Source organism: Falsirhodobacter halotolerans (assembly GCF_022899245.1).
GTDB classification, from domain to species: domain Bacteria; phylum Pseudomonadota; class Alphaproteobacteria; order Rhodobacterales; family Rhodobacteraceae; genus Falsirhodobacter; species Falsirhodobacter halotolerans.
This window is the reverse complement of the sequence record NZ_JALJAZ010000002.1, coordinates 1-57,495: the sequence shown is the minus strand read 5'-3', so window position 1 is coordinate 57,495 and position 57,495 is coordinate 1. Positions and strand designations below refer to the sequence as shown.

51 protein-coding genes (1 of these 51 only partly in view) are annotated in these 57,495 nt (G+C 66.6%); 14 read left to right on the top strand and 37 right to left on the bottom strand.

The window, feature by feature from the left end; translation table 11 throughout:
• The 4 genes from MU449_RS13680 to MU449_RS13665 form a co-directional block, all read right to left on the bottom strand.
• Positions 1-240: the 5' end (the start) of an amidohydrolase gene (locus MU449_RS13680; protein WP_244739153.1), read on the bottom strand. It extends 1,191 nt beyond the left edge of the window; 240 of the gene's 1,431 nt are visible here — the first part of the coding sequence; the start codon lies at positions 238-240; its stop codon lies off the left edge, out of view.
• A 238-nt stretch (positions 241-478) separates the two neighbouring features.
• Positions 479-2,425, bottom strand: coding sequence for a tripartite tricarboxylate transporter permease (locus MU449_RS13675; RefSeq protein WP_425310709.1), 1,947 nt, complete (start codon positions 2,423-2,425; stop codon positions 479-481).
• Positions 2,426-2,451: 26 nt separating this feature from the next.
• A complete protein-coding gene (locus tag MU449_RS13670; protein ID WP_244739151.1) occupies positions 2,452-3,531 on the bottom strand; it encodes a Bug family tripartite tricarboxylate transporter substrate binding protein in 1,080 nt (359 codons plus the stop codon).
• 24 nt (positions 3,532-3,555) lie between these two features.
• Positions 3,556-4,635, bottom strand: a complete 1,080-nt coding sequence (locus MU449_RS13665) for a 4-oxalomesaconate tautomerase (RefSeq protein WP_244739150.1) — start codon at positions 4,633-4,635, stop codon at positions 3,556-3,558.
• 113 nt (positions 4,636-4,748) lie between these two features.
• Here MU449_RS13665 and MU449_RS13660 point away from each other — a divergent pair, with 113 nt between their 5' ends.
• Positions 4,749-5,645 (top strand): LysR family transcriptional regulator, encoded by an 897-nt coding sequence (locus MU449_RS13660; RefSeq protein WP_244739149.1) that lies wholly within the window; start codon positions 4,749-4,751, stop codon positions 5,643-5,645.
• Here the strand turns inward: MU449_RS13660 and MU449_RS13655 are convergent.
• Genes MU449_RS13655 through MU449_RS13615 form a run of 9 tightly spaced genes read right to left on the bottom strand, consistent with a single transcriptional unit; the run spans position 5,606 to position 13,699 of the window.
• Entirely contained in the window at positions 5,606-6,877 is a 1,272-nt protein-coding gene (locus tag MU449_RS13655) for a hydantoinase/carbamoylase family amidase (protein WP_244739148.1), read from the bottom strand. The two genes, MU449_RS13660 and MU449_RS13655, sit on opposite strands and share 40 nt — an antisense overlap.
• Positions 6,874-7,821, bottom strand: coding sequence for an NAD(P)-dependent oxidoreductase (locus MU449_RS13650; protein WP_244739147.1), 948 nt, complete (start codon positions 7,819-7,821; stop codon positions 6,874-6,876). Before MU449_RS13650 ends, MU449_RS13655 begins: the two co-directional genes overlap by 4 nt.
• The gene (locus MU449_RS13645; RefSeq protein WP_244739145.1) at positions 7,818-8,786 is read right to left on the bottom strand and encodes a 5-oxoprolinase subunit C family protein; all 969 of its coding nucleotides are present in this window, start codon (positions 8,784-8,786) and stop codon (positions 7,818-7,820) included. Before MU449_RS13645 ends, MU449_RS13650 begins: the two co-directional genes overlap by 4 nt.
• On the bottom strand, positions 8,783-9,505 hold the full coding sequence (gene pxpB, locus MU449_RS13640; RefSeq protein ID WP_244739144.1) for a 5-oxoprolinase subunit PxpB: 723 nt from the start codon (positions 9,503-9,505) through the stop codon (positions 8,783-8,785). Before pxpB ends, MU449_RS13645 begins: the two co-directional genes overlap by 4 nt.
• Before the next feature lie 2 nt (positions 9,506-9,507).
• Entirely contained in the window at positions 9,508-10,149 is a 642-nt protein-coding gene (locus MU449_RS13635; RefSeq protein WP_244739143.1) for a GntR family transcriptional regulator, read from the bottom strand.
• Positions 10,146-10,805: a GntR family transcriptional regulator gene (locus MU449_RS13630; protein ID WP_244739142.1), complete on the bottom strand. Its 660-nt coding sequence runs from the start codon at positions 10,803-10,805 to the stop codon at positions 10,146-10,148. Before MU449_RS13630 ends, MU449_RS13635 begins: the two co-directional genes overlap by 4 nt.
• Positions 10,806-10,808: 3 nt before the next feature.
• Complete coding sequence (locus MU449_RS13625; protein WP_342345664.1) at positions 10,809-12,110, bottom strand: TRAP transporter large permease; 1,302 nt, start codon at positions 12,108-12,110, stop codon at positions 10,809-10,811.
• The gene (locus MU449_RS13620) at positions 12,110-12,655 is read right to left on the bottom strand and encodes a TRAP transporter small permease subunit (protein ID WP_244739140.1); all 546 of its coding nucleotides are present in this window, start codon (positions 12,653-12,655) and stop codon (positions 12,110-12,112) included. Before MU449_RS13620 ends, MU449_RS13625 begins: the two co-directional genes overlap by 1 nt.
• A gap of 51 nt (positions 12,656-12,706) precedes the next feature.
• Entirely contained in the window at positions 12,707-13,699 is a 993-nt protein-coding gene (locus tag MU449_RS13615; protein ID WP_244739139.1) for a TRAP transporter substrate-binding protein, read from the bottom strand.
• Positions 13,700-13,880: 181 nt separating this feature from the next.
• On the opposite strand from MU449_RS13615, the gene MU449_RS13610 reads away from it, so the two are divergent.
• Complete coding sequence (locus tag MU449_RS13610; protein ID WP_244739138.1) at positions 13,881-14,654, top strand: LamB/YcsF family protein; 774 nt, start codon at positions 13,881-13,883, stop codon at positions 14,652-14,654.
• Here the strand turns inward: MU449_RS13610 and MU449_RS13605 are convergent.
• Entirely contained in the window at positions 14,645-15,577 is a 933-nt protein-coding gene (locus tag MU449_RS13605; protein ID WP_244739136.1) for an NAD(P)-dependent oxidoreductase, read from the bottom strand. The genes MU449_RS13610 and MU449_RS13605 overlap by 10 nt on opposite strands.
• A 205-nt stretch (positions 15,578-15,782) precedes the next feature.
• Here MU449_RS13605 and MU449_RS13600 point away from each other — a divergent pair, with 205 nt between their 5' ends.
• Positions 15,783-19,070 carry an autotransporter domain-containing protein gene (locus tag MU449_RS13600; protein ID WP_244739134.1) on the top strand — a complete coding sequence of 1,096 codons (3,288 nt, stop codon included), beginning with the start codon at positions 15,783-15,785 and terminating at the stop codon, positions 19,068-19,070.
• A 123-nt stretch (positions 19,071-19,193) separates the two neighbouring features.
• Here the strand turns inward: MU449_RS13600 and MU449_RS13595 are convergent, their stop codons facing one another.
• The 3 genes from MU449_RS13595 to MU449_RS13585 all read right to left on the bottom strand — a co-directional run bounded on the left by MU449_RS13595 (position 19,194) and on the right by MU449_RS13585 (position 23,283).
• The gene (locus tag MU449_RS13595; RefSeq protein ID WP_244739133.1) at positions 19,194-20,567 is read right to left on the bottom strand and encodes a hypothetical protein; all 1,374 of its coding nucleotides are present in this window, start codon (positions 20,565-20,567) and stop codon (positions 19,194-19,196) included.
• 77 nt (positions 20,568-20,644) lie between these two features.
• Positions 20,645-21,808 carry an iron-containing alcohol dehydrogenase gene (locus MU449_RS13590; protein ID WP_342345662.1) on the bottom strand — a complete coding sequence of 388 codons (1,164 nt, stop codon included), beginning with the start codon at positions 21,806-21,808 and terminating at the stop codon, positions 20,645-20,647.
• 17 nt (positions 21,809-21,825) lie between these two features.
• Complete coding sequence (locus MU449_RS13585) at positions 21,826-23,283, bottom strand: NAD-dependent succinate-semialdehyde dehydrogenase (protein WP_244739132.1); 1,458 nt, start codon at positions 23,281-23,283, stop codon at positions 21,826-21,828.
• Positions 23,284-23,370: 87 nt separating this feature from the next.
• Between MU449_RS13585 and MU449_RS13580 the strand changes: the two genes are divergently transcribed.
• Positions 23,371-24,132, top strand: a complete 762-nt coding sequence (locus MU449_RS13580) for an IclR family transcriptional regulator (protein ID WP_244739131.1) — start codon at positions 23,371-23,373, stop codon at positions 24,130-24,132.
• A 99-nt stretch (positions 24,133-24,231) separates the two neighbouring features.
• Here MU449_RS13580 and MU449_RS13575 read toward each other — a convergent pair whose 3' ends face one another.
• A complete protein-coding gene (locus MU449_RS13575) occupies positions 24,232-25,695 on the bottom strand; it encodes an MFS transporter (protein ID WP_244739130.1) in 1,464 nt (487 codons plus the stop codon).
• A 73-nt stretch (positions 25,696-25,768) separates the two neighbouring features.
• On the opposite strand from MU449_RS13575, the gene MU449_RS13570 reads away from it, so the two are divergent.
• Positions 25,769-26,338 carry a TetR/AcrR family transcriptional regulator gene (locus MU449_RS13570; RefSeq protein WP_244739129.1) on the top strand — a complete coding sequence of 190 codons (570 nt, stop codon included), beginning with the start codon at positions 25,769-25,771 and terminating at the stop codon, positions 26,336-26,338.
• Between the two features lie 15 nt (positions 26,339-26,353).
• On the opposite strand, the gene MU449_RS13565 is transcribed toward MU449_RS13570, so the two are convergent.
• The 3 genes from MU449_RS13565 to MU449_RS13555 all read right to left on the bottom strand — a co-directional run bounded on the left by MU449_RS13565 (position 26,354) and on the right by MU449_RS13555 (position 29,405).
• Positions 26,354-26,935, bottom strand: a complete 582-nt coding sequence (locus MU449_RS13565; protein WP_244739128.1) for a YqaA family protein — start codon at positions 26,933-26,935, stop codon at positions 26,354-26,356.
• 122 nt (positions 26,936-27,057) lie between these two features.
• Complete coding sequence (gene lhpI / locus MU449_RS13560; RefSeq protein WP_244739126.1) at positions 27,058-27,987, bottom strand: bifunctional Delta(1)-pyrroline-2-carboxylate/Delta(1)-piperideine-2-carboxylate reductase; 930 nt, start codon at positions 27,985-27,987, stop codon at positions 27,058-27,060.
• A gap of 5 nt (positions 27,988-27,992) precedes the next feature.
• Positions 27,993-29,405 carry an amidohydrolase family protein gene (locus tag MU449_RS13555; RefSeq protein WP_244739124.1) on the bottom strand — a complete coding sequence of 471 codons (1,413 nt, stop codon included), beginning with the start codon at positions 29,403-29,405 and terminating at the stop codon, positions 27,993-27,995.
• A gap of 244 nt (positions 29,406-29,649) precedes the next feature.
• On the opposite strand from MU449_RS13555, the gene MU449_RS13550 reads away from it, so the two are divergent.
• Both MU449_RS13550 and MU449_RS13545 read left to right on the top strand, forming a co-directional pair.
• Positions 29,650-30,570 (top strand): LysR family transcriptional regulator, encoded by a 921-nt coding sequence (locus tag MU449_RS13550; RefSeq protein ID WP_244739122.1) that lies wholly within the window; start codon positions 29,650-29,652, stop codon positions 30,568-30,570.
• 170 nt (positions 30,571-30,740) lie between these two features.
• Positions 30,741-32,045, top strand: a complete 1,305-nt coding sequence (locus MU449_RS13545) for a hydantoinase/carbamoylase family amidase (RefSeq protein ID WP_244739120.1) — start codon at positions 30,741-30,743, stop codon at positions 32,043-32,045.
• A 15-nt stretch (positions 32,046-32,060) separates the two neighbouring features.
• Here the strand turns inward: MU449_RS13545 and MU449_RS13540 are convergent, their stop codons facing one another.
• The 13 genes from MU449_RS13540 to MU449_RS13480 all read right to left on the bottom strand — a co-directional run bounded on the left by MU449_RS13540 (position 32,061) and on the right by MU449_RS13480 (position 45,493).
• Positions 32,061-32,945, bottom strand: a complete 885-nt coding sequence (locus MU449_RS13540; RefSeq protein ID WP_244739118.1) for a polysaccharide deacetylase family protein — start codon at positions 32,943-32,945, stop codon at positions 32,061-32,063.
• Positions 32,932-33,744, bottom strand: coding sequence for an ABC transporter substrate-binding protein (locus MU449_RS13535; protein ID WP_244739117.1), 813 nt, complete (start codon positions 33,742-33,744; stop codon positions 32,932-32,934). Before MU449_RS13535 ends, MU449_RS13540 begins: the two co-directional genes overlap by 14 nt.
• Before the next feature lie 13 nt (positions 33,745-33,757).
• Complete coding sequence (locus tag MU449_RS13530) at positions 33,758-34,525, bottom strand: amino acid ABC transporter ATP-binding protein (RefSeq protein ID WP_280517788.1); 768 nt, start codon at positions 34,523-34,525, stop codon at positions 33,758-33,760.
• Entirely contained in the window at positions 34,522-35,379 is an 858-nt protein-coding gene (locus MU449_RS13525; protein ID WP_244739116.1) for an amino acid ABC transporter permease, read from the bottom strand. Before MU449_RS13525 ends, MU449_RS13530 begins: the two co-directional genes overlap by 4 nt.
• Positions 35,376-35,573, bottom strand: coding sequence for a hypothetical protein (locus tag MU449_RS13520; protein ID WP_244739115.1), 198 nt, complete (start codon positions 35,571-35,573; stop codon positions 35,376-35,378). Before MU449_RS13520 ends, MU449_RS13525 begins: the two co-directional genes overlap by 4 nt.
• Complete coding sequence (locus MU449_RS13515) at positions 35,570-36,358, bottom strand: DUF1028 domain-containing protein (RefSeq protein ID WP_244739114.1); 789 nt, start codon at positions 36,356-36,358, stop codon at positions 35,570-35,572. Before MU449_RS13515 ends, MU449_RS13520 begins: the two co-directional genes overlap by 4 nt.
• 163 nt (positions 36,359-36,521) lie before the next feature.
• Positions 36,522-38,330: an ABC transporter ATP-binding protein gene (locus MU449_RS13510; protein WP_244739113.1), complete on the bottom strand. Its 1,809-nt coding sequence runs from the start codon at positions 38,328-38,330 to the stop codon at positions 36,522-36,524.
• A gap of 1 nt (position 38,331) precedes the next feature.
• A complete protein-coding gene (locus tag MU449_RS13505; RefSeq protein WP_244739112.1) occupies positions 38,332-40,110 on the bottom strand; it encodes a gamma-glutamyltransferase family protein in 1,779 nt (592 codons plus the stop codon).
• A gap of 10 nt (positions 40,111-40,120) precedes the next feature.
• The gene (locus tag MU449_RS13500) at positions 40,121-40,987 is read right to left on the bottom strand and encodes an ABC transporter permease (RefSeq protein ID WP_244739110.1); all 867 of its coding nucleotides are present in this window, start codon (positions 40,985-40,987) and stop codon (positions 40,121-40,123) included.
• Positions 40,984-41,931, bottom strand: a complete 948-nt coding sequence (locus MU449_RS13495) for an ABC transporter permease (RefSeq protein WP_244739108.1) — start codon at positions 41,929-41,931, stop codon at positions 40,984-40,986. The genes MU449_RS13500 and MU449_RS13495 overlap by 4 nt, the downstream gene beginning before the upstream one ends.
• 51 nt (positions 41,932-41,982) lie before the next feature.
• Positions 41,983-43,485 carry an ABC transporter substrate-binding protein gene (locus MU449_RS13490; protein WP_244739105.1) on the bottom strand — a complete coding sequence of 501 codons (1,503 nt, stop codon included), beginning with the start codon at positions 43,483-43,485 and terminating at the stop codon, positions 41,983-41,985.
• Positions 43,482-44,207 carry a FadR/GntR family transcriptional regulator gene (locus MU449_RS13485; RefSeq protein WP_244739104.1) on the bottom strand — a complete coding sequence of 242 codons (726 nt, stop codon included), beginning with the start codon at positions 44,205-44,207 and terminating at the stop codon, positions 43,482-43,484. The genes MU449_RS13490 and MU449_RS13485 overlap by 4 nt, the downstream gene beginning before the upstream one ends.
• Before the next feature lie 170 nt (positions 44,208-44,377).
• Positions 44,378-45,493, bottom strand: a complete 1,116-nt coding sequence (locus MU449_RS13480) for an ROK family transcriptional regulator (RefSeq protein WP_244739103.1) — start codon at positions 45,491-45,493, stop codon at positions 44,378-44,380.
• A gap of 98 nt (positions 45,494-45,591) precedes the next feature.
• On the opposite strand from MU449_RS13480, the gene MU449_RS13475 reads away from it, so the two are divergent.
• The 6 genes from MU449_RS13475 (at position 45,592) to MU449_RS13450 (ending at position 51,958) form a co-directional block, all read left to right on the top strand.
• Positions 45,592-46,965 (top strand): ABC transporter substrate-binding protein, encoded by a 1,374-nt coding sequence (locus tag MU449_RS13475; protein ID WP_244739102.1) that lies wholly within the window; start codon positions 45,592-45,594, stop codon positions 46,963-46,965.
• 63 nt (positions 46,966-47,028) lie between these two features.
• On the top strand, positions 47,029-47,940 hold the full coding sequence (locus MU449_RS13470; protein WP_244739101.1) for a carbohydrate ABC transporter permease: 912 nt from the start codon (positions 47,029-47,031) through the stop codon (positions 47,938-47,940).
• Complete coding sequence (locus tag MU449_RS13465; protein WP_244739100.1) at positions 47,940-48,983, top strand: carbohydrate ABC transporter permease; 1,044 nt, start codon at positions 47,940-47,942, stop codon at positions 48,981-48,983. Before MU449_RS13470 ends, MU449_RS13465 begins: the two co-directional genes overlap by 1 nt.
• A 4-nt stretch (positions 48,984-48,987) precedes the next feature.
• Entirely contained in the window at positions 48,988-50,088 is a 1,101-nt protein-coding gene (locus MU449_RS13460) for an ABC transporter ATP-binding protein (protein ID WP_244739099.1), read from the top strand.
• 11 nt (positions 50,089-50,099) lie between these two features.
• Positions 50,100-50,810 (top strand): glycerophosphodiester phosphodiesterase, encoded by a 711-nt coding sequence (locus MU449_RS13455; RefSeq protein WP_244739098.1) that lies wholly within the window; start codon positions 50,100-50,102, stop codon positions 50,808-50,810.
• Positions 50,807-51,958, top strand: coding sequence for a metallophosphoesterase family protein (locus tag MU449_RS13450; protein ID WP_244739097.1), 1,152 nt, complete (start codon positions 50,807-50,809; stop codon positions 51,956-51,958). The genes MU449_RS13455 and MU449_RS13450 overlap by 4 nt, the downstream gene beginning before the upstream one ends.
• Positions 51,959-51,998: 40 nt before the next feature.
• On the opposite strand, the gene MU449_RS13445 is transcribed toward MU449_RS13450, so the two are convergent.
• From MU449_RS13445 to MU449_RS13435, 3 genes are all read right to left on the bottom strand, one after another.
• On the bottom strand, positions 51,999-55,511 hold the full coding sequence (locus tag MU449_RS13445) for a hypothetical protein (protein ID WP_244739096.1): 3,513 nt from the start codon (positions 55,509-55,511) through the stop codon (positions 51,999-52,001).
• A gap of 83 nt (positions 55,512-55,594) precedes the next feature.
• Positions 55,595-56,170, bottom strand: coding sequence for a L,D-transpeptidase (locus MU449_RS13440; protein WP_244739095.1), 576 nt, complete (start codon positions 56,168-56,170; stop codon positions 55,595-55,597).
• Positions 56,171-56,186: 16 nt separating this feature from the next.
• On the bottom strand, positions 56,187-57,236 hold the full coding sequence (locus MU449_RS13435; RefSeq protein ID WP_244739094.1) for an EscU/YscU/HrcU family type III secretion system export apparatus switch protein: 1,050 nt from the start codon (positions 57,234-57,236) through the stop codon (positions 56,187-56,189).
• Positions 57,237-57,301: 65 nt separating this feature from the next.
• Here MU449_RS13435 and MU449_RS13430 point away from each other — a divergent pair.
• On the top strand, positions 57,302-57,495 hold a 194-nt coding region (locus MU449_RS13430), incomplete at its 3' end, for a hypothetical protein (RefSeq protein WP_244739093.1).

Here is a 57,495-nt window from a genome sequence, read left to right as displayed (position 1 = left end):
TTCGCCAAGGATCGCGATGACCGGCCCGCCCGACCCCGCCTCGCCCATCACCGCGGTGGGAATGCCCGCCACCTCTTCGGTGACGGCAAAGCCCTTGTCGCGCAGCATCGCCGCATGTTCCGCGCAGGATCGGTATTCGGCATAAAGCAGTTCCGGCATCCCCCAGACGCGGTCGGCCAGACCGACGAGATCGTCGCGATGATCCTCGACATGGGACCAGATCGGATCGCTGTTTTGCATGGGTCGTTTCCCTGTGAACGTGATGTCTCCAGCGTTCGACAGGGGGGGGCGCGCTGTCCAATGACGAATCGTGACGAAACTATTCCACAGGGGAATTGGCAGCGGGGGTTGGCGCTGGCGCAGGGTAGGAAAGGGGGGGCGGATCCGAAGGTGAAAAAATGGGCGTGGGTGGTCACGCCTTCATCCCTTCATGGACCCGGTTTCACCGGGCGCGGAACGCCCCCGGTGCAAGATCGCCTTATTGCAGCAGGGGCAGGATCAGCCCTTGCGGCAGGCGCAGGGTCATGGCCCAGGTGATGCCCCAGATGAAGGCGACGGCCCCTGCGGTCAGCGCCGCGGCCAGAAGCGGGCGCGTTTTCCCGGCCACGATCAGGAAGGTCGGGAAGAACACCGCCATCGCCGGAATGAAGCCGATGATCCAGACCAGCGCCACCAGCGCGGCAAAGACGGCAAGATAGGTCTCCCGCCCCGACCAGCGCCCTTCCACCGCAGCGGTCGCGTCGTCGTCGTGGATTTCGGACACGCGCCCCTGCCGGATGCGGAAGGCCACCCCCACGGCCCCGGCCAGCGCCAGGATGCCGATGATCAGCGGGAAGATCATGCCGAGGAAGCTGAGGCCCACCGCCTCATAGATGCAGAAGGCCGCCACGACGATCAGCAACCCGGCAAAGGCCATCTGACGGCCGCGCGTCTGCTGATCGGTGACGTCGCTGTCCCCCTCGCTCGACACGCCCGCGCCAAAGCGCAGGCCGAGGAACACCGAAACCACGGTGATCAGCGCGATGATGATGACGCCGGGGCGCAGCATCCATTCGTTGCCATAGAATTGCACCGCCTGATACAGGTAGTTCTCTGCCCCTGCCGCCAGCACGAAGCCGATCAGCAGCGCCGGGCGGGGCCAGCCGAACCGGCGCATATAGACGCCCACGACCCCCATCACGATCAACGCCACCAGATCCTCCATCGAGCGGAAGGCCTGGAACGCCGCGAACATCGCGATCATCAGCATGAACGGGGCCAGCAGCACGAAGGGCACCTGCGTCAGCCGCGCGACATAGCGCGCGAGCATCACGCACAGACCCGCGCCGACGACGTTGGCCAAAGCCAGCGACCAGATGATCGTGTAGGTCAGGTCCAGACGGGTTTCGACCATGGTCACGCCGGGCTGGATGCCCAGAAGGACCATGCCGCCCAGAAACACCGCCATCGCGCCCGAGCCTGGCACACCGAACAGAAGGGTGGGGACCAGCGCTCCGCCCTGACAGGCGTTGTTGGCCGATTCCGGTGCGATCACGCCGCGCACGTCGCCCTTGCCGAACTGGCTGCGGTCGCGGCTGGTCTGCACCACATGGCTGTAGGCGATCCAGTCCACCACCGCGCCGCCCAGGCCCGGAAGCGCGCCGATGACGCAGCCGAGGCTGGCGCAACGCGCGACCAGCCACGGATGGGACAGCACGTCGCGCAGCCCCTTCGTCCAGCCGCCGCCCAAGGGGGTGCTGTCGGAAATGGCGGTGCCGCGTTTCAGAAGGTCGATGATCTCGGGGATGGCGAACAGGCCCATCGCCACCACGACCAGCGGCACGCCGTCATAAAGATAGTCGATGCCCAACGTCATCCGCGCCTCGCCCGTGGCGGGGGCCGTGCCGATCGCGCCGATGACAAGACCCAGACCCGCCGCGGCGATGCCCTTGGTCAGGCTTCGCCCCGACAAGACGGCCACCATCGACAGGCCGAACAGGGTCAGCATGAACAGTTCGGCCGAGGAAAAACCAAGGACCAGCGGCCGCGCGATCACGATGGCGAAGGACAGAACAATCGCCCCGATGATCCCGCCCAGAAGCGAACTGGTGAAGGCGGCGGACAGCGCGCGCGCCGCCTCGCCGCGTTTGGCCATGGGGAACCCGTCCAGCACCGTCGCCTGACTGGCGCTGGATCCGGGAATGCCCATCATGACCGAGGTGAAGGTGTCGCCCGTGGGGATCACGGCCACCATGCCGATCAGCATCCCCAGGGCGGCCGTCGGCTCCATCCCGTAAAGGAAGGGGAGGAGGATCGACATCCCCGCGATCCCGCCCAGACCGGGCAGGATCCCCACGATCAGCCCGACCATCACGCCGAGCACCAGAAACGACAGGTGACCGACCGTCATCACCTGCCCAAGCGCGGAAAGCGCAACATCGAACATCGTCATCTCCCCCCTTTGTCGTCCACTCAGAAGCGGACGTTGTAATCTTCGGACAGCCAGTCGGTCAGGAAGGTGCGAATGTCCTCATCGACCGTCAGCGCGTTCTGAAGGGCGGTGTTGGCCTCCTCGCCGACAAGCTGGTCGTAAACGCCGATCTCTTCGCCCGCGCGTTCGCGGAAATCGGGCGCCTCGACGATCTTGTGCGCGGCGTCGGTATAGGCGGCCAGAACCTCCTCCGGCACGTCCTTGGGCAGCACGATCATCTTCTGCAGGGAATAGCCGGCGATCATCAGCGCCTTCCACGCCTCGAACGATTGCCCCTCGGGCGGCGCGCCCATGGCCTGTTCGTAGAATTCCACGAAGGTCGGCACATCGGGGAAGGACGGATCGCGGCTGACGTTGCCGTCGGCATCCACGACCCCCATGGAGAACAGCGGCACGGCCTTGCCGCTTTCCACCAGCGGCACAACGCTGTTGAGATAGGCCGACGCGGTCTGGAAATCGATCCCGGCCTCGCCCCGCTCGAACGCCAGACGGCCCGCGCCGCGGCTTTCCATGCCGAAGACCGGACGGATGTTCAGCTCCAGCATCTTCAGGGCCAGCAGGACCGGCATTTCCAGCGCGGTGGCACCCTGGCTTGCAAAGCGGATTTCCTGCGCGCGCAGGGTGTCGATCCCGTCCGCGCCGGTCACGCCGTATTTCGGATCGGCATAGACGACGCCGCCGGTGGGCGAGGCCAGAACCGCTGTCCAGTCGGCATAGTCGTAGCGCACGCGCGGATCGCCCAGGATCGCCGGATACTGGGTGGAGGCGGAGGTGCCGAGGATCGACAGACCGTCATCCGTCGCGCGCGCGTGGAACTGGTTCGCCCCGGTGATGGACCCGCCCCCCGGCACGTTCAGCACGATCACGGTGGGGTTGCCCGGCAGCGTCTGGCTCAGTTGCGGGGCAAAGAACCGCGCCCAGACGTCGGTGCCGCCGCCCACGCCGAACGGAATGGTCCATTCGACGGTTTCCCCCGCGAAATCCTGCGCCGTGGCGGACAGCGGCAGGGCGGCGGTCGCGCACAGCATCAGGGCGCGGATCGGTTTGAATAGGGTGGTCATCGTTCTCTCCTCCTCGGTAAATTCTCAGGCGACGTGGTCGCGGACATGGACAAAGCCGTCGAACAGGCGGCGCGCCGTGCGAATGACCATGGCGCGCGTGACCTCCCCCGTCGCGGGATCCTGCTCGATCTCCACCGGCGTTTCGCCGGAGGGATGGCGGATGACAAGCCGACGGCGGCCTTCGGCATCCGGTTCGGGCAGGTCCGCCAGATCATGCGCCACCGTTCCCGGCGTGCAGCAGGCCGACGCGATGCAGACCGCGCCGGTGATCGCGACCGCCGTATGGCAGGCGTGCGGCATGAAATACCGCGCGGTGATGGTTGCGCCATCCGTCGGGCGGGACAGCAGGATCGGCTTGGGGATGACCATATCCGTCACGTCCCCAAGGCCCATGCGGCGGCCCGATTCCAGCCGAACCCGCTCCAGCCGCGCCATGAAGTCGCGGTCGGCATCCAGATCGGCGGGCGTCTCCTGCCCGGTCTTGCCGAACGCCTCGGCGGGCGCCAGAAGGGCGGCCACCGCCATATCGAAATGCGTGACCTCGATCCCGTCCACGGTATCGCGCGCGGCGTCGGTGGGCAGAAGTTTGCCCGTCTTGGACCCTGCAGCATCCAGAAAGGCCAGACGCACGGGGGCCGCCGTGCCCGGCACGCCCGCGATGGCGGTGTCGCCCTCGTAATTGACGATGCCGCCGGGGGTCTGGACGATCGCCTGAATGCGCTTGCCGGTGTTGACGTTGAAAATGGTCAGAGTGGTTTCGGGGTCTGTGGCCGTGACCAGCCCCCGTTCGATCGCGAAGGGGCCGACAGCCGCCAGCATGTTGCCGCAGTTCGGGGCGGTATCGACCAGCGCCCGCGTGACGTTCACCTGCGCGAACAGGTAATCCACATCGGCATCGGGCCGCGCACTGCGCCCCACGATCGCCACCTTGCTGGTCAGCGGATTGCCCCCGCCGATCCCGTCGATCTGCAACGGGTGGCCCGATCCCATGGCCGAAACCAGGATCGCGTCGCGTTCGGTCGCATCGTCCGGCAGGTCGTCAGACAAAAAGAATGGGCCGCGCGACGTGCCGCCGCGCATCAGAACGCATGGAATCTTGCGCAAGATCGGTGTCCTCCGGCTTGAGGCCTCGGGGCCTCTGCTCTTCCCGAACCTGCTTGCCAGACGACGCGATATGAGGGAAATGCAACTATCGGAACGTTTATTGCGTGGTGTGCATGAATATCGACCTCGAGGATCTTCGCGCCTTCGTCGCCACGGCGGATACCCAAAGCTTTCGCGCGGCGGCGGACATCATCCACCTGTCCCAGCCCGCACTGACCCGCCGGATCCAGAAGCTGGAGGCGTCGTTGGGCGTGGCCCTGCTGGAACGCACCACGCGGCGGGTGTCCCTGACGGCCGTGGGGCGGGACTTCCTGCCCCGCGCGCGGCGCCTGCTGGACGATCTGGAAACCTCGCTTTTGTCCGTGCGCGAGATTGCGGCCAAGCGGTCGGGCCTGGTCAGCATCGCCTGCATTCCCACCGCCGCCTATTACTTCCTGCCCGAGGTGATGAGCGCGTTCACGAAGGACTATCCCTCCATCCGGTTTCGGATCGTGGATGTGGGCGCGAACGAGGTTCTGCAAAGCGTCCTGAACCGCGAGGTGGATTTCGGCATCACCCTTCTGGGGGCCGACGACCCGGACGTGGCCTTCGACCCCCTGGTGGAGGAGCCGTTCCTTCTGGCCTGCCGCCGCGACCATCCGCTGGCTGGGCGCGCCTCGGTCAGTTGGGACGAACTGGCCGATCACCGGTTCATCACCGTGGGGCGGACCAGCGGCAACCGGCTGATCATGGACCTTGCGCTGGCCAGGGCCGAGGTGCGCCCCCGCCCGTTCTTCGAGGTGCAGCACCTCTCGACCTCGCTGGGTCTGGTGGATGCGGGGCTGGGGGTGGCCGCGTTGCCCCGCATGTCCCTTCCGGGGGATCAGCATCCCACCATCGCGGCCATTCCGCTGGTCGCGCCCGAGGTCACGCGCACGGTGGGCATCGTGCGGGTGCCCGGCTCCTCCCGCTCTCCGGCGGCGGAGCAGTTCTATGGGATGCTGCTGTCGCGCTGGCAGGCGGAGGGGTGACGGGGGTCTTCAAGGATGGCGTCGCGCAGGGTTCCGACCGCAAGGGCAAGGTCGGCGGGGTCCATCCCCTCCTCGGGGCAATGGCTGCCGTTCCAGTTGCGGATGAACAGCATGGTCGCATCCCACCCGGCGGCGGCAAAGGCAGCCGCGTCGTGGCCCCCCCCCGACGGCATGGCCCGCAGGGTGCCCCCGGCGGCGCGGGACAGATCCTCCTGCCATGCCCGCGACAGGGCGACGGGGGTGGATCGGCTTTCCGCCCCCAGATCGAAACGGATGCCGGGGCGGGCGGCCTCGATCCGCGCCACATGATCCAGAAGGCGGCCATGCGCGCGCTCCAGCACCTCCTCCCGGTCGGACCGCAGGTCGACGCAAAACCCCGCCGCGCCCGGAACCTTGGCCATGGCGTGCTGCGGCCCGGCGGCGTCCACGATGCCGAAGGTCACGGCCAGATCGTCGCCCGCCGCCAGCATTTGGCCCCATTCGGCGTCCATCGCGTGCACCAGATCGGCCAGGGCGAACACGGCATCGGCCCGGTCCGCGCGCGGCGCGCCGCCCGAATGGGCCCAGATGCCTTGGATGCGCGCGGCGCGGTGGCGAAATCCGCCCCGCACGCCCGTCACGATGGCATGGCTTTCGCCCGCCTTGTGCAGGACCGGCCCCTGTTCGATGTGCAGTTCGACGAAGCGGGCGGGCGGGGGCGGGGCGGTTTGCAACGCGGCCTCGGGATCGAGGCCCAGATCGCGCATGTGGTCGGCCAGCGTGCGGCCCGTGTCGCTGCGCCGCACCTCCAGATCGGCGCGGGTCCAGCGGCCCAAGAGCGCCCGCGACCCAAGATAGGAGGCGGGAAACCAGACGCTCTCCTCGGCCCGGGTGACGGTCAGGACGATGTCCACCGGGGGCACGCGTCCGTCGGCCTTCAGGGCTGCGATCAGGGCCAGCCCCCCCGCCACCCCGGCCTGCCCGTCAAAGGCCCCGCCTTGCGCCACCGTGTCGAGGTGGGATCCCACATGGATCGCGGGGGCGGTGCGGTCCCGACCGGGCAGGCGGGCGAACAGGTTTCCGGCCGCGTCGCGGTGAACGGCAAGGCCCAGGGCGGTGGCCTCCTCGGCCACGACGTCATGGGCGGCGGTTTCCAGCGCGGAGTAGGAGGGCCGGGTCCAGCCCGCGCCGTCCCGGCCGATGGCGTTGATGCGCGCCAGAACGCGGTCGAGGGTGGTGCGGATGACGGTCATGCGGTCAGCGCGTCCAACGCGCCTGCATTGACGGTCGTGTCCGGGCGATGTCCGGCAAGGGCCGCGATCACATGATCGACCGCACGGGTCGCGACGCGGATCAACGCCTCGTCGGTGGTGGCGCCCAGATGCGGCGTGAACACCACCGGAAGGCCCGACAGCGGCCCGGTCGCCGCCCCGTGTTCATAGGTGTCGAGGCCCGCCGCCGCGATCCGCCCGCTGCGCAGCGCATCCGCCAGCGCCCGTTCATCCACCAGACCCTGACGCGCGGTGTTGACCAGAATGGCCCCGGCCTTCGTCACCGCAAAGCGGGCGGCGTTCATCATGTGATGCGTCTCGGGCCGCATCGGGGTGTGGAGCGAGATGAGATCGGCCTCGGCCAACCCCTCCTCAAGCCCGACGCGGGTATGGCCGCCGACATCCGTGGCGCGGGGGGAATGCACCAGAACCCGCATCCCGAAGGCCAGATCCAGCATCCGGCCCAGCTCGCGCCCGATGGCGCCCCAGCCGACGATGAGGGCGGTCTTTCCATGCAGTTCGGCAAAGCGCGCGCTTTCGCGAAAGCCCGGCCTGCCCGACCGTTCGGCCCGATCCCCGCCCGCGATTCCCCGCGCCGCCGCCAGCGCCAGACCAAGCGCCAGTTCCGCGACCGAGCGCGCATTGGCCCCCGGCACGTTGCAGACCACGATCCCCCGCTCCGACGCCGCCCCCTTGTCCACCGCGTCATGGCCCGTGCCATGGACCGAGATGACGCGCAGATGCGGGGCGGCGGCGATGGCCGTGTCGGACAGCCCCTTGTCGCGGGTGATCACGGCGGCGCACGGACCGATGGCCGCGGCCACATCCGCCATGTCGGGGCTGGGTGCGGCGACAGGTTCGATCCCGTGGGCGCGCAGGCGGGCCAGCCCTTCAGGATGGATGGGCTGAACAATAAGGCACTTCATGGCGATCCTTGCACGTTGGCGGAAACGGGGCGGCGGCGGGCGATGCAGACCCGCAGCGGGTGGAGCGTGCGGGCCAGCGCCCGGCAATGGGCGGCCCAGATATCCTCGGCCGCGTCGCGGGTGACGGGGGCGAACCGGAAGGTCGCGCCGGTGGGCAGTTGCGCAAGACGCGGCAGGTCCGCGCCGATCACGGTCGCCATCTTGGGATAGCCGCCGGTGGTCTGGCTTTCGGCCATCAGCACCAGCGGCTGGCCCGACCCCGGGATCTGCACCGATCCCGCGACGGTTCCGTCCGACACGATGTCGTGGCCGTGGCGCGCGGGCAGCGGATCGCCCGCCAGCGTCATCGCCATGCGGTCGCGCGCCGGGGCGACGGTGAAGGTCTGGGCGAAGAACCGCGCCACGACATCGGGGGCGAAAAGGTCGCTTTGCGGCCCGGGAACCGCGCGGATCACGCGGCCCGCCCGGTCCGGCAGTGGGCGGAAGGGCGCAAGGCAGGGCGCGCGCGGATCGAACGGGCCCAAGGGCAGATGCTGGCCCGCGCGCAACGTCCCGCCGCCCACGCCGGTGCGCAGATGGGTGGACCGCGATCCCAGCACCGGCGGCACGTCGATCCCGCCCGACACGGCCAGATAGCCCCAGACCGCATCCGGCATCGGCCCGAGGGTGAGGGTGGACCCCGCCTCCAGCCGATGGGCGCGGGCGGGGTCCATGTCCGCGCCGTCGATGCGCAGGGGGACGGTGCCGCCCACCGCGATCCGGCAGGCGACATGCGCGCGGAACGTGCCCCCGAACCCCGCGAATTCCAGCGCCGCCGCCGTGGGGGCGTTTCCGACAAGGACATTGGCCAGCGCATGGGCCGGGCGGTCCATCGGCCCGGCGGAGGAGATGCCGGCATGGCGCAGGCCGAACCGGCCCGCATCCTGCACGGTCAGCATCGGGCCGGGGGTCACGACCTCGATCATGCCGCGCCCTCGGCGGCCAGAAGGGGATCGCCGGCGGCGGCCCGTGCGGCCATGGCCGCGAAGGTGTCGGCGTCGATGGCGTGGAACCGCACGGTATCGCCCGCCGCGATCAGGATGGCCGGATCCTGGCCCGGATCGAACAGCCGGACGGGGGTGGCGCCCAGAAACCGCCATCCCGACGGACCGGCGACCGAACTGATGCTGGCCTGCTGCCCCCCGATCCCGACCGCGCCCGCCGGAATGCGCTGGCGCGGCACCTTCAGGCGGGGGGTGTGCAGGATGTCGGGCAGACCGCCCAGATAGGCGAAGCCGGGCGCAAAGCCGATCATGAACACCCGGAAGGCGACGGAGCCGTGCAGGGCGATCAGCTCCGGCACGGTCAGGCCCTTTTCCGCGGCAAGGTCGTGCAGGTCCATCCCCGCCTCTCCGCCGTAATGGACGGGAACGTTCCAGATCCGGCCCGGGGCGCTGTCCTCGGGCAGGGCGGTGGCCAAACCCTCCACGCGCCGTTCCAGATCGGCCCCCCGCAGGATCAGCGGGTCATAGCGGACAAGAAGCGCGCGGTAGGTCGGCACGCAATCGGTCACGCCGGGCAGGTCCGCATCCTTCAGCGCGCGGGCCAGGGCGATGACGCGGCGGTTGACGCCCGCGTCGATACGGTCCGCGAATTCGAAGCTTATGGCCTGATCGCCGCAGGGCAGGGCCCGGAATTGCGCCATGCCTATCGCCCCAACCACGCCAGAAACCGCGCTTTGACATGCGCGAAATGGACGGTCATCGCCGCGCGCGCCGCATCCGGGTCGCGCGCGGCGATCGCCTCCACCACCGCCAGATGTTCGCGCAGCTGATCGTCGAACCGGTCGTGCTGGCGGGTGATGGTGCAGCGCCGGGCAATGGCGCGCTGGCCCGCCAGTATCGCGGGCAGCGCGCGCAGGCGGGAGGCGTGGGCCACCGCGTCGTGAAACCGCGTGTCCATGTCCCAGAAGGGATCGAAGCCCTGATCCGCCCCGGTCAGGGCGGCCGCCATTTCGTCCCGCACGCGGGTCAGGGCGGGGGTCATGCCGAAGGTCGCCGCCCGCGCCGCCGCCGTGCCTTCGACGATCTGGCGCAGGGCCACGATTTCCAGCAGGTGATCGGCGCTGACCGAGCGGACCATCAGCGCGCCGTTCGACATGCGCCCGACCACGCCCTCCCGCTCCAGCCGGGTGATCGCGCTGCGCAGGGGGGTGCGGGACAGGCCCGCGTTCTCGGCCAGCGCGCGCTCGCTCAGGATCGTGTCGGCGGGGATGTCGCCGTTCAGGATCCCGCGCTTGAGGTGGTGATAGGCAAGCTGCGAGAGGGCGACCGGGGCGTCCACCGTCATGCGGGCCGTCCTTCGGGGCCGTGCGCCCGCACCTCGCGCATACGGGCTAGGATGGCGTCGCGGGCCCGTTCCAGATGCGCGCGCATCCGCGCGGCCGCCTCCGCCCCGTCGCCCGCGCGCAGGGCGTCCAGAATGCCCAGATGTTCCTCGCACCCCAACCGATAGCGGTCGGGCACCTGCGCATGGTCGAACATCGTCGTGCGGCGGCGCAGATCGGCGATGACCTCGGCCACCGCACGGTTGTTCGCGGCCCCGGCCAGCATCGCGTGGAAATCGTTGTCCACCGCCCACAGATCCTCGGCCGAGCGGGCGTCGAGAAGGGCGCGGACCCGCGCCTCCATCGCGTCCAGACGAGCGGCGGGCAGGCCGGTCGCCCCCTCGGCCGCGAAGGGTTCGAGGTCCAGCCGCAGGACGAAGATCCCCTCCACCTCGGCCGGGGTCAGATCGCCGACCCGCAGGATGCGCCCGTGGCGCAGGGCCAGCCCCTCGCTTTCGATCCGGGCGATCGCCTCGCGGACGGGGGTGCGCGACATGCCAAGGGCGGCGCCCAGCCGGGCCTCTTGCAGCGGTGCGCCCATGGGCAGGGTGCCGCGCAGGATCATGTCGGTGATCCGGCGATAGGCCTCGGCGGCCAGACCTCGGGACGGGGCGGGCATCGGTCAGCGGCCCGCCATCATGTTCGGGACGATCTCCACCAACCCGGGGAACACCGCGATCAGGACGACGAACGCGGCCAGGATCGCAAAGAACGGGGCGGTGGCGCGGGTGATGCGCCCGATGCTGTCCCCCGTCAGCCGCTGAATGACCGTCAGGTTGAAGCCGACGGGCGGCGATATCTGGGCCATCTCGATCACGATCACCACGAAAATCCCGAACCAGATCTTGCTATACCCCGCCGCCTCGATCAGCGGAAGGGTGATGGGCAAGGTCATGACGATGATGCCCAAACCCTCCATCACCATGCCCAGAAGGATATAGAACACCAGCAGCACAAGGATCAGCACGAAGGGCGACAGGCCCCAGCCGTCGATGGTGGCCGCGATATAGCGGGGCAGACCGAGATAGCCCATGGCCGTGGACAAAAACATCGCGCCCAGCATGATCAGCCCGATCATCGCGCAGCTGTCCGCCGCCGACCGCGCCGCCCCCAGAAGGCCGCGCAGATCAAGCGTGCGCTGCCAGAACCCGATGCCGATGGCGCCCGCAACCCCCACCGCCGCCGCCTCGGTCGGCGAGGCGATGCCGCCATACATCGACCCGATCACTACGAGGATGAGGACAAGGAGCGGGCCCAGATCCCGCAGCGCGCGGATCTTTTCGCGCAAGGTGGTGGGGGGCGGCGTCTCGCCCACCAGCGCAGGCGTCCGCCAGGCGCGGAACGCGATATATCCCATATAGGCGGCGGCGATCATGATCCCCGGCAGGATGCCCGCCATGAACAGGCGCAGGATCGATTCCTCGGCCATCACGCCATAGATGATCATGATGGTGGAGGGCGGGATCAGAAAGCCCAGCGTGCCGGCCCCCGCCAGCGATCCGGTGACCAGCGCGCGGTCGTATCCGCGGTCCAGCAGTTCCTTGGCCGTGATGCGCCCGACCATGGCCGTGGTGGCCGCCGACGATCCGCAGACCGAGGCGAATAGCGTGCAGCCCATGACGGTCAGGTGGTTCAGCCGCCCCGGAACGCGGCGCAGCCAGGGGGCGAGGCCGGTGAACAGCGCCTCGGCCAGACGGGTGCGGAACAGCACCTCGGCCATCAGGATGAACAAGGGCAGGGCCAGAAGTTCGGGCGAGGTCAGGGTGTTGAACGTCTGTTGCGCCAACAGCTTCTCGAACGGCATCGCCGGGCGGAACAGCATCAGAAGGGAGACGGCAACCGCCACCAGACCCAGCCCGATCCACACCCCGGCCCCAAGGAACAGACCCATGAACCCCAGAAGGGAGACTGCGACACCGCCCATCATTCCAACCCCTCGGACACGGCCAACCGTTCGCCGGACAGAACCCGCAGCACCTGGGCGGCCATCTGCAGGCACAAAAGCGCGGCCCCCAGCGTCAGAACCCCCTGCGGCACCACCAGCGGAATGCGCACCACACCGGGCGAGGTCGAGCCCCGCATCCCCGACAGCCACGCCATCTGCCCCAGGGCCCAGACCAGAAGCACGGTCACGGCCAGACCGATGACCCCCGCGGCCAGATCAAGCGCCCAGGCCGCGCGGGGGGGCAGAACCTCGGCCAGGGCGGTGACGCGCACATGGGTGCCCGCCCGCAACGCGCTGGCCGAGGCCAGAAGAAAGCAGGCCCCCATCAGATAGGCGGCGACATCCCACGAAAACGACACGGAAACCCCGGCAAGGTTGCGCATTACGATCTCTGCCCCCACGAAGCCGAAGATCGCCAGCAGGCACAGGGCCGACAGAAGGTTGCCGCCCGCCGTCAGCGCGTCGATCCCGCGCAGGATCGCCCGCGCGGGTGAGGGGGTGGAATGGATGATGTCGGTCGGCATGATGTCCCCCCGGTGTTCAGTGGGCGGGGCCGGACCGGCCCCGCGTTCGGATCAGTCGTCGCGCGCCGACAGATAGGCGTCGATCACCGGGGCCGCGTCCGGCACGCGGGCCTTGTAGGCGTCCCACAGCGGCATCGCCTTCTCCAGAAGCTCGGCCCGCAATTCGGGCGAGGGGGCGGTCACCGTCATCCCGTTTTCCTCCAGCACCGCGATCTTGGCGGCATCCTCGGCGCGGGAATTCAGCCAGAACTGCCCTTCCAGATCGGCGGCGGCGGCCTCGATCGCGGCCTGATCCTCCGGGTCCAGCGCGGACCATTCGTCCAGATTGACGGTCACGATGTTCGACGAGGCCTGCCAGTTGAACGTGCTCATGTTGTCCAGGAATTCCCAGAACGCCCCGTCCACGCCGGAGGAGGAGGAGGTGGTCACGCCGTTGATCGTCCCGGCGGCAAGCGAGGGGACCACCTCGCCCCAGGGCATCTGGACGGGGGCCGCGCCAAGGGCCGCAAAGAAATCGTGCCCGTTGGCATCCACCACCCGGATCTTCAGGCCCGAGATGTCGGCCAGCGTGTTGATCGGCCCGGGGGAATAGACGGCCTGCCCAGGCCAAGGCGTCATGTAAAGGAGCTTCTGGTTCATCTCTCCGGCGATCTTTTCGATCATCGGGCGATAGAATTTGTGCAGCAGCGCCAGATCCTGCGTCGTGGGGGCGAGGAAGGGCAGCGCCTCGACGCCAAGGGCCGGATTCTCGCCGACCTGCTGGCTCATCAAAATGTCGGCGATGGGCACGATGCCGTCGCGCACGGCGGCCATGCCCTCCGGCCCCTTGATCCCAAGCGCCCCGCCCGAATGAACGGTGATCTCAACATCCCCGTCCGTTACCTCGGCCACGCGCGCGGCAAAGGTCTGCGCGTTCTTGGTGTGGAAGTTGCCCTCCGGCCAGACGACGGACATGTCCCACGATGTCTGGGCCATGGCCGGCGCGGCCAGCGTCAGTGCGAAAAGTCCGGCAAGGACCGGGGTCGATTTCAATGCGTGCGTCATGTCCCATCCGCAAGTTTGGTGACCGAGATTCGGCGGTTTGAAAAACTTGATTTATCGGTATACCAGCCGTATCCGATTGACGCGGGCGGCGGGGGCAGGACCCCTGCCGGAACGACGATAAAGATGGATCATCAGGCAATTTCAGGTGATCTGCCCGCCAATTCATCAGGGAAGAAACGATATGCGGACAATCGACTTGAACTGCGACATGGGCGAAAGCTTCGGCGCCTGGACGATGGGGGACGATGCGGCGATGCTTGACATCGTCACCACGGCCAACATCGCCTGCGGGTTTCACGCGGGCGATCCGTCGGTCATGCGCCGGACGATCGCGATGGCCCGCGACAAGGGCGTGGCCGTGGGGGCGCACCCCTCCTTTGCCGACCTTTACGGTTTCGGGCGGCGGCGCATTTCCGGCGAACGGCCCGAGGATCTGGAGGCGCAGCTCATCTATCAGATCGCGGCCTTTCGCGGCATGGCCGAGGTGGAGGGCCACCCGATGACCCATGTGAAGACCCACGGCGCCCTTGGCAACATGGCGGCCGTGGACCCGGACCTTGCCGCCCTGTGCGCGCGCGCCGTCGCGGCGGTCGATCCGGGGCTGACCTTCGTCTCGCTCCCCTATTCCGAAACGTTCACGGCGGCGGAAAAGGCCGGGCTGCGCGTGGTGTGCGAAGTGTTTGCCGACCGCACCTATACAGACCGGGGCGAATTGACGCCGCGCAGCGTGGAGGGCGCGGTCATCCACGATCCGAACCAAAGCCGCGACCAGGTGCTGGAGATGGTGCTCAACAACCGCATTCCCACGACCGGCGGCAAGCATCTGCCGGTGGAGGCGGCCACGCTGTGCGTGCATGGCGACACGCCCGGCGCGGTGACGATGGCCCGCACTCTGCGCGCGGCCCTGACGGGCAACGGCGTGACGGTCGCGTCCTTCGCCGGGCGTCAGGCCTGATCGGGCACGGGGCTGACCAGCGCCGTGCCCGCCAGATGGGCGTCGATGTTGCGCTTCATCAGCGCGGCACTCATCCGTTGCACGTCCAGCGCCAGCCCCGCGATATGGGGCGACAGGATCACGTTGGGTTGGTCTCGCAGGTCGGCGGGAACGTCCGGCTCCTCCTCGAACACGTCCAGCGCCGCCCCCGCGATCCGGCCCGCGCTCAGGGCCGCCACCAGCGTCGGCGTGTGAATGATCGACCCCCGGCCAAGGTTCACCACATACCCCTCCGGCCCCAGCGCATCCAGCACCGCGTCCGACACGGCGTGATGGGTGGCCGGCCCCCCCGGCGCGGCGATGACCAGAACATCGACCGCCGCCGCCAGCCTGCGCAGATCGTCATGCCGCGCCCACGGCACATCCTTGGCCGAACGGCTGCAATAGGCGACCTCCATCCCGAACGCCTCCGCCAGCTTGGCCAGACGGATGCCGATCCCCCCCATGCCGAAAATCCCAAGCCGCCGCCCGGACAGAAGCGGAGTCATGCCGACATCGCCGCGCCAATCCCCGCGCCGAACCGACTGGTCGAAGGCGCAGATCTTGCGGACAAGGGCGATGATCAGACCCATGCCGTATTCGGCCACGGCGACGGCGTTCACCCCCGCCGCATGGGTGACGCCGACGCCCCGCGCCCGCGCCGCCGCTACGTCCACCGCCTCATACCCCGTCCCGACCGTGCTGATCAGCCCCAGGGCGGGAAGGGCGTCCATCTCGGCGGCCGTCAGGCCGACCGTGCCGTTCGTGACGACCGTCCGAATGCGCGCCCGGACATCGTCAGGCAGATCGTGCACCCCGTTCCAGGCGTCGTGAACCGTGAAATGCGGGGCAAGGTGATCGCGATAGACGGGGCCTTCCACGCGGAAAAGAATGTCGCAGGTCATAAAGGTCTCCGTTGTGCGGGGGCGGATGCGGGCCACGGCAAAGGGCCGACATGCGTGAAAGGATATCCCTCGGGTATGAGGCACGTCGCGTCGCGTCAAGGTGCGGTGTGGTGTTCGGGCAAAGGCCCCCGAAGGTCGCATTGTCACAAGATTGCGCATGACAGGTCACAAACATGTCAACTGAGGGGGCTAGGGGGGAGCGCGCATGGCCCCCCGGGTCTGCGCCTTGTCGAACCAAACTGGAAACATGCCCTTCATGACCTCCCCCCGCATTCTTCGGCTGACGACCGCCATCGCGCTCGTATCCGCCCTTCCCGTGGCCGTTTCGGCGCAGGAGGCGTATCTGAACACGGACGTTCCGTCCTTCATGCGCTTCGGCTTCACCAACGAACGCAACGACCCGCGTTATCTGACGGCAGAGACCAATGCGGGCGTCCGCCTGCTGGACGGGTTTCTGAAGGTCTGGGAACCCAGCTCCCCTTTCGTGGATGCTGCGAACCCGGTCGCGGGGGCGGACGGCCTTCCGGGCGTCGAGGCGGCGGATTGGACCGGCCTTCCGGGCGATGCGACGGACGGGCGCATCCTGAACCAGGCGTTCCACGATCACAACATCGCCTATTCCGCGATGCGCACCCGCACCCGCACCGCCGAGGACGAGATCGACGCCTATCTCGATGACCGCCGGGCCAAGGGCTACAGCGTCACCACCGGCCTTGGCCCGTTGCAGGACGCGTGGTTCCGCGGCACGAAACAGTTCACCACGATCACCGGGGTGCCCGCCGATGCGGGATCGGTGAAATACGACGATCAGGGCAACAACAACGGCATGTCCGACTGGGACGGCAACGCCGATCTTGGCCTTGCCGTCGAACTGGTGAACCGCGTCGGCTATCACGCCTCGTCCGAGCCGGGAAAACGTTATTACAAATACGCCCGGCCCTGGCGCTGGTCCGACACGGTCAAGGTTCAGGACAGCCTTCTGCCCGCCCGCAGCTCCACCCCCGAGCGCGACGGCGGCTTTCCCAGCGGACACACCGCCGAAGCGTTCCGCGATGCGCTCACCATCGCCTACATGGTGCCCCAGCGGTTTCAGGAGATGGTGACCCGCGCCTATTCCTTAGGCGATTCGCGCATCATCGCCGGGATGCATTCGCCGATGGACGTCATCAGCGGGCGGATGCTCGGCACCGCCTCCGCCGTTTATATGCTGAACCGCGAGGATGGCGACGACGGCTTCGACTGGGCCACCCTGAAACGCGACGCCCATGCGCAGGCGCAGGCATGGCTGATGAAGGAAACCGGATCGGCCACGGCATCGGATCTTTACGTCGCGGCGCATACGGGCGACCTGTCGGTGGACCGGTTCGCCGACCGTGCGGCGAACGCGGCCTATATCGCCGACAAGCTGACTTATGGCTTCGCCCCGATCAGCGACCAGACCGCCCCCGTCCACGTCCCCGAAGGGGCCGAGGTCCTTCTGGAAACGCGGATGCCCTATCTGACGGCGGATCAGCGCCGGATGGTGCTTGCCACGACCGCCTTGCCGGCGGGCCTGCCGGTGATGGATGACGAAGAAGGCTATGGCCGGCTGAACCTTTTCGCCGCCGCCGACGGCTTTGGGGCCTTCGACGGCGACGTGTCGGTCACGATGGATCGGGACCGCGACGGCTTTCACGCGTTCGATTCCTGGAACAACGACATCGGCGGCACGGGTGGTCTGACCAAGGACGGCACGGGCACCCTGATGCTGACCGGTCTCAACACCTATGCCGGGGATACGCGGGTGGCGGGCGGAACGCTGGTCGGATCCAGCGGGATGGCCTTCGGCGCGGGCGATGTCCGTGTCGACGCGGGTGCGGCGTTGATCGTGAACACGCTGGTCGCCAGCACGATGGCGAACGATCTGTCCGGCGCGGGCCGCTTCGACAAGCGTGGAGCCGGACACCTGACCTATGCGGGGCAGGGCGCGGCCTTCCGGGGCGCCACCGAGGTCACCGGCGGCACGCTGGCCGTGACCGGAACCCTGGGCGGCACGGTGGCGGTGGCCAAGGGCGGCACGCTTGCGGGGAACGGCAGGGTCGGCACGACCACCGTGCAGGCGGGCGGGCGTATGGGGCCCGGCACCTCGCTCGGGACGCTGACGGTGGACGGCGATCTGACGCTGGCCAAGGGCGCGATCTATGACATGGAATATGCCAGCACCGGCGTCTCCGACACCGCCGTCGTGCGCGGCACGGCCATGGTCGAAGGGGCCACGCTGAACGCCGTCGCCACGGACCGCACGGCAAGCTATCTGCACGGCCAAAGCTATGACGTGCTGACCGCGGACGCGGTGACGGGGCGGTTCGGAGACCTGCTCATCGATTCGGCCTTCATCAATTCGCGCCTGATCCATGATGCCACCGGCGTGACGCTGCGCCTGTCGACCCAAGGCGCGCGGTCCTTCACCGAGGCGGCCCGGACGGGCAACCAGCGCGCGGTCGCGGCGGCCCTGGACGATCTGGACCAGACCGCCGGGTCGGCCAGCCTCGCGCTCTACAACGCGGTCCTCTTCTCGGACGATGCGGGGGCGCGTCTGGCCTTCGACCAACTGTCCGCCGAGGATCACGCCAGCGCAGGCTCGGCCCTTCTGGCGATGTCCCACGTGCCGGGCGACACGGCGATGGACCGGCTGGCCGCCGACGGCCGCGGTGTCTGGGCGCAAGGCTATGGCACGCGGGCCCGGCTGGACGGTCGCGGGCCATCCTATGACACGACCGGGGGCGGTCTGTTCGTCGGGGCCGACGGGATGACCGACGATCGCGCGCGGATCGGCTTCATGATCGGGGTCGGCCAATCCTCGGTCGACCGCAAGGGATCGGACGCCTCGACCGATGTCGACAGCCTGCACATGGGCCTTTACGCCGGGACCGAGGTCGGGGCCGTCGCCCTGCGTGGCGGCATCGCCTACAGCCACAACCAACTTGAGACCGAGCGTTCGGTGGTCCTCGACGGGTTCTCGGACCGGCTCATGGCCGATTACGACGCGGATCTGACCCAGATCTTCGCCGAGGTCAGCACCGCCATGACCCGCACCCAGCGGGTGGAGCTTCGTCCCTTCGCCGCCCTGACCCATGCGATCCTGTCCACCGACAGCTTTGCCGAAACCGGCGGGGCCGCGGCCCTTCAGGTTCAGGGCGACACCTCCCGCGCGACCTTCGCCACCGTCGGTCTGCGCGCCAAGGGCGAGATCGACGCGCGCTCTGGCTGGAACGCCGAGGTCAGCTGGCAGCACGCCTTCGGCGACATCACGCCCGAACGCCGCGCGGCCTTCGCGGGCGGGGCCGACTTTGCCGTCAGCGGGGCGCCGATCGGCGAAAACTCCGCCCGCATCGCGCTTGGCACCGATCTGGCCATCAGCGAGACGGCGCGCGTCGGCATCGCCTATGACGGCCAATTCTCGGACGAACATACCGCGCATGTCCTTCGCGCGGACTTCCGGATGCGGTTCTGATCCACGGCCCCCCGGCCTTCGGGCCGGGGGGCACGTTCGGTGGCCTGAATTTCAGTGTCCGACGTGCAAACGCGCCCTCCCCGATGGGAAGGGCGCGTTGATCTGTTCGTGCGGCCGTTCGGATCACTCGCCGCGTGTCGCGTCCTTGGCGAAGGTGTCGTCCCATTCGCCGCGGAAGAAATCCCGGCCATAGATCAGCAGGCACAACAGGATGCCGGCCGCAAAGGCCCAGGCCGCGCCGCGGGTCGCCAGAACGGCCGCCACCACGCCCGCAATGCCAAGGTCGCGCTGCGACCGCGCCTGCATCACCCCGATCCGCACCGACACATACCCCTGGATCAGAAGGGTCAGGGCCAGCGCCACGCCCAGGATCGGCTGCACCAGGGTGACGATGGGCATCAGCAACAGGCCGGTATTCGTTCCCCACCGGAACGACCCCGCCCCGCCGAAGATCGAATGCATCGCCTTCTTGCCTTGGGCGAACCGTTCCGTGATGACCACATGCATCGCAGCCCACAGCGGTCCGCACATGGTCGTGTCGGGGCCCAGCACCGACATGACGGCGTTGCGGCCGCCGAAGATCAGGTGCGCGCGGTCGGGATTGTATTCCACCTTCTCGTCCGGGCGTTTCAGATCGGCTTCCTTCAGGATGGCCCGCGCCTGCAGCACATCGCCGAACACGACGATATAGGCGGCCAGAACCGTAGGGATCGCCGTCAGGAACATGGACAAGGGCGGCAATCCCAGCCCGAAGATGGTATAGTCCCGCCACAGCGTCATGAAATCGGGCGAGCTGAGGCGCCATTCCAGATTTGGCCAGGACGCCTCGCCGAACAGGGGGGCCACGACGATCGCAAGGGCGATGATCGGAAAGATGCCCAGCTTGCCGATCGCGCCGAACAGCCGGTTGCGTTCCTTCAGGGCTGCGAAGTGGCGCGAGAAGATGACATAGAACCCGACGCCCACCGCGATGGAGATGGTGAAGGGGAAGGTGTCGAAGCGGCCGCCGATCTGAAAGACGGAAATGACCGCGGCGATCCCCGCCCCGATGATGATCCCCGACTTGATCGCCTGCGGAATGGCGGCGACGACCTTGTGCGCCATGCCGGCCATCCCGATGCCGATGGAAAAGAGGCCCAGCATCATCTGGAACGCGATCAGGGCGTGCACCCGATCCGTCCCTTCGGGAAAGGCCGCGCAATAGGCCATCAGAAGCGGGATGGCGGGCGTGATCCAGCCCGGAACCACCGGATCGCCCAAAAGGTGGTGCGCAAGATAGAAGATGCCGTTCAGGATCACGACGGCCAGCGCCACCTCGAACGGCATCCCAAGAAGTTCGGTCATCAGCGGGATCGCCGCAAGATCCACGGCGCACATCAGAAGGCCCTGGAAATAATCCGGCCATTCGAAACGATAATGGACGAATGGCAGCCGGATCTTGAACGGTCCGGCGGGCCAGAACGGCTGTTCCGCCCCGTCTTCGCGGTGTATTGTCATATGGTCTCCCCCCTACGGGTGCCCCATGCACCTGGTCCGATGCACCGGCCACCCTTGGGTGCCCGGTGCCGATGCTGTCAGAATGCCTGCGTATAGAGGTCCAAGGCGTCCGCCTCGGTCACCTCCACGGGATTGTTGCCCAGAAGACGGGTCTGTTTCATCGCGTCCTGCGCCAGGGTGGGCAGGCTGTCCTGCGTCACCTTCACATCGCGCAGGCGGCGGGGCGCGCCCGACCGGTCCATCAGGGACCCCATGTGATCGACGAAGGCGACCGACCGCGCCTGAACCCCTTCCTCCGACGGCGCCAGAACCACATCGGCCAGTTCGGCATAAAGCGGGGCCGCCGCGGCCATGTTGAAGCGCAGGACCGGCCCCAGCATCAGGGCGTTCGAAAGACCGTGCGGGACGTGGTAATGCCCACCCAAGGGATAGGCGAGGGCGTGGACCGCCCCCACGGGCGAATTCGAAAAGGCCTGCCCCGCCAGATTGGCCCCCAGCAACATCGCCTCGCGCGCCGCGCGGTCCTGTCCGTTCTCGCAGGCGGCGATCAGGTTGGCGGACAGAAGCTTCAACGCCTCGCGGGCGAACACGTCCGACAGGGGGTTCTTCTTGTGCGCGCTGGTATAGGCTTCGATGGCATGGACCATGGCGTCGATGCCCGTCGCCGCCGTGTGCAGCGGCGGAAGGCCCGTGGTCAGTTCGGCGTCCAGAAGCACGCGGTCGGCGTAAAGCTGACGAGACACGACGCCCATCTTCGTCGTCTCTCCGGTGGTCAGGATCGTGATGTTGGTCACCTCCGACCCGGTTCCGGCGGTGGTCGGCACCTGCACCAGCGGCAGGCGTTTGCCGCGCACGTTGCCGATGCCATACATCTCCGACAGCGGCTGGTCGGAGTTGACCAGAACCGCCGCCAGCTTCGCGATGTCCATCGACGATCCGCCGCCAAGCCCCAGAACCAGATCGACGCCCGCGCCCCTGGCCTTGTCGACACAGGCAAGCAGCACCTGTTCCGGCGGATCGGCCACCACGTCGTCAAACACCGTCACCGCGAACCCCGCCGCCTTAAGCGAGGCCTTGGCCGGATCCAGAACGCCCGCCTGATGCAGGCCCTTGTCGGTCACGATCAGCAAGCGCCGTTCGGCGAACCCGTCCGACAGCACCTCTCCCAACCGGCGTGCGGCGCCCCATTCCACCGTCAGCGATGCGACCGTGTCGAACCCGAACGCGTTCATCTCCCTCATCTTCTTCCCCCTCCGGTTCAACGCGACACGGCGCTGCAGATGTATTTGGTCTCGAGATACTCCTCGATGCCGTATTTCGACCCTTCGCGCCCCAGGCCGGATTGCTTGACCCCGCCAAAGGGCGCGACCTCGTTGGAGATCAGGCCCGTGTTGTGCCCGACCATCCCGTATTCCAGCGCCTCGGTCACCCGGACGGACCGGCTGAAATTCTCGGTGTAAAGATAGGCGGCCAGACCGAAGATCGTGTCATTGGCCATCGCCACCGCCTCCTCCTCGGTATCGAAGGCGAACAGCGGGGCGACGGGGCCGAACGTCTCCTCGGTGGTGACGATCATGTCGGTCGTCACCCCGGTCAGCACGCCCGGGCGAAAGAACAGCCCGCCGATCCGCGTTCCGCCCGTGACCAGCGTGGCCCCCTTGGACAGCGCGTCGGCGATATGCGCCTCGACCTTGGTCAGGGCCTTCTCCTCGATCAGCGGGCCGATGGTGACACCGTCCTCGGTGCCATGGCCCACCTTCAGCGCCCCGACCTTGGCCGCCAGCTTTTCGGCAAAGGCGTCATAGATCCCCCGCTGCACCAGAAACCGGTTCGCGCAGACGCAGGTCTGGCCCGCGTTGCGGTATTTGGACACCATCGCCCCTTCGACCGCCGCATCAAGATCGGCATCGTCGAACACGATGAAGGGCGCATTGCCGCCCAGTTCCAGCGACAGGCGTTTGATCGTGGGCGCACATTGCGCCATCAGAAGTCGCCCTACCTCGGTGGAGCCGGTGAAGGACAGTTTGCGCACGACGTCGGATGCGGTCAGCACCTTGCCGATGACGCGGCTGCCCCCCGTGACGATCTGAAGAACCCCGGCCGGCACCCCGGCGCGCACCGCCAATTCACCCAAGGCCAGCGCGGTCAGCGGCGTCAGGTCCGCCGGGCGGACGATCATCGTGCAGCCCGCCGCCAGCGCCGGGGCGGCCTTGCGGGTGATCATGGCGGCGGGGAAATTCCAGGGCGTGATCGCGGCGGTCACCCCCACCGGCTGACGGATGACGGTGATGCGCTTGTCGTTCTGCGGCGCGGGGATCGTGTCGCCATAGACGCGCTTGGCTTCCTCGGCGAACCATTCGATGAAGCTGGCGGCATAGACGATCTCGCCCTTCGCTTCGGCCAAAGGCTTGCCCTGTTCGGCGGTCATGATCGCGGCCAGGTCGTCGGCATGGGCGATCATCAGATCGAACCAGCGGCGCAGGATGGTGCTGCGGTCCTTGGCCGCCAGGGCGCGCCAGGCGGGAAGGGCGGCCTCGGACGCGGCGACGACCTTTTCCGTCTCCGCCTCCGACAGCGAGGGCACGGTGCCGACCACCGTCCCATCCGCCGGGTTCGTGACCTCGATCACCTCGCCCGAGGCGGCCGCGGTCCAAGCGCCGTTCACAAGGCAGGCGGATTTGAGCAGGGCGGCATCGGTCAAAGTCAGGCTGGTCATCGCATCCGTTCCATATATCGAACAAAGTTCTTGATTGTGAACATCGTTTCGAGGCAGGATGCGTTTGTCAATACGAAGGGAGCCGCGATGGCCGAAGACATCAAGCTTGTGCCGGCGGTAGAGCGGGCGGTGCGCATTCTCGATGTCGTCGCCGCATCCGGCCCGATGGGCCTGACGGCCATCTCGCGCGCGCTGTCCATTCCCAAAAGCAGCACGCACGCGCTGTGCCACACGCTGTGCCATCTGGATCTGCTGCGCGAAAAGGCGGGGACCTATGTGCTGGGCATGAAGTTTCTCGGGTGGAATGGCGCGGTGCTGAACGATTCGGCGCTGATCACCGAATTCAAGGATCTTCTGGCCAGAACCCCGGCCTTGGGGGAATACACGGTCACACTGTCCACCTTGCACGAGGCCGAGGTCATCTATCTCGCCTGCCAGAACAGTTCCGCGCCCCTTGGGGTCAGTTTCCGCATCGGAATGCGCCTTCCGGCGGCCTTCACCGCCACGGGAAAGGCGATGCTGGCGCATCTCCCGCAGGCCGAACTGGACCGCGCGCTTGCCCTTCCGCTGCCACCCCCCCTGACCGGGGTCAGCGTGCAATCGGTCGATGCGCTTTTGCAGGACATCGAAACAACGCGGGCGCGCGGCTTTTCCATCGACAACGGGCAGGTCCGGTCGGGGATGTGCTGTCTCGGTGCCGCCGTGCTGGACGCAAGCGGGGATGTCGTGGCCGGTGTGGCGCTGTCGATGACGACGGCCGAAGTCCAGCCGGAGACCATCGCCACCGCCGGCCGCGCCATGTCCGACTTCGCGCGCACCCTGTCATGCCGGATCGGGTTTCGGGAATGACGGTGGCCCCGCTTTGGACCATGACGCGAGCCCGGTTGTCGCCGTAAGGTCCTGAATCGCTGGATTCACGGCTCCGGATCTCGATGCGGCGGGCGATCGTCACCGCCGCGTATTCATCCATGTGACCAGCCCCCCGCCGAGGATCAGAAGCGCGAGTGCCACGCCAAGGACCGTGACGAACGAGGTGTCGAACGCATCCCGCGCCGCCAGGAGGAGCTGGTCGCGATCCGGGCCCACCGCCGTCTTCGCTTGGGCCAGCGCCGCGTCGATGCCTTGCGCCGGGGCGGCAGCCATCGGCCCCGGGGCGACGTAGGTGCGTGTGAACACCGCCGCAAGAATGCTGCCGAACATCGTCACGCCGAGGGCACCGCCAAGTTCGTAGGACACTTCCTCCACCGAGGCGGCGGTGCCCGCGCTTTCCTTCGGGGCGTTGTGCAGAATGGAGGCCGAGGCCGTCGTCATCGTGATGCCCACCCCGGCGCCGACAAGCGTGAGCGCCGCGATCTGCACCGGCAGCGATTGGAGGCCGAACAGATAGAGGCCGACCCCCCCCGCGATCACCGCCATCCCGCCCGGCAACAGGCGGCGGCTGCCGACCGTGCCAAGCAGGCGACCGGTGACGGGCCCCGCGACGAACGACGCCAGCGACAGCGGCAGAAGCTGGATCCCGGCCTCCAGCGGCGACAGGCCAAGCACCAGCTGAAACCGCTGGGTCATGGCCAGCGACACCCCCATCAGCGCCGCCGACGCGATCAACGCGCCAAGGACGGCGCTGCTGAAGGCCGGATTGGCAAAGACACGCAGGTCCAGCATCGGATGGGGCGCCCGGCGCTGGCCGCGAATGAACAGCGCGACGAAGACGATCCCGGTCAGGCCCGCGCCAGCCGCAAGCGCCAGCGACGGGTCCGGCTTGCCGAACTCCTTGATCGCCAGCGTGGTCGCGACAAGGCCGATCATGATCTGGACCGACGCAAGAAGGCTGAACGGATGACCGCCTTGCGCCGTCGCGCGTCCGACCACCAGCGCCGCGGCGACGAAGGCCAGAAGGACGATCGGCACGTTGATCAGAAAGACCGATCCCCACCAGAAGAATTCCAGAAGGACGCCGCCCAGGATGGGCCCGAAGGCCGCCCCGCCGGAGGCCACGGCCGCCCATACCCCGATGGCGAAGCTGCGCTCGCCCTCATCCTCGAAGGTGTGACGGATGATGGCCAACGTTGCGGGCATCATCATTGCCGCCCCCACGGCCAGCGCCACCCGCCCGGCGATCAGCACCTCCGGGTTGGGGGCGAACGCGGCCAGAACAGACGCCGCGCCGAAGACCAGAAGCCCGCCAAGGAACATCGGGCGCGACCCATAGCGGTCGCCAAGCGCGCCGGACGCGGGCAGCAACCCCGCAACGGTCAGGGCATACGCGTTGACGATCCACAACTTTTCCGACGGGGATGCGTTCAGTCCCACCGTCAGCCGCGGCAGCGCGGTATAGAGGACGGTCATGTCGATCACGATAAGCAGAAGGGCGCTCGACACCACGGCCAGAATTACCCACCGATTTCCCGCCATCTGAAGCTCCCGATCCCTTGCTCCGGTTTGCGGTTGGATATAAATCCATACGTATGGAATGGAAAGGTGCGGAATGGGCCGAACTCGAAGCGTGGACCGCGACAATCTTCTGGATGTGGCCGAAGACATCGTCCGAACCCAAGGCGCTGCGGCGCTGACCATCGACGCCTTGGCCAAGGCGGTGGGCATCACCAAGGGCGGCGTTCAATACACGTTTCCAAGCAAGGCCGCCCTGATCGACGCCATCTGTGTGCGCTGGATGGAAAGCTATGAGGCCCTGTTCGCGCGGATGGTGAAACCCGATCCCGAACCGATCGACCTGGTCCGCGCCCATGTCGGCGCGACCTTCTGCGACGAGGATCCATCGCTGGCCAAGGCCGCAAGCCTGATGATCGGTATGCTCCAGTCCCCCGAATTCATGGCCGCGACCCGCGCGTGGTATGGCGCGCGCCTGCGCAACCTCGACCCGTCCACGGAGGAAGGCCGCCGCGCGCGTCTTGCCTTTCTTGCGGCGGAAGGGGCCTTCTGCCTGCGTTATCTTGGCCTGATGCACATGGATGACGGGGACTGGACCTCGATCTTCGCCGATATTCAATCGACGCTGCTTGGTGATGACACGCCTGAAAAGACCGGCCGCGGATGAGCGCGTGGTCCCCGGTCACATCAGGAACGTCAACACCGCAAAGCCCCCCATGAGCGCCACGAGGCCCGCGGTGAACACCAGCGCCAGCCTCCGTTCGATGAAATCGCGGGCCGAGGGGCCGAAGGCATAGATCAATCCGGCAACGAGGAAGAATCGGGTGCCACGGGCCAGCAGGCTGGACACGACGAACAGCGTGAAATTCAGACCCGTCGCCCCGCTGGCGATGGTCACCAACTTGAACGGAAACGGCGTCAGGCTGCCCGCGACCAGTATCCACATTCCCCAGTCGTTATAGGCTGCGGCAAAGCTCTCGAACTTGTCCGTGTATCCGTAGAAGGCGAGGACCGGAAGGGCCAGCCCTTCGAACAGGAACCGACCGATCAGATATCCCAATATGCCGCCCAGGACGGACATGATCGTGCAGAGGAACGCCAGGCGCGCGGCCTTGCGCCGGTTTGCCAGAACCATCGGAACAAGCAGGGCGTCGGGCGGGATCGGGAAGAACGAACTCTCGGCGAACGCGATCGCCCCAAGGGCGTAATCGGCCCGTCGTTTCGACGCAAGCCGCATCGTCCAGTCATAGATGTTCCGTAGCATTGCGATCCTCCGACGACGGTCCCCTACCCGGTCAGGCGGGCAGGGGAAACCCCCGTGCGGGCGGATAGGGGTGGACGGCGTCGCGCGGTCCTCAACGACTGCGGACCGGGCCGCCGTTACGTTCAGGGCTGTGCCGCCAGCATGGCCGCCACCAGATCTTCCGACGCGAGGCCGACGGACTTGAACACCGTCCGCTCGGCCTCGGACCTGCGACCGGCGCGGCCTTGGATCACCTCGGACAGATCGCCGGCGATGGCCTCGGCGCGGAAGGCCCCTTCGGCGGCGGGTCCGGCCAGATCGCCCGACAGCATCGCGCCGTCGCGCCCATCCACGAACACCCGTCCTTGGGTGATGGCCGCCGTATCGCATTCGCGCATGTCGGCCTTGAACGCGCCGATCAGGTCGAGGTGCGACCCCTCGGCCAGCCATTCGCCGCGAAGGAACGGAACGGTGGCGGCGGTGGCGGTGCTGACCACGTCGGCGCGGCGGCACCCCGCCTCAAGGTCGTCGCAGAACCGTGCAGGAAGCCCCCGGTCGGCCAGCGCCCCGGCGCGTGCGCGGGCCTTTTCCGCATCACGCCCCCAGATCAGGATCTCGCGATAAGGCCGGACGCTTGCATGTGCCTCGGCCAGAACCGAGGCAACCTGACCCGTCCCGCAGACCAGAAGCACCGCCGCATCCCGCCGCGCCAAAAAGTCCGCCGCCAAGGCCGAGGTCGCCGCCGTGCGCCGCGCGGTCAACGCGTCCCCGTCGATCGCGGCCAGGGCGCGTCCATCCGCCCCGTCGAACATGAGATAGCCCGCGTTGATCGTGGCTTTCTCCCGCGCCGCATTGTCGGGAAAGAAGGTCACGGCCTTCAGGCCGATGGCCTTGCCGCCTTCCCATGCGGGCATCATCAGCAACGACGCCGTGCCGCCCCCCGGCAGGGGGATGGTCAGCACCTGACGCGGGGGCGCGTCGATCCGGGGGGCCGCGAATTCCTCGCGCAGCGCCTCGATCAGGCGGGGCCAGGGCAGGCGGTCGGCAACGGTCTGGTGTCCGATCAGGTGCATCGGCGTCACGCGGACAGGGCGGCGCGGGCTTCGGGCAGATCCCAGATCTTGCCGATGGCGGCGCTTCCCGCATCGCAGATCGCCGCTTCGTCCAGACCGCAGGCGGTGCCGCCTTCGATCAGCACCCGGCCATCCACCATGACCAGCCCGATATTGGCGCGGTTCGCAAGCCAGACGGCGGCGCGCAGCGGATGCTGCATGGGCCGCAGATGCGAATGGCTGAAATCCAGCACGGTCAGGTCGGCCTTCGCCCCCACCGCGATCCGCCCCAGATCATCCCGCCGCAGCGCCTCGGCGGGATGAAGCGTGATCGCGTTCATCAACTCGGGTGCCGTGGCCTGCGTCGCGTCGCCCGTGGTGATCTTGGAGATCAGCGCCGCGGCATGGACCTCCCCCAGAAGGTCCATGTTGTAGCCGTCGGTGGCGACGACCGTGCGCACGCCGTGACGGCGAAAGCGGGCATAGGACCCGGTGGTGCCGCCGCGGGCAAAGACCCGGGGGCAGTTCAGGATCGTCGTGTCGCGGGCCGCCATCAGCCGCAGGTCGGCATCCGTCGTCTGGATGCAATGGGCCACGGACAGGCCGCGATCCATCACCCCCAGCCAGTCGAGGTATTCGATCGGCGTGCGCCCGTCATACCGCGCGGCGATGGTCTCGACCTCACCCAGGCTTTGCGCGGCATGGATGGTCGAAGGCACGCCCAGATCCCGCGCGTGGCCGATGATGTGGCGCAGCAGATCGGGATCGCAGGTGTCGGTGGCGTGCGGGCTCATCGCAAGGCCGATGCGCCCCTCGTCCACCCCCTGCCAGCGGTCATGAAGGCCCTGCCACACCTTCAGGTCGCGCAAGGGATCGGTGTCGGACGCCCCGTAATCGACCGAGCCGTCCGCCCGCGCCACCGGCATGTCGGTGGAAAAGAGGTAGGGCGCGCCATAGAAACGGATGCCCATCTCCAGTGCTGCGTCGAACATCTCGGGCAGGCCCGCGCGGAACGGCTCCATCACGGTGGTGCTGCCGCCCTTCAGCAGTTGCAGGATGCCCATGCGGGCCACGGCCATCCGTTCCTCGGCCGTCAGCACGTCCGTCCCGATCTTGGTCAGGGGCATGAGCACGGTGTAGATGACGCTCTTGCCGCCCTTGCGGCCCGCGCCGTCCTCGGTCTGGGTGCGGGCGACGGCTTCGGAAAAGCAGTGGTTGTGCAGGTTCATGAAGCCCGGAAGGACGAACTGGTGCGGCCGGTCGTGCAGGGTGTCGACCCCCGTCGGACGGTGGGGCGTGATCTCCACGATGCGGTCGCCTTCGGTCACCACCCATGTGTCGTGCAACAGCGTCGGACCCCCGTCCTGCATCGCAAGGACATGCCGTCCGTGGATGGCCGTGGTGCCGTGCGCCTTGGGCGGAACGGGGGGGAGGGGCATGATAGGGTCCTGTTGCGGCGTTCCCGGCCAGCCTAGCGCCGCGGGGGCCGTGGCGGCAATCGGGGCCGCTATGAATATGGGGCCGGACCTATGCGGGCGCGCTATAGGTCATGCGCGCAATATTCGAGTGTATTGCCGAAATTTGCGGCAGAACCGGAGGCAATGTCCCGGTTTCCACATCTGCCATCTGGGCGATTGCGGGCCGAAGGGATAACCTTTCTGAATGGTCAAGACAGGGCGGCACATGAACCTCAAGCAGATCGAAGTCCTTCGCGCGGTCATCAACTGCCAGACGACGGTAAAGGCGGGCCGAGAGTTGGGGATGTCCCAGCCGGCCGTCTCCAACGCCTTGAAACATCTGGAATCCCAGCTTGGATTTCCACTGTTCGAACGGGTGAACAACCGACTTTTCACGACCGCGCAGGCCCGCCAGCTTTATGCCGAAAGCGAGGCGCTGTTCCAGAACTACAAGGTTTTCACCGAACGTCTGGAGGATCTCAAGGCCCAAAACCGCGAAACGCTGCGCGCCTATTCCAGCCCGCCCTTGGGCCATTCGCTGATTCCCATGGCGATGCGGCGGTTTTTCGAGACCCATTCCAACGTCCACGCCTCCTATGAGATCGCGACCTTTTCCGAGGTCGCGCAGTCGGTGGAAACGGGCCTTGCCGATCTGGGCTTCGTCATCGGCGACGTGGACGAGGACGCCTTCCACGTCGAACCCCTGTTCGCCGAGGCCATGGTCTGCGTGATGCCGCAGGACTCGCCGCTGGTGGACAAGGCGACCATTCGCCCCGCCGATCTTGTCGGGCATCCCCTGATCTCGCTGGAACGGACCACGGGCATGGGCCGCATCCTGCGCCGCGCGTTCGAGCGGGAGGGCGTGCCGATGCAGGCCATCGCCGAAACCCGCTATTGCAACACGGCCTGCATCCTTGTCCAGAACCGGGTCGGCGTGGCCGTGGTCGATGCCCTCAGCGCGGTGTCGGTCATGGGGCCGGACATCGTGGTGCGTCCGTTCGAACCGCGCGAGGTGCTGGTCGCCTCGGCGATCCATTCGCGCAAGCGGATGCTGAGCCGCACGGCGCAGGCCTTCCTGCGCGAGGTGCGCCGATCCGCGCAGGAGATCACGACGCGGCTGGCCCAGATCCAGCCGCCCCTGTCCTGATCCGCCGCCCCATCCTGTGCTTCGGTATCACGGGGGACGGGGCGGCTATTTGCAACCTCTATACAGCGGGTGGAATGGCGATAGCGCGGGTCATTGCCCCGCACGCCGCCGCCGATCAAAATCCCACCGACACGAACGCGCAGGCCACGAAGGCGGGACGATAAACGGCAATGACCCTCGCACATCCATCTCACGGCATCCCGGACATTCGCAGCGCGGTGGAGGATCAGCGCCGCTTTGCCGAAGGTTTCTTCGACGAGCTTGCCGCCATCAGCACCGATCCCGCGGGCGGCATCACCCGCGACACCTATGGCGCGGGAGAGAATCGCGGCCATGAGGTGATGCGGCGCGCGGCGGACGCCGACGGCTTTGCCGTGACGGTCGATGCGGCGGGCAACACCTATGCGCGCTGGCCGCAGATCGCGGGCGCGCCCGATGTGATCATGGGCTCGCATCTCGACAGCGTTCCAAGGGGGGGCAACTTCGACGGGGCGGCGGGTCCGCTGGCGGCGCTGGTGGCGATGCGCGCCCTGCGCGCGATCGGGGCGGTGCCACGCGTGACGCTGTGCGCGATGGGCATCCGGGCCGAAGAAAGCGTCTGGTTCCAGACGTCCTATATCGGTTCGCGCGCGGCGCTTGGAACCCTGCCGCGTGACACCTACGACACCGCGCGGCGCATCGACACGGGCCGCACGCTGGCCGACCACATGGCCGAGTGCGGCTGCGACGTGGACGCGCTGCGGCAGGGGGCGCGCGCGCTCGATCCCGCCGCGATCGCGGCCTATGTGGAAGTGCATATCGAACAGGCGCCCTCGCTTCTGCGCGGCGGAAAGCCGCTGGGCATCTGCACCGCCGTGCCGGGAAATTTCCGTTACCCCGACCTGCGCATCGTGGGGGTGCACGGGCATGTGGGAACCCCCCGCCGCTTTCGCAACGACGCGGCGATGGCGGGCGCGCGGCTGGCGATGGAGATGGACCGCGTCTGGTCCGACAGCGAAGCGGCGGGCAAGCCGATGGGCGTGACCTTCGGGCGGTTCCACACGGATGCCGGGTTTCACGGCCTGACCACGGTGCCGGGGCTGTTCCACCTGTCGGTCGATGTGCGCGCCTATGATCCCGACACGCTGGCGGGGGCGGAGGCGGCCTTTCTTGCCATCATCGCCCGGATCGAGGCGGAGCATGGCGTGCGGGTCGACCTGGGGGCGCGGAAATCCGCGCCGGTCGGTCTGGCCGACGCGGACATCCGTGGCGCGCTTCATGCGGCGGCAAAGGCTGTGGACGTGGATGCGGTGGACCTCGGCTCGCCCGCCTCGCATGATGCGGCGGCCTTCGCGGCGGCGGGCGTGCCGATGGCGATGCTGTTCGTGCGCAACGCCAACGGCAGCCACAACCCCGACGAGGCGATGGAGATCGACGATTTCATGGAAGGCTGCGCCGTCCTGACACGCTGGCTTTACGACACCTATTGCCGCTGACGGCTTGCGCCGGGGTCAGGCCCCGGCGCGTTCGTGGTGCAGGAAGTTCCCGGCGATCTCCTCGCCCGTCGCGATCCAGAGATCGGGGCAGGACCGGGCATAAGTCAGGAACTCGCGCAGCAGGCGCAGGCGCATGGGGCGGCCCGAACATTGCGGATGCAGGACGGTGGTCACCATCGCGCCCCAGTCGCGCGTCTCGTCCAGTTCGTCCTTCCAGATCGACAGGACATGTTCTTTCGGGAAGATCGGGCGCGGGCTGAAGCGGGCCGAAAGCCCCAGCATCCAGTCGTCGTAGCTGGCGGTCACCGGCAGCTCGATCGTGCCCGCGCGTCCGTCCTCCAGCACATGGCGGTAGGGGCGCACATCGTCGCGGAACGACGAGGTGTAAAGAAACCCCCGCTCCGCCAGCGCCACGCGCAGCTCCTCGCAGAACTCCCCCGACGGGGCGCGATAGCCTTTCGGCACCACACCCAATCGGCGTTTCAACGCGTCGAGGCCCGCCTCCACCTCCTCGATCAGCCGGTCGCTGCCGGGATCGGGCAGAAGATGGTGATAGCCGTGATGCCCGATCTCATGCCCCGCGGCCAGGATCGCCTCGCACATCGCGGGGTGGGCATCCAGCGTCCAGCCGGTGATGAAAAACGTGGCTTTGAGGTCCAGCCGATCCAGCATCTCCAGCAGGCGCGGGGTGCCGACCCGCGCCTCGAAACCGCCGAAGCTCATGGTGACAAGCCTGTCGAAATGGTCGGGATCCTTGGCGGTCCAGACCGATTCCGCATCCACGTCGAACGACAGGAACATGGCCGAGGTGAACCCCTCCGGCCACGGATACTCCGGGGCCGGGGGGGCCATGTTGGCGGGACGGCGGGGAAGGGTGTCGAGCGTCCTATTCGGCGCCATTGATCGTCACCGTCTCGACCCCGCTGCCGGTCAGGTTCCACTTTTCCAAGAGATCTCCATAGGTGCCGTCTTCCATCAGCCCTTCCAGCGCCGTGACGACGGCCTCGTGGAACTCCGTCTGGTCCTTGGGCAGTGCCATGCCGATCAACTGGTAGGTGAAGGGCTCGCCGACGATGCTGTAGGTGTCAGGCTCCTGATCCATCACGTAGGGAAGCGTCTCGTTGCCCTGAACGGCGACATCGATGCGCCCTTGGCGAAGCTGGGTCCGGGCGTCGGCGGACCCGTCGGTGCCGATGAAGGTGACGGGAGTGTCCGCGCAGTTTTCCGCGCTCCATTTCTCGATTTCGGCGGGATAGGAGGTGCGGCGGCTGGCGCCCACCTTCTTGCCGCAGACATCGGCCACGCTGGCAAAACCGGCCGCATCCTCGGCGCGCACGAAGAATTGCGGGCCGCTGCGCAGATAATCCACGAAGGTGGCGGAATCGTGGCGGTCGGGCAGGTCGCTCATCCCCGACATGATCATGTCCACGCGGTCGGTTTGAAGCGCGGAGAGCATGGCGCTGAAGGACGTCTCCTGCCACGACGGCGTCACGCCCAGCGTTTCGGCCAGCGCGGTGCCAAGGTCGATGTCGAACCCGGTCAGCGTGTTCGTGGCGGGATCCTTGAACTCCAGCGGGGGATAGTTCGGCGTGTTCGCGATCCGAAGCGTGCCGCTTTCGGCCACGGCCTCGGGCAGGGGGCCCGCCACGGCGGCGACGGCGCTGACGGAAAGAAGGGCGGCGGCAAGGCAGAGGTTCATGGGAGGCTCCGTTTCAGGTGAGGACTTTGGAAATGAAGGCGCGGGTGCGCTCCTCGCGGGGGTTCGACAGGATGTGTTCGGGGGGGCCGTATTCGACGATGCGGCCGCCATCCATATAGACGACGGTGTCGGCCACCTCGCGCGCGAAACCGAGTTCGTGGGTGACGACCATCATCGTCATGCCCGAGCGTGCCAGTTCCTTCATGACGGCCAGCACCTCGCCCACCAGTTCGGGGTCGAGCGCGCTGGTCGGTTCGTCGAACAGCATCAGCTTGGGCTTCATCGCCAGCGCCCGCGCGATCGCGACACGCTGCTGCTGGCCCCCCGACAGTTCGGACGGGAAGTTGTCCGCCTTGTCGGCAAGGCCCACACGCGCCAAGAGGTCCAGGGCTTCGGCGCGAACCTCGGCCATGCGGCGGCCCTGAACCTGCACGGGCCCTTCGGTGATGTTTTCCAGGGCCGTCATGTGCGGGAACAGGTTGAAGCGCTGGAACACCATGCCCGTCGCCAGCCGCTGCCGCGCGATCTGGCGGTCGGTCAACAGGCGCAGGTGCGCGCCGTCCTGACGCTTGCCCATCAGCTCTCCGTCCAGCCAGATCGCGCCTTCGTCGATGGCATGAAGCTGATTGACCGACCGCAGCAAGGTCGTCTTGCCGGACCCGGACGCGCCGATAAGGCACAGCACCTCGCCCGGCATGACATCGAGAGAGACGCCGTCCAGCGCCTTGTAGGTTCCGAACGTCTTGTCGACGTTGCGGATCGCGACCATGGGGTTCGTCATCGCGTCCTCCGCGCCGTGCCGCGCGAAAAGCGGCGTTCCAGAAGCATCTGCATGGGCGTCAGGATGGACACGACGATCAGATACCAGATGCCCGCCACGAACAGCAGCTCGATCACGCGCGAGTTGGCGTAATACACGTTCTCGGCGCTGTGCAGCACTTCGGGATACTGGATGACGCTGGCCAGCGACGTCATTTTCACCATGGAGATGAATTCGTTGCCCAAGGGCGGCAGCACGACCTTCATCGCCTGCGGCAGCACGATGCGGCGCAGGGTGCGCAGCTTGCTCATCCCGATGGCGCTGGCGGCATCATGCTGCCCCTCATCGACCGAGATGATGCCCGCGCGAATGACCTCGGACGTATAGGCCCCCTGGTTGAGCGACAGGCCCAGAAGCGCCGCCGTGAACGGCGTCATCACATCGACCGCGCGGCCTTCCCACAGCCCCGGAATCCCGATCGTCGGGAAAACGAGCGCGATGTTGAACCACAAAAGCAGTTGCAGGATCAGCGGCGTCCCCCGGAACAGCCAGGCATAGCCCGCGGCCACGCCCACTAGCACCGGGTTCGACGACAGCCGCATGATCGCGACGATGACGCCAAGGATGATGCCCAATGTCATGGCAAGAACGGCCATCACGACGGTGTTGACGATGCCGCGCAGGATGGCGGGCGCGGTGAAGAACTGCCCCACGACCGACCAGTCGATCTGACCTTGCGCAAAGGCGCGCACCAGAAAGGCCAGCATGACCACGATAAGCGCCGCCGCCAGCCAGCGTCCCCAATAAAAGCGCCGGGCGATGGGCATTCCGCGCGTGTCGGCAAAACCGGGTGAGAGGTTGGCCCCTGTCGTCATTGCGTCCCCGCGTTCAGTCGCGGCGTTTCAAGCACGTTCGCCAGGGCGAGGGCGTTGCCCCGTTCGATGTCCACGCCCGCAAGCGCGCCCGCCCCGCCGACGATGTCGGCCATCGGGGCAGGGCGTGCGCGGACGGTCATCCGGGACGCGCCGCGAGGGGCGGATGGGGTGGCAACGATCAAGGCGTGTGTCATGTCTTTTCCCTGGTGTTTGCGTCTTGGGGTGTGACCGTCCAGCCGTCCGGGTGATCGGCGGACGGGAAACGGTCGGTCAGGCCCCGGTCGCGGATGCGTTGAAGGCTGGCATCGAACAGCGCGCGTTGCACGGGAACCTCCTCGGGCGACAGGGCCACGCGCCGCAGGGCCGCCTGCCGGTCGCCATAGGCCGCAAACAGCGCGCGCAGGTCGGCCACGGCGCTGGTGGCGGACAGATCGACGCGCAGGTCATAGGCGTCGATCCCGTCATCCCCCGTCACCCGCAGGGCCGAAGACCGCAGCGGCCCAAGGATTTCACCCCCCGCCGCCTCTCCCGCCTCCAACGCCAGCATGAGGCGTTCGGCCAGCGGCTGGCCCGCTGCGGCCGCGAAAGCGTCCACCATGGCATCCGTGACATGTTCGTTTGCAAGGATGTTGCCCAAGGCAAGGCAATCCGGCCCTTCGGAATGCGAGAAGATCGAATACATCCGGTGGCCGTGGTGCACGGCCACGGCGCCGGTCGCATCCATGGCGCCGATCTGCCGCCAGCCGATGTCGGGCGTCGAGGCAACCACGGTGGCCACCGCGCTTGCCGCATCCTGCCCCTGAGAGAGCAGCCCGATCCCCAGATCGCCAAGACGGCTGTCGGTGCGGTGCTGGGACAGGATGGCCCCCCGCCCGTGGCTGAGCCGGATGCACCGCGATCCGACGGCAAGGTCCGATGTGGTGATGGCCGCCCCGAAGGCTCCGGTTTCGCGACAGCGGGCGATAAGGGAAAAGGTCAACGATGGCTCCGGGACAAATGCGTTCCGGTCAGATGACCATCATTGCGCCCCAGAAGAAAATCAGAAGAGCGGGCGGTCGATAAGTGCGGCGAATACTGTCGGGGTGCGGAACGGCGCAAGGCATGACCACGGTGTCGCCCCCCGAACGCGAGCCGGACCCCCGTCACGCCGTGCGCATGACAAGATGGCCGGGCCGGATCTCGTCCCACGTCCGGGCGGGCGGCACGAACCCCTTCGCACGAACCGGACTTTTCAGATCGTCCGGCACCCCCCCACGGCGCAAGGTCCGTCTTGCCGGATCGGGAACGGGCACCGCCGCAATCAGACGCTTGGTATAGGGGTGACGGGGATCGGCGAAGATCGCCTCACGCGGGCCGATCTCCACGATTTCGCCCATATACATGACGGCGACCCGGTGACTGACGCGTTCGACCACCGCCATGTCGTGGCTGATGAACAGATAGGCGATCTTCAGACGCTCCTGCAGGTCCATCAACAGGTTGCAGACCTGTGCCTTGATCGACACGTCCAGCGCCGAGACGGATTCGTCGGCCACGATCACCTTCGGGTTCAACCCCAGCACCCGCGCGATGGCGATCCGCTGGCGTTGCCCGCCCGAGAATTCGTGGGGATAGCGGTCCATCATCTGCGGGGACAGACCGACCTGATCCAGAAGCTCTGCCACCTGCACCCGGGCGGTGCGCGGGGTGGCGATCCGGTGGTGCAACAGCGGTTCGGCCACGGTCTGCGCCACCGTCATGCGCGGGTTGAGGCTGGAGAACGGATCCTGAAAGATCATCTGCCCCGCCCGCCGCATCCGGCGCAGATCGGCGGGCCCCAGCGTGCGCACATCATGCCCGTCCAGAGTGACATCCCCGCCGCGCGGTTCGATCAGGCGCAGGATCGACCGTCCGGTGGTCGATTTCCCGCACCCCGATTCCCCGACAAGGCTGAGGGTCTCGCCCTGAAACAGATCGAAGGACACGCCTTCGACCGCGTGGACGGCTTCGGTCGGGCGTCCCAACAGATCGCCGCCGACGTCGAACCGTGTCACGAGGTTCCGCACCGACAGGATCGGCGTGCTGCGCGGTCCCACCGTATCTTCCACCGGCGGCAGGGGCGTTATGACCCCCGTCGCCATGTCCACCTTGGGAAATCGCAGCGGCCATGCCTGCCCCGTCATGGAGCCGAGCTTCGGCACCGCCGACAAGAGCGCGCGGGTATAGGGGTGCGTGGCGTCGGCAAAGATGCGATCGGTCGGGCCCGCCTCGACGCAGTCGCCCCGGAACATGACCACCGTGCGGTCGGCAATTTCCGCAACGACGCCCATGTCATGGGTGATGAACAAGACGGCCATGCCCTGTTCGGCCTGCAATTCCTTGATCAGGTCAAGGATCTGGCCCTGGATGGTCACGTCCAGCGCCGTGGTCGGTTCGTCCGCGATCAGCAGCTTGGGGCGTGAGGCAAGGGCCATGGCGATCATCACGCGCTGCCGCATCCCGCCCGAGAATTGATGCGGATATTCGTCGATCCGGCCTTGGGCGTTCGGGATGCGGACCCGTTCCATCAGGCGCAGGGTTTCGGCCCGCACCTCGGCCTTCGACATGTTGCGGTGCCGGGTCAAAACCTCGCCGATCTGCCGCCCCACGGTGAAGACGGGGTTCAGCGAGGTCATCGGCTCCTGAAAGATCATCGCGATCTCGTTGCCGCGGATGTTCCGCATCTCGGCGTCGGGCAGGCCGTTCAGGTTGCGACCGTTCAGAAGGATGTCGCCGTCGACCTTCGATTTCCCCGCCTCCAGCAGGCCGAGGATCGACAGCGAGGTCACGCTTTTTCCCGAACCGGATTCGCCCACCACGGCCACCGTCTCGCCCGGCATCACATCGAAGGAGACGTCGCGGACCACCGTCTTCCACCCTTCATAGGTCTTGAAGGAGGTGGTCAGGTTGCGGACGGACAGGACGGGGGTCATGTCAGCGCCCCGCCGCATAGGCTTGCATCAGGCGCGGGGTGGCCGCCGCACGCAACAGGCCGCCCGGATCGCGCGCCGCCGCCGTCAACCGCCCGATGTCCCAATCGCCCGCCACGGTCACGTCGTGGCCGCGCCGGCGCAGTTCGGCAATCGTCGCCTCGCCCGCCCGCCCTTCGATCATCACCCCAAGGGGCTGGCGGGTGCGCGGATAGAAGCTGGCGGGGAAATGCGTCGAATGGAAGAGCGGCAGGTCGATCGCCGCCTGAAGGTTGGGTTCGTGATGCGCGTGACGCAAGAAGAACGACAACTGCCATTGATCCTGCTGGTCGCCCCCCGGCGTGCCGAATGCCAGATGCGGCACCCCGTCCCGCAGCGCGATGGAGGGCGTCAGCGTCGTGCGCGGCCGTTTGCCGGGGGCGAGCGAGGTCGGCAACCCTTCCTGAAGCCAGAACATCTGCGCGCGGCTGTTCAGACAGAACCCGAGCGCGGGGATGATGGGCGAGGATTGCAGCCACCCGCCCGAGGGCGTGACCGAAACCATGTTGCCCCAGCGGTCGATGACGTCGATATGCACCGTATCGCCGCGCTTTTCCGACAGATGCGCCATGGTGGGTTCATAGACGGCCCCCTGCTCCATCCCCGCGATCATCGAAAGCGTGCGGGCGCGCTGATCCTCGAACCCCGCCACCGTGCCGGGGATCAGGTCGGGAGAGGCGGTGCCGGTGATCAGCGCGCGGCGGTCGGCGTTGTAGGCCTCCGACAGCAGCACATCCATCGGCACCGGGGCGAAATCGGGATCGCCGTAATACACCTCGCGGTCGGCGAAGGCGAGCTTCATCGCCTCGACCACGGTATGCACGAAATCGGGGCCGGAGGGGTCCATCGCCGCGATGTCGATCCCTTCCAGCAGTTTCAGCGTTTGCAAGAAGACCGGCCCTTGCCCCCACGGCCCCGTCTTGGCGATGGTCCAGTCCTGATAGGTGGCGGTCTGCGGCGGCTCGACATGGGCGCGGTATCCGGCCATGTCCTGGGCCGTCAGCACGCCCTTGTGCGGGGTGCCGGAGGCGTCCATGACGGCGGTTTCGCGCACGAAGCGGTCGATTTCCTCGGCCACGAACCCGCGATAGAAGGCGTCGCGCGCCGCGTCGATCCCGGCCTCGCGCGTGGGGGCCGCGTCGGCCTCGGCCACCAGCCGCGTCCATGTGCGCGCCAGCGCGGGGTTCTTGAACAGCGCACCGGCCTTGGGCAGATGGCCGTTCGGCACCCATGTGGCGTGGGAGGTCGGCCAATGGTCGGCAAAAAAGCCCGCCAGCCCCGCGATGGAGGCGGCCACGCGGGGCAGCATCGGATGGCCGTGTTCGGCGTAATGGATCGCGGGCTCCATCACCTGCCGCACCGTCATCGTGCCGTAATCGCGCAGCATCAGCATCCAGCCGTCGAACGCGCCCGGGATCACCGTGGACAAAAGCCCGTCGCCGGGGATGAGGTCCAGCCCTTCGGCCTTGTAATGGGCGATGGTGGCCCCGGCCGGCGTCGGCCCCTGCGCGCAAAGCACCTCCGTCTTGCCGGTGGCCGCGGTATAGAGGAGGGCGGGCATGTCGCCGCCGGGCCCGTTCAGATGCGGCTCGAGGATGTTCAGCGCAAAGCCGGTGGCGACGGCGGCATCAAAGGCGTTGCCGCCCTTTTCCAGAATGCTCATCCCCACGGCGGTCGCGATCCAGTGGGTGGAGGTGACGACCCCGAAGGTGCCGAGGATCTCGGGGCGGGTGGTGAAGGTCATGGCGTGATCCTTAATGTTCGCGGGGGTCGAGGGCATCGCGCAGCCCGTCGCCCAGAAGATTGAAACCGATGACGACCGTGAAGATCGCGGCCCCCGGCCAGATGGCCATCCACGGCGCCTGGCTGAGGAAGTTCTTGGCCACGTTCAGCATCGACCCCCAGCTTGGCGCGGGCGCCTGCTGGCCAAGGCCGAGAAAGGACAGGCTCGCCTCGGCAATGATGGCGGTGGCGATGGTCAGCGTGGATTGTACGATGATCGGCGGCAGGATGTTCGGCAGCACATAGCGGCGCATGATCGCGCCATGCCCAAGCCCGATGGAGCGGGCGCCTTCGACATAATCCTCGGTCTTGACGGCCAGCACCTGCCCCCGCGTCAGGCGGATGAAGATGGGGGTGGCCGACAGACCGATGGCGATCATCGCGTTGGTCAGGCTTGGCCCCAGAAACGCCGCGAGGGCGATCGCCATGATCAGGAACGGCATTGCCAAAAGCGCGTCGGTGAAGCGGGAGATCACGATATCGGTCCAGCCGCCGAAATATCCGGCGATGATGCCGATGGGCACCCCGACCGCCACCGCGATGGCGACCGAGATCACCCCCGCCATCAGCGAGGCCTGCGCCCCCCAGATCATGCGCGACAGCACATCCCGTCCGATATCGTCCGACCCCATCCAATACTCGGCCGAGGGCGGCTTGCGGATGGCGGTCCAGCTTGTCTGCAGCGGATCGGCGATCGGCAGGACCGGGGCCAGCACCGCCAGCGCCACGAAGAACAGCACCAGCACCAGACCGACGATGGCCGACGGGTTGCGCTTCAGGCGCGCCCAGACCCGGTTGGTGGATTTCGGTGCCACAAGCGCGGTATCGGCGGCGGTCATAGCGTGGCCCTCATGCGGGGGTTCAGAAGGACATAGAGAATGTCGGCGATCAGGTTCATCAGCAAAAAGCCCACCGCCGTGCACAGGACAACCCCCTGCACCACCGCGTAATCGCGGTTGAAGACGGCATCCACCGTCAGCTTGCCGAAGCCGGGAATGGTGAAGATCTGTTCGGTCAGGACCGCCCCCGCCAGCAATTCCCCGAACAACAGCGCGGTCAGGGTGATGACGGGCAACAGCGCGTTGCGGAAGGAATGGACCATGACCACCTCGCCGCCCGACAGGCCCTTGGCGCGGGCGGTGCGGATGTAATCCTGCCGCATGACGCCCAGCATCGACGACCGCGTGTGCCGCATCAGCGTTGCGGCAAGGGCCGTGCCCAGAACGAAGGCGGGCATGATCATCGTTTCCAGCGACCGGACGGGATCGCGGAAAAAGGATTCGTAGCCCGAGGCCGGAAGCCAGCCGAGGTTGACCGACACCAGAAGGATCAACATGATCCCCAGCCAGAAGTTCGGGATCGACAGGCCGGACAGGGCGATGAGGCTGGCAAACCAGTCCAGCGCCGTGCCTTTCCTGACCGCCGCCAGAATCCCCATCGGAATGCCGATCAGCAACGCAAAGATCATCGACATCGTCGCAAGCTGGATCGTCACGGGAAGCTTCTGCGCGATCAGGGTCAGGACCGGCTCGTTCGTGCGCAGCGAGGTGCCGAAATCCCCCGTCAGCACGCCGCCCAGCCAGCGGAAATACTGGACGACGACCGGGTCGTTCAGGTGATACTGCTCGCGCAGGGCCTCCAGAACGGCGGGATCGCGCTCCTCTCCGGCCAGGGCCAGGATCGGATCGCCGGGAAGAAGTTTCTGCAGCCCGAACACCAGAACCGACACGATCAGCAGCGTCGGCAGGGAAATCAGGATGCGCTTTGCGATGAACACGAGCATCGGGGATCCTTCACGCACAGGGCGGGGGGCGACGACCGCCCCCCGGTCGCATCATTCGGTCTTGGTGACGCCTTGCAGGCGGATCATGCCGTCGGGATAGGCGGTGAAGCCCTCGACATCCGTATCCATGGCGAAGATGTAGGTCTGGTGGCCCAGATAGATGATCGGCAGATCCTCGGCCAAGATCGCCCCGGCCGCGTCGTAATGGCCCTTGCGCGTGTCGAAATCGGTGGTGGCGCGGGCGGCGTTCAGATGCTCGTCAACCTCGGCGTTGCAGTATTTCGGATCGTTGATCCCCCCCTCGCAGGTCACGAACTGATGAAGGTTGCCATCGGGATCGGGACGCCCCGACCAGTCCGACCGCGACAGCTGGAAGTTGCCCGCCGACTGTTCCGACAGCAGCGTCGCGAATTCGGTCGCGCGCAGTTGCACGTCGAACCCCGCTTCGGACACCATCGCCTGAATGACCTGCATCATCTGGGTGACGACGGGGTTGTTGGCGTGCTGGATGGTCAGCGACAGGCGTTCATGCCCGGCTTCGGCCAAGAGCGCCTTCGCCGCCTCCAGATCGCGGGCGGGAACCGGGTTTTCCTGATCAAACCAGCGGCTGTTCGGGGGGAAGGGCTGGTTGCCGGCACGGGCCGTGCCCTCGAACACCACCTGATTGAGGGCCTCGCGGTCGATGGCAAGCGAGAAGGCCTGACGGATGCGGGCGTCCTGCCCGAAGGGATTGTCCGCCTGCGGCCCGTTGGCGATGTTGTTGTAGATGGCCATATAGCCCAGGCCCACCGACTCCTGCATGGCGATGTCGGACGCGCCTTCCAGGGCGGCGACATCGGGGGCGGCCACGCGTTCCATCATGTCCAGCTCGCCCGACCGCAGGTTGGCCAGACGCACGGTCGTGTCGGGAATGGGCAGATAGGTCACGCGGTCGATGTGGATATTGTCGGCATCCCAGTAATCCGCGAACTTCTCAAGCACGATGCGGTCCTGCTGGATGCGTTCGACGAACTTGAACGGCCCCGCGCAGACGGGGGCGGACCCGAAATTCGCGCCCAGTTCCTCGCCCGCCTTGGGCGAGATGATGATGCCCGCGCGGTCCGAAAGCTGCGCCACAAGGGAACTGTCGGGCGCGTTCAAATTGAACGTCACCTGCAAGGGGCCGGTCGCCTCGATGGACGCCACCGAGGAGAGTTCCGATTTGCGGCGGGATTCCGGCAGGGTCATGTTGCGGTTGATGGTATAGACGACAGCTTCGGCATCCATCGGTTCGCCGTCGTGAAAGACCACGCCCTCGCGCAGGTTCATGACAAGCTTCATGCCATCGTCGGAATAGGCCCAGTCGGTCGCAAGCTGCGGCGCGAAATCGACCTCCGGCGTCAGATCCACCAGCTTGTCGCACATGGCGGTATAGACGATGCGGCCGACGAAGGTCCGCGATTGTGCCGGGTCCAGCACATCGGGATCGTCCTGAAGGCCGATGCGCAGGTCGGCGGCAAGGACGGGCCCGGCCATGAGGGCGCAAAGCGCGGTCGCGAGGGGGAGGCGGATCATATCGAAATCTCCACGTTCTGGGGGGGTTGGGCGGATTGGTCGGTCCGGACCTGATGGATCAGCATGTCCTGAAGAAGGAGGATGTGCTGATGCATCCGGTCGGCGGCGAGGGCGGGATCGCGCGCGGCGATGGCGTCGATGATGTCATGGTGCTGACGTCCCGTGACCGGCAGCGAGGTGCGGTCGGTGCGAACGCGTTCGCGAATGCTGCGCCACGCATCGTCCTGCCGGACGCGGTTCACGATGTCGAAGATGGACAGGAGCAGGGAGTTTCGCGCGGCTTCGGCGAACAGCCGGTGCAAGGCGCCGTCCCACAATTCGCGCGCATCCGCGTCGGTGGATTCGGCAATCCGGTTCGCCAGATCGCGCATCCGCACAATGTCCGCCCCGCGCGCGCGAAGCGCGGCCATATGGGCGATCTGCGGCTCGATCCGCAGCCGGACCTCCATGATCTCCACGAAATCGGTGCTGAGGATCAGGTCGGACGCCGACAGGGACCGCTGATCACCCGGCCCGACGAAGGTGCCTGCGCCTTGCCGCCGCCAGATGCGGCCTTCCGCCTCAAGCACGTCCAGCGCCCGGCGGATGGCCGTCCGGGTCAGGCCGAACCGGGCCGAAAGCTCCCGCTCGGTCGGTAGGCGTGCGCCGGCGGTCCGGGCCGATGTCGACAGGAACAGGCGAAGCTGTTCAAGCGCATAGGCGGAGTTTTCGTTCCTGGACATCGACCGGCGACCATCTGATGATTGGTTCGACCATTCGGTTTATTGGTCGGCCATCCGTCAATCATCGTGGAACGCGTCATGGGGTCGGGGCCGTTGAATGCCTGTTATTGAGGCGTGTCGTCGGGCATCGACCGTTTGATGTGCGGTTGCGAAAGGACCGGCATATCGGATCAGCCGTGCAGCTCCAGCGCGCCGACGGCTGCGCCGAAGGCGACCGCGTCCTGGGCCGCGACGGCGGGCAGGACCAGTGCCGGCGGAATCACAGATCCCCCGTCGAACAGGTCACGCCGGGTCAGGTCGATCCGGTCGCGAAACGCGCGGACGATCGGCAGGGGCAGGGTGCCGCCCAGACAAACGGCCATGGGGGCGAGCAGCGCCGTCACCGAAAACACCAGATGCGCCACCTCGGGCACCGCCCGGTCAAGCCATCGGTCGATCACGGCGGGGTTGTCGGCAATATAGCGCCCCCATTGCCCCGGATCGCGGCCGGAAGGTGGGGCCGGGCCTTCCGCCTCGCAGAAATGCGCCAGATCTTCGAATGACGGGCGGGGCCGTCCGCGCGGGCGCAGGGCGCCAAACTCTCCCGCATTGCCGAACGGGCCGCGATAGAGGGCGCCGTTCAGGATCAGCGCGCCGCCGATCCCCTCGGACAGATAAAGATACGCAAAGTCGCGGTGGCCGGAGGGATTGCCGAGGGCGATTTCGCCGATGGCGGCGGCGTTGGCGTCATTCTCGACCACCACGCGGCAATGAAGTGCCGCTTCCAGCCCCTCCACAAGCCCTTCGCCCCCCCATGACGTCACCTCCTTCGCCAGATCGAGGCCGGTCATGCGGCTGTGGAACCGGGTCGGCATCGCCAGCCCCGCGCCGATCAACGGCCTGTCATTGCGCGACTGGTGGCGCAGGGTGCCAAGGCCGTCGGCGATCGCCGCACATACGGCGGGAAAGGTGCGGAAATCACCTGTGACGGATGTCTCGGCCCGTGCTCGGCCTGCAAAATCAAGGAGAGACAGGGAAATCACGTGGCGTGTCGCATGGATCCCCAAGGCCACCCCAATCTCTGCCGAGAGCGAAAGATCGATCTGCGGGGCGCCGCGTCCGCCGTGGCGTCGCGCGCCTTCGACGACCAGACCCGTCGACAGCAAGTCCCGTGTCATGACGCTCACCGCCGCCGGCGTGACGCCGCACGCCGCGGAAAGTTCGGCCCGGCTTGCGGTGCCGCGCTGGCGCAGGATCCGCAGCAGGCTGCGTTGGCCCGCGGTCAAACCGCGCAAGGTCTGGATCATCGGCGTCATCTCCCCTTGGGCCTGACCCTGTCACGCGACTGTTAATTAATAAAGCTAATTAAACAACGAAGCGACAAGAATCATGACGGAAATCACGGATGACAAAACTCTTCTCGATCTGCACCACGGTGTCCGCACTGGCGCTGAGCGCCGTTGCCCTTCATGCCGAAGAGGTCAATATTCGCGTCTCGACCCTGTCGGAAGCGGCGGGCATGGGGCGGCTGACCAATATCGAGGCGGCGGCCGACCTGATGAACGCCCAATTCGCGGCGGCCGGCGTTGATACGACCATCAAGGTCGAGCTGGCGGGCAGCGGCGCGAAAGGCTGGGACGATCTCGCACTGGAAAATCTCAAGGCGTTTGCGGTGGGGCAGGGGCCAGATATCTCCGTCATCGCCCATGAATGGGTCGGGCAATATGCCCAAGCCGGCTATGCCATGGACATGGGGCCGGAGATCGCGGCCAAGCCCTGGGTGTACGGCGATATTCTTCCGGTGCTTTGGGATTCGGCGAAAGCCGCCGACGGGCAGGTCTACGGCATTCCGCAAGACGCCGAAATCCGCATGTTCTTCTACAACAAGGACATGCTGCGCGAACTGGGCAAGGACGAGGCCTTCATCGAAGGCCTGCCTTCGGCGGTGGAGGCCGGCGATTTCACGCTGGACGATCTGACCGCGCTGTCGAAGGAGGTCGTCGATGGCGGGATCGCAACCTATGGGATGCTGCACCGGCCGAATGTCGGCATCGACTATCTGATGGTGTTCCAGTCCTTCGGCGTCCGCTTCCTCGACCCCGACACCGGCAATCTCGTCTTTCCGAAGGCCGAGATGGAGGCCGCCCTCGGCTGGTATGAACGCAACGCCCGCGAAGGCGTGACCCCGGCCGACAACACCGCGATGAGCTGGGATGCGATCCAGGGCGCGTTCAAGCAGGAAAACGCCTTCATCTTCCATCAGGGCGTTTGGGCGGTGGCGTGGCAACTGGGCGAGAACAAGGGCGCGACGTGGCCCACCGATGCCGAAGGATACTTCGACAAGATCGGGTGGCTGCCCGCCCCCGCGGCCGTCAAGGGCGGCGCGCCGGTCAACCTGTCGCATCCCCTGCTCTATACCGTGAACCCGCAGGGCGATCATGCCGCGCTGGCGGCGGAACTGGTGGCGCTGGCGACCTTGCCCTATTTCAACAACCGACATGCGGTGCAGTCCTATCACACGGCCATCAGCCATGCGCAGACGGCGATGCCGGAATACAAGGACAACTGGGTGCTTTCGGCCGCTTCGCCGATGATGGACCGGGCGCAATTCGTGCCGAACCACACCGAATTCGGCAGCTACAACAAGATCTTGTTCAACGGCCTGCAAGCGGTCGAGACCGGCAGGATGACCGCCGCCGAAGCCGTGAATTTCATCGCGGACGAACTGGACCTGCAATTCGGCGACACCATCGAGATCGTCGATTCCCTCGGCAACTGATCGACGTCACTTCAAGGTCGCCCGCATTCCGGTGCGGGCGGCATAGCTTTGTGGACCCCAGCCATGACCCCGACCCATACCGGCCGAAGATCTCCGGCCCGTCCGCTGTTCTACCTTGCGCCTGCGATCGCGCTGCTGGGCATTTTCTTTCTTGGCCCGATCCTGGTGAACACCGTCATCGCCTTCACCGACATGGGCGCAACGCTGAAGGTGGATGGCTTCACGCTGGAAAACTTCCAGCGAATCCTGCAGCGCGACGGGCGGCTGCCCGGCATCTTGCTGACCACGCTCGTCTATGTCACGGCGACGCTGTTCCTGTTCAACATCGGCCTGGGTCTTGCGCTGGCGCTGGCGACAACGGCGGTGCCGGAGCGGCTGGGCAGTTTCTTCCGCGGCCTCTGGCTTGTTCCGAGGATGAGCCCGGCGGTGCTTTACGCGATCCTCTGGATCTGGATGGCGGACCCGACCGAGGCGGGGCTGATCAATCAGGTCACCGCCGTCTTCGGACTGGCGCCGGTGAACCTGCGCAACGATCATCCCTTGCTTCTTATCGTCATCGCCAACGGGGTGGTGGGCGCGTCCTTCGCGATGGTGATCCTGACCTCGACCATTCGGTCGATCCCGTCGCATCTGGGCCATGCGGCGCGGGTGGATGGCGCGTCGGAATGGGGGGTGCTGCGGCATGTGACGCTGCCCGCGCTTCTGGGGCCGATCCGCATGATCACGCTCTATCAGGCGCTGTCGTTGCTGACGACCTATGAATACATCCTCCTGATCACCGGCGGCGGGCCGGTCTACGATTCGACCCCCTATGCGCTCTATATCTATCGCCGCGCGTTCGAGAACGGGGCCTACGCCTATGGCGCGGCACTTGCCCTCGGCCTGATGGTGATCGGCGTTGCGATCACGCTGGCGCAGTGGCGGTTGACCAACATGCGCGCCACCTTTGCCACCCCGAAGATAGAGGTGCTGTGATGACAGCGACGACAGATTGGCACGCGCTGGAATCCCGCGGCCGCTGGCACCGGACCACCTTCCTTGGCGGTATCCTGGCCTTCCTCACCCTGATTTCGGCGCCGGTGCTGCTGCCCTATCTCTGGCTGGTGGTCAAATCCCTGACCCCGGACAACGACGTGCTGGGCCATGCCGTCTTGTGGCGGGCCGCAGGCATCGGTGCCCTGGCCTATGCAGGGGCCATCGTGATCGCGCTGCTGCCGGAACGTTTCGGCCATCGCCGCGCCGCCTCGCTTGGGCTGGTGGCGGTCACGACGCTCTTGGCCGCCATCCTGATCCTGCCCGCCGTCACGCTGGAAAACTACCGCTTTCTGTGGACCCGCGATGTGGCGGATACCGGCTCCACCCGGCTTGATCTGATGCCGTCGGTCTGGGACGCGATGCGCACCTCCGCCATCTTCGCCGTCGCACAGGTGGTCATCGTGGTGGCGGTGGCGGCCCCGGCCGCCTATGCCCTGTCGCGCTTCGCCTTTGCGGCGCGGGCCGGGTTTCTGGGCGGTCTTCTCATCCTGCACGCGTTTCCCGCCCTTGCGCTGACCGTCGCGATGTTCGTGCAGTTGCATTACATGGGTCTGCTGAACAACCTGTTCGGCGTGATCCTGGTCATGAGCGCGCTTGAGCTGCCTTTCGCGATCTTCATCCTGAAAGGTTTCTTCGATGCCGTGCCATGGGACATCGAGATGAGCGCCCTGACCGATGGCGCCACCCGGTTCCAGGCGTTCCGCACGGTGGTGCTGCCGCAGGTCCGCGCCGGTCTCATCGCGGTCGCCACCTTCACCTTCCTGCGGGGGTGGGAGGAATACGTCTTCGTCAAGACGCTGCTGATCGATGCAAGCCACATGACGATGAGCTTGTATCTCTTCTATGTCGCGCAGGACACGATGGGCGCCGATTACGGGCTGATCGCCGCCGTGGGCGTCGTCTATCTGCTGCCTGTTCTTATCCTTTACCTCTTCACGCAGAAATACATCACCCAGATGAATTTCGGCGGCATCAAGGGCTGACCTCATGGCCAGGATCACACTTTCGAACGTCACCAAAAGCTGGGGCGACACGCAGGTTCTGCATCCGCTGGATCTGACCATCGGACATGGCGAGTTCGTCGCCGTCCTCGGCCCGTCGGGCTGCGGCAAGTCCACGACGCTGTTCCTGCTTGCCGGCCTTTACGCGCCGACCGCCGGCACCGTAGCCTTCGACGGTCACGACGTGAACCGTGTCGACGCGCGGGACCGGAATGTCGGCATCGTCTTTCAAAGCTACGCGCTTTATCCGCATCTGACCGTGCGCGACAATATCGCCTTTCCCCTGCGGTTCCAGAAACTGGACAGGCGGGCCATCGCCGCGAAGGTCGACGAAGCCGCGCGGCTGGTGCAGATCACCCAACTGCTGGATCGCAAGCCCGCACAGCTTTCCGGCGGACAACAGCAGCGGGTCGCGCTGGCACGCGCCTTGGTCAAGGAGCCCAACATCCTGCTGCTGGACGAGCCGCTGTCGAACCTTGACGCAACCCTTCGCATTTCGATGCGGGCGGAGTTGAAGGCGATCCAGAAACGGCTTGGCTTCACCACGCTTCTGGTCACCCATGACCAGATCGAGGCGATCACGATGGCCGACCGGATCATCTGCATGAACGCGGGCCGGATCGTTCAGATCGGCACTCCGGACGATCTGTATCGCCGCCCGGCCGATCTTTTTGTCGCAGGTTTCATCGGCACCCCGCCGATGAACCTGTTGCAGGGGCAGGCGCGCGGCACGGCGCTGTCCTTGGGCGCGGGGCATCTTCACCTCAACCGGCCACATGACGGCACGGTCACGTTCGGGGTGCGCCCCGAGGATATCACGCTCTCCGCGCCCGGCCGGACCGCCATCGGCGGCGAGATCGCCTTGATCGAACCGCTGGGGCGCGAGGTTTTCTATCGCGTCGCCTCCCCTTTCGGCACTCTGCATGTGCTGGAGGCGGGCGAAGTTCCACGCCACAGGATCGGGGATCGCGTGGCCTTGGCCTTCGATCCCGCCCGCAGCCTTGTTTTCGACGATGCCGGTCTGCGCCGCGATGGCCTGACGGCCAGCCTGCCCCTGCCAGCCGCCCCCGAAGCGGCATTTGTGTGATGGAAAGACCCGTGACCAAGATCGTCTCTCACCGCGGTGCCAACAAGTTCGCCCCCGAAAACACCTTTGCCGCCGCCGATCTGGCGCTGGCGCAGGGGGCCGACGTCATCGAACTGGACGTGCGCGAAAGCGCGGATGGCGTGCTTTATGTCCATCACGACGAAACGCTTGACCGCACGACGAATGGCACCGGCCCGATCGGCCATATGCGGTCAGCGGATATCGATGCGCTGGATGCGGGCCGCTGGTTCGCACCGCGGTTCGAGGGCCAGCGCGTGCCCCGGCTCGACGCCTATCTGGAGCATCTGCGCGGGCGCTGCGAAATCTATGTCGAACTGAAATATTGCGACACCGCCAAAGTGGCCGCCTTGGTGCGCGGACTGGGTCTGCAACGCGACACCTTCTATTTCTCCTTCTCCGAGGAGATGCGCCGCGATCTGCAGATCATCGCACCGGAGTTCCGCAAGATGATCACCCTCGATATCGCGAAATCCCCCTCGCTGGCGTCGGCGCTGCACCATGCGGCGATCCTTGAGATCACCCCGGCCCAGATGCGCCATCCCGGCATCCTGGAGGCCACGCGCAAGGCCGGGATGGATGTCATGGTCTATTACGGTGGGCAGGATCCGGCGATCCACGCCGAGATCGCGGCGGCCGGTGTGGATTTCATCAATACCGACAATACCGAACTGTTCGCCGCCGCCCGAGATGCGGCGGCGTGATCCGTGTCGCGATCGTCGCCGATATCCACCTGCACGACATGCGTGGCGGCTATGGCAGCCACGACCCACAGGCCGGGGGGCTGGCGCTGCGCACCTGGGACGACACGTTGGCCTCCACGCGGGTGTTCAACGAAAGCGAGGCGGCGCTGCGCGCGATCCTTGCCGACATCGCCCGACGCGCAATTCACACGGTGGTTCTGCCCGGTGATCTGACGGATGATGGCCAGCCCGGCGCCTATGCGGCATTGCAACGTCTTCTGGGCGATCATGAACGACGCTTCGGCACCCGGTTCTTTGCGACCTTCGGCAATCATGATGCCTTCGGTCCGGCCGGTCGGAGCCTCTCGAAGCGGCTGACGGATGCGCAGGGCGACCCTTTGGTCGTGCCGCCGATGCGGGGGCTTTCCACATCGGACGCGATCACCGCGACCGCAGGTTGGGGCCTGATGCCGCGCGAGGGCATGTTCCATTGGGAAACGCCGTTCGGCACGGACCCGGGCCTTGCGGCCCGTCGTGCGCCCGGCAGTGTCGGTGGGCAGATCGACGCGTCTTATCTGGTCGAACCCGTGCCGGGGTTGTGGCTCTTGATGCTCGATGCCAACGTGTTCGACCCGCAGGACGGCGACTGGCACCTTCGGGCCGACGCCGCCTGGGATCACGCGCTTGCGGCGCGCCCTTATCTGACGGCTTGGATCGCCGGTGTCGTGGCCCGCGCAAAAGCCGGGGGAAAGGCGCTGCTGGCCGCCTCGCATTACCCGATGGTCGCGTTCGATGCCCCGGCGCCCGATGCGGGGATGCGCGTGCCCTCCCCGGAGATCTGGATGCGGCGGATGCCATCGCATCGAACATCGGAACGGCTGGCGGCCACCGGGCTGGGGCTGCATGTCAGCGGCCACATGCACATTCCGGGATCGGGCCGCGCGGGCGGGCTGACGAACATCGCCCTGCCGTCACCCGTCGCCGCCCCCGGCGGTTATGCGATCGCCGAGGTCACAGGCACGGCGATCACCGTCAAACGCATCCCGCAGCCGCCGACACCGGGCTTCGACGAGGGCTTTCCGGCCTATGAACGCAGTCGGTCCGAACCTGTGACCTTTGCAAGTTACGATGCCTTTCTGGCGTATTGCGCGGCCGCAGCGGGCCGTTAGGATAGCCTGCCGCATGATGGATCACAATCGGAAGGCGGCGTCAGGATCCGACGGTGCTTCCGCGATCCAGATCCGTGTTCAGGTTCGATCCGTCCCCCGAGAAATCTTCGTGGTTGTCCTCATCCAGCCCGAAACCGGAGGAGAACTGGCCGCGATCCTCGGCGGCCCGCCCGTCATCGCCCTGCCAATAGTCGATGAAGTGATCCACCTCGGAATCACGGTAATCGAAAATGCTCAGCCCGTCCGGCGCATCGCGCTGGCCATAGCTTTCCATGTAGGCATCCAGAAAGCGGAAATTGTCCAGACCGTTCTCGACCAGCAGGCCCTGATCTTCCAGCTGTGTCATGAAGTCCTGCAAGTCGTCGCGGTAACTGTCGATCTGCTTGGTCTTCTTGATGTCGTTGATGATGTCCGGGATCACCGTCGCGATCGACAGGATGGCCGAGATGAAGAAGGACGGCGCCGCCACCGCCTTGACGACGCTGAGCCCGCGCACCAGCCCCAGCGACGAGGCCATCCCGCCGGCCAGACCGAAACCGCCCGCCGCGACCTGGATCGCCCCTTTTGCCACCGTCACGTCGTCGCCCGACGTGTTTCCTTTCTGGATGGTCAGCGCACCGATGGCGATGTCGGCCGCACCGGCGAAGGTGTCGGCCCCCGCGCTGGCCACCAGAAGGGCCGCTGAAGCGCCTTTTTGAAGGTTCGATACGGGCTTGCCGTCCGGTCCCTTGATCTCGGGGCGTATCTGATACGCCTCCTCGACACCCTTTGAAATCTTGACGCCGTCGTCGTGGCTGATATCGAAGCTTTCCAGATACGCCTTGTATTTGTCGGGGTTCGTCGCGCCATCCAGCGTTTCGTTCACCGCGGCGACAAAATTGCCGCCATTGGCGTGCGGTCCGGGCCCTTCGATGCCCGATGGCGGCTTCAGAAGATCGTCCAGCGTCTTGTCCAGACCCAGCAGCGACTGCGTCGGCTTCTTCTTCATCGCATCGATTTCGGCCTTGGTCTTCAACTCGCGCGTCTCGTCATCGCGCGGGTCGGGCTGGCCGGGTTCGGGGGCCACGTCGCTGGCCACATATTTGTCATCGATGGCCTTGTTGAACGCGGCCACGTCCTTGTTGTGCTCGCCGATGATGTGGTTGCCCAGATCGGCGAAATGCTTTCCCGCGCCGACGAAGCTGACGAAGTCCTTGGCGATGGCCAGCCGTTCCTCGGGCGTATCGGCAAGCGTGCCGCCCTTACCCGCCAGTTGGTATATGCCCGAGGCCAGCGACACCATCCCGCCGGCCGAGCCGATGAACCCGGCCTTCGTCATCTCTTCAAAGAACGCGCGCGCACCGCCCTTTTGAAGACCTTCGTATTTCCCTTTGCCGATGATGGAATCGAGATCCTTCAACGTGACCTCGCCCGTCTTGGAGTAGTGATGGCCCAACTCGGCCATGGCGGCGACGAATTCCTTTGTGGTCTTCTTGTCGCCGATCATTCCCTCAAGGAACTTCTGCGCCTCGGCGGCACGTCGCCCCAGGTCGAGACCGCCTTTCTTGATCAGCGTCAGGAGCATCTTGCCGACATCGCTGCCGGCCATTTGAAGGTTTTCCTCGGTGATCTTGGATGGATCGGCCATAAGGGCGTCCAATTCCATCGTCATCGTGTCGATCTGCATGTTCTGCGCGAATTTGGCCGCGGCCTCGGGATCGGCCGCCAAAAGCGAGGAATACGTGCCCGCGATGTCGTCGGTCGCGATCTGCGTCTTCTCGGGATCCTTGCTCAAGTCCTGGATATATTTTGCGTAATCGGCCCCGAAGGCCATCTCCTTGAGGTCGGCCACGATCTTGTCGCCCCCCTCGACCTTGGACAGGGCATCGGCCCGCGCGGCGGTCAGATCCTTGCCGACCGCCTCGGACTCCATGAGTTTCAGGATCTGTTCGTCGACCTTGCCGCCATCGATGACCCCTTCCAGATCCTGACCCGTCACGGCCTGGGTCGTCACGCCTTCAGAAATGCTCAGCGTATACATCTGGACACCCTCGTCCAGAAAGGCCCCGGCCTTCATCGCGTTGTACAATTTGGCGCGGTCGTCGTCGGGTTTGATGTCGCCCTTGTCGATGCCGGCCTTCCAGTCGTCCATGACCTTCTTCCACGCCGCTTCGGTCACGGTCAGGGCTTTTCCGTCCTCGCCCTTGTCGCTGGTTTCAAGCTGGGTCACGTCCTGTTCGTGGATGGGGGGCAGGCCCGCATCCTCGCGTGCCTTGTTCACCGCATCGATGGCGGCCTGCTGGACGGCGGCTTCGGCCTCGGGGGTCACGGTGTCGGTCATCTTGCCTTTCAGCGCGTCCAGACCGAACTTGCCGAAGTCCTGCAGGCGGCCCGCCTCGGTGCCGTGCTTGGCCTCGCCGCTTTTGGTGAAGCCGTTGATGCGCCCGTCGCTGCCGTGGCCGGTCGAATGGCCGGTCGCATCGTAGGTTTCGATGTGTTTCAGCACCTGGGTGGCACGAAAGGCGGCATCCGCGTCGGTTTCGAAATCGCCGACCTGTTCCTTGAGCATGTCTTTCACGCCCGACTGGTTGCCAAGATCGCGCAACAGGGGATCCTGTTCGACGATCTCTGCCGCGCTGCGCGTGTCGCCTTCGGGGCGCTCCCACAGGATGCCGAGGTCCGCGGCCTTGGCTTTCACCGCATCGTCGTTCCCGGATGCGCCCACCGCGCGCATTTCGCCTTTCAGGTTGGAAAAACCGTGTTTGCCGAAATCCTGCAACCGCCCGGCCTCGGTTCCGTTCTTCGCCTCGCCGCCCTTGGTGAAGCCGTCGATCCGGCCATTGTTGACATCGGTGCCTGCGACCCGCACGCCATTGCTGTCATAACGCTCGACATGCTCCAGCACTTGGGCCGCGCGGTGGGCGGCATCGGCATCCTGTTCGAAATCGCCCACACGCTCCTTCAGCATATCGCGGACGCCCGATTGATTTCCAAGGTTTTTCAACAGGGGCGTGCGGTCAATGATGTCCTGCGCGCTGTCGGTATTTCCGGCGGGTCGTTCCCATTCGATGCCAAGCGCTTCGGCCTGCTTGCGGGCCTCGGGGTCGGTGGCGGCGGTCTGTATGTTCTGCAATTCGCCCTTCAGGTTGGAAAAGCCGAATTTGCCGAAATCCTGCAACCGACCCGCCTCGGTGCCGTTTTTCGCGTCGCCGCCCTTGGTGAATCCGTTGATCCGGCCGTTGTCGACATCGCCGCCCACCAGACGCGTCCCACCGCCATCGAAACGTTCGACATGCTGAAGAACCTGAAGCGCGCGGAAGGTCGCATCCGCATCCTCGCCGATCTTTCCGCCGACGCGCTGTTCCAGCGAGGTGCGCACGCCCGACTGGTTGCCCAGATCGCGCAGCACCTTGTTCTTCTCCACCATCTCCTGCGCGCTGTCGGTGTTCCCCTTGGGGCGTTCCCACAGGATACCGGCTTCGCGGGCATCGGCCTCGGCCTGATTCCACGCGGCGTCGTTGCCGGGATCGACGGATTTGGGGTCGATGGGGGCCGAAGGCGAAACGTTGGACATGGAACTGGCCTTTTCGGGGAAACGATTGCGAGAATGAGGTTAACGGATGATGTGTGACCGGCATGTGACCGATCGCGGCATCTTCAGGAAACGGTTACCCGTGCGCCGATGGACACGCGGTCATAAAGGTCGATCACATCGATGTTCGTCATGCGAAAGCAACCGGATGAGGCCGCGTCCCCCACGGTTTCCGGCGCGTTTGACCCGTGGATGCGATACAGGGTCCGCCCAAGATACAGCGCCCGCGCCCCCATCGGGTTGTCCGGCCCACCCGGCACGAAGGCGGGCAGGTCGGGCCGGCGCGTGCGCATCTCCGCCGGGGGGCGCCAGTCCGGCCATACGCGCTTTGCGGTGATCGTTTCGGTTCCGCTCCAGCCGAAGCCCTCGGCCCCGACACCCACATCGTAGGCCAGTGCGCGGCCCCCGCCCAGGATCAGGAACAGCCGCCGCGCGGCTGTGTCGATCCGGATCGAACCCGCAGGCATCGGCGTATCAAGGCGCACCTCCGTTCGCGTCGAACGATCGGCCGCGGCCGCCCCCGCACCCCCGCGCATCGGCGCGAACAGGAAATTCATGTAGTCGTCCGCATGTGCTTGGGCGGGCAGGGGAGCGAGGGTCAGGCCCGCAAGAAGCGCGCGGCGTGAAAGGACGTGGGGCATGGGCATCTCCTTGGTTTCAGATCAGGCGCGCTCCGACCAGAATATCGGCCACGCGTTGGAACTGCGCGGTGGGCACCGGATCGCCGGTGCGGGCGGTGCGGGCCAGCAGCGCGGCAAGGGCCGTGTCGCCCACGACGGGCACGGCCCGGGCCTGCGCTTCGGCCATCAGGGCCGCCGATTGCGCCGGGGTCGCACGGGCCACGACCACCGGCACCGAGGTTTCCCCCCGGACATAGCGGACGGCCACCGCCCAGTCCCCGGCCGTCCCGATCACCACCGACGCCTGGGCGATGCCCACCTTCGACGCGCTGGCCTGCATCTCGCGGCGCTGCTGGCGACGCTGTTGCAGGATCGCCGGATCGCCCTCGGCGTCCTTGCGCTCACGTTTCATCTCGCTTTTCGTCATCTGCATGTCGCGGCGGAACAGCCATTGCTGCACCATCACGTCGATCATGCCGACGATCAGGAAGCTTGCGATGGCCGTCAGCATCAAGGGACGCACCATGCCGTCGAAACTGGCGCGGATGCAGTCGGCCCCGCAGGACGGCGACAGAAGCAGCGCCCCGATCCCGCTTCGGAATACGATCACGAAGGCCGTCCCCATCGCCGCGATCTTCACCACCGCCTTCAGGAATTCCACCACGCTGCGCAACGAAAACACGCGCCTGGCGCCGGCCACGGGGCTGATCTTTTCGAATTTCGGCATCACGGGTTCGGTGGAAAAGACAAAGCCCCGCATCACCGTCAGGTTGGTGATGATGACCACCGCAAGTGTCAGCAGCAAAAGCGGCACGGCCGTGCCCATCAGCATCTGGGCCGCCGCCGCGCGCAGTTCGGGCCAGACGTCGGCAAGCGGTTCGCGCGCCGCGCGGTCGGCGACCAGATCGACCAGACTGCGCACCTGCGCCTGCCGATCGGCCAGAACGACGCCCAGATAGATCACCGCCGCCAGAAGCGTCATGCCGGTCACCAGATCCTGGCTTTTGGCCACCTGCCCCTTGCCACGCGCATCGCGCAGCTTCTTGTCCGAGGCGGGAAGGCTTTTCTCCTCGCTCGTCCCGCTCATGGCATCGACGCGGGATTGTCATGAAACCGATGTAGGACCGTCATGATGAACAATGCCAAGGTGACATGATGCGACGTCTTTCTTTTCCCGCCGCGCTGGCGGCCGGTCTGGCGCTGACCGCCTGCGCCGCCCCCGATCCGTCCGGCCCCCCGGCGGGCGAGGAGGGGCGAATGCTGAAGCTTGCGCAGGATCTTCAGGCGCGGGGCGAGACAGAGACGGCGGTGGGGCTTCTGGAACAGGCGGCGAAGGTGGCGGACGA

Bases quoted from the DNA above. Each gene is read 5' to 3' on its own strand.
- MU449_RS13555 (WP_244739124.1), bottom strand. From the start codon at position 29,405: ATGCCCCTCCCCCCCGTTCCGCCCAAGGCGCACGGCACCACGGCCATC.
- MU449_RS13500 (WP_244739110.1), bottom strand. From the start codon at position 40,987: ATGACCGCCGCCGATACCGCGCTTGTGGCACCGAAATCCACCAACCGG.
- MU449_RS13520 (WP_244739115.1), bottom strand. From the start codon at position 35,573: ATGACACACGCCTTGATCGTTGCCACCCCATCCGCCCCTCGCGGCGCG.
- MU449_RS13480 (WP_244739103.1), bottom strand. From the start codon at position 45,493: ATGATCCAGACCTTGCGCGGTTTGACCGCGGGCCAACGCAGCCTGCTG.
- MU449_RS13605 (WP_244739136.1), bottom strand. From the start codon at position 15,577: ATGACCTGCGACATTCTTTTCCGCGTGGAAGGCCCCGTCTATCGCGAT.
- MU449_RS13570 (WP_244739129.1), top strand. From the start codon at position 25,769: ATGGGCCGAACTCGAAGCGTGGACCGCGACAATCTTCTGGATGTGGCC.
- MU449_RS13645 (WP_244739145.1), bottom strand. From the start codon at position 8,786: ATGATCGAGGTCGTGACCCCCGGCCCGATGCTGACCGTGCAGGATGCG.
- MU449_RS13440 (WP_244739095.1), bottom strand. From the start codon at position 56,170: ATGCCCCACGTCCTTTCACGCCGCGCGCTTCTTGCGGGCCTGACCCTC.
- MU449_RS13650 (WP_244739147.1), bottom strand. From the start codon at position 7,821: ATGAAGTGCCTTATTGTTCAGCCCATCCATCCTGAAGGGCTGGCCCGC.
- MU449_RS13585 (WP_244739132.1), bottom strand. From the start codon at position 23,283: ATGACCAGCCTGACTTTGACCGATGCCGCCCTGCTCAAATCCGCCTGC.
- MU449_RS13615 (WP_244739139.1), bottom strand. From the start codon at position 13,699: ATGACGCACGCATTGAAATCGACCCCGGTCCTTGCCGGACTTTTCGCA.
- MU449_RS13620 (WP_244739140.1), bottom strand. From the start codon at position 12,655: ATGCCGACCGACATCATCCATTCCACCCCCTCACCCGCGCGGGCGATC.
- MU449_RS13635 (WP_244739143.1), bottom strand. From the start codon at position 10,149: ATGACGGTGGACGCCCCGGTCGCCCTCTCGCAGCTTGCCTATCACCAC.
- MU449_RS13575 (WP_244739130.1), bottom strand. From the start codon at position 25,695: ATGGCGGGAAATCGGTGGGTAATTCTGGCCGTGGTGTCGAGCGCCCTT.
- MU449_RS13470 (WP_244739101.1), top strand. From the start codon at position 47,029: ATGACCCCGACCCATACCGGCCGAAGATCTCCGGCCCGTCCGCTGTTC.
- MU449_RS13445 (WP_244739096.1), bottom strand. From the start codon at position 55,511: ATGTCCAACGTTTCGCCTTCGGCCCCCATCGACCCCAAATCCGTCGAT.
- MU449_RS13460 (WP_244739099.1), top strand. From the start codon at position 48,988: ATGGCCAGGATCACACTTTCGAACGTCACCAAAAGCTGGGGCGACACG.
- MU449_RS13495 (WP_244739108.1), bottom strand. From the start codon at position 41,931: ATGCTCGTGTTCATCGCAAAGCGCATCCTGATTTCCCTGCCGACGCTG.
- MU449_RS13435 (WP_244739094.1), bottom strand. From the start codon at position 57,236: ATGAGCGGGACGAGCGAGGAGAAAAGCCTTCCCGCCTCGGACAAGAAG.
- MU449_RS13625 (WP_342345664.1), bottom strand. From the start codon at position 12,110: ATGGGCGGTGTCGCAGTCTCCCTTCTGGGGTTCATGGGTCTGTTCCTT.
- MU449_RS13580 (WP_244739131.1), top strand. From the start codon at position 23,371: ATGGCCGAAGACATCAAGCTTGTGCCGGCGGTAGAGCGGGCGGTGCGC.
- MU449_RS13530 (WP_280517788.1), bottom strand. From the start codon at position 34,525: ATGACGAACCCCATGGTCGCGATCCGCAACGTCGACAAGACGTTCGGA.
- MU449_RS13490 (WP_244739105.1), bottom strand. From the start codon at position 43,485: ATGATCCGCCTCCCCCTCGCGACCGCGCTTTGCGCCCTCATGGCCGGG.
- MU449_RS13655 (WP_244739148.1), bottom strand. From the start codon at position 6,877: ATGACCGTCATCCGCACCACCCTCGACCGCGTTCTGGCGCGCATCAAC.
- MU449_RS13525 (WP_244739116.1), bottom strand. From the start codon at position 35,379: ATGACGACAGGGGCCAACCTCTCACCCGGTTTTGCCGACACGCGCGGA.
- MU449_RS13565 (WP_244739128.1), bottom strand. From the start codon at position 26,935: ATGCTACGGAACATCTATGACTGGACGATGCGGCTTGCGTCGAAACGA.
- MU449_RS13475 (WP_244739102.1), top strand. From the start codon at position 45,592: ATGACAAAACTCTTCTCGATCTGCACCACGGTGTCCGCACTGGCGCTG.
- MU449_RS13465 (WP_244739100.1), top strand. From the start codon at position 47,940: ATGACAGCGACGACAGATTGGCACGCGCTGGAATCCCGCGGCCGCTGG.
- MU449_RS13590 (WP_342345662.1), bottom strand. From the start codon at position 21,808: ATGAGGGAGATGAACGCGTTCGGGTTCGACACGGTCGCATCGCTGACG.
- MU449_RS13510 (WP_244739113.1), bottom strand. From the start codon at position 38,330: ATGACCCCCGTCCTGTCCGTCCGCAACCTGACCACCTCCTTCAAGACC.
- MU449_RS13670 (WP_244739151.1), bottom strand. From the start codon at position 3,531: ATGACCACCCTATTCAAACCGATCCGCGCCCTGATGCTGTGCGCGACC.
- MU449_RS13610 (WP_244739138.1), top strand. From the start codon at position 13,881: ATGCGGACAATCGACTTGAACTGCGACATGGGCGAAAGCTTCGGCGCC.
- MU449_RS13535 (WP_244739117.1), bottom strand. From the start codon at position 33,744: ATGAACCTCTGCCTTGCCGCCGCCCTTCTTTCCGTCAGCGCCGTCGCC.
- MU449_RS13505 (WP_244739112.1), bottom strand. From the start codon at position 40,110: ATGACCTTCACCACCCGCCCCGAGATCCTCGGCACCTTCGGGGTCGTC.
- MU449_RS13630 (WP_244739142.1), bottom strand. From the start codon at position 10,805: ATGCCCGCCCCGTCCCGAGGTCTGGCCGCCGAGGCCTATCGCCGGATC.
- MU449_RS13545 (WP_244739120.1), top strand. From the start codon at position 30,741: ATGACCCTCGCACATCCATCTCACGGCATCCCGGACATTCGCAGCGCG.
- MU449_RS13675 (WP_425310709.1), bottom strand. From the start codon at position 2,425: ATGTTCGATGTTGCGCTTTCCGCGCTTGGGCAGGTGATGACGGTCGGT.
- MU449_RS13540 (WP_244739118.1), bottom strand. From the start codon at position 32,945: ATGGCGCCGAATAGGACGCTCGACACCCTTCCCCGCCGTCCCGCCAAC.
- pxpB (WP_244739144.1), bottom strand. From the start codon at position 9,505: ATGGCGCAATTCCGGGCCCTGCCCTGCGGCGATCAGGCCATAAGCTTC.
- MU449_RS13595 (WP_244739133.1), bottom strand. From the start codon at position 20,567: ATGACAATACACCGCGAAGACGGGGCGGAACAGCCGTTCTGGCCCGCC.
- MU449_RS13550 (WP_244739122.1), top strand. From the start codon at position 29,650: ATGAACCTCAAGCAGATCGAAGTCCTTCGCGCGGTCATCAACTGCCAG.
- MU449_RS13600 (WP_244739134.1), top strand. From the start codon at position 15,783: ATGGCCCCCCGGGTCTGCGCCTTGTCGAACCAAACTGGAAACATGCCC.
- MU449_RS13485 (WP_244739104.1), bottom strand. From the start codon at position 44,207: ATGTCCAGGAACGAAAACTCCGCCTATGCGCTTGAACAGCTTCGCCTG.
- lhpI (WP_244739126.1), bottom strand. From the start codon at position 27,987: ATGCACCTGATCGGACACCAGACCGTTGCCGACCGCCTGCCCTGGCCC.
- MU449_RS13660 (WP_244739149.1), top strand. From the start codon at position 4,749: ATGAATATCGACCTCGAGGATCTTCGCGCCTTCGTCGCCACGGCGGAT.